The following is a 56,359-nucleotide window of genomic DNA, read 5'->3' as shown; positions in this document are numbered from 1 at the left end:
TCATGGCGCTTGTGCCACGAAATCCATACGACTTCATGCACGGGATGGACCCGTCCATTCCCGCCAACGCCATCGAAAACGGGTCGGGCAATGCCATCGTGGCAGCGGGTGCGATCTTTGCCCTTGTCGCAATGGTGCAGATCGCCATCGCGGCGAAGGCCTCCCGGCCACGGGCCCGCGTTCTGCCCGTGGTGCTCGTTCTGCTTGGCCTGGCGATCCTGGCGATCAAGATGGCCGGCTGAGTCGAAGAGGCCCGAGATCCGGCCCGCTTCTACCAAAGGCGCGACAGGACCGCTGGCCTACTGCACCGCCTCCGGCGCCGCGTGCCACAGGGCCTGGGGGCGGGGCTCGGGGTCGCGGTTTTCTTGCGCTGCCGCACGGCGCTCCGGCCCCGGGGTCCAGTGGGTCTGCAGGCTGCGCAGCATGGTGCGAAAGTGCGAGGTCAGCCCCGGCATCTGCGACAGGGCCTGTAGGTTCACAATGATCTTGCGGGCCATGGCATCGCGATACGGGGCCTCGGCGGTGTGCGCGTGGCCCGTCATGAGCGCCATCGTGCTGGCCAGCAGCGCCTCGGTGCAGGGCAGGCGGTATTCCTCGTCGGTGGGGTTTTCAGTGTCCGGGCGCGGTGCATCGGCAGCCATGGTCAAGCCTCCTTCGGAATTGCAACAGACCAGGCCAGCCATCGCCACACCGCGGGCAGCTTGCGGCCCGGAGAGCCAACGACACCGCACGCGGAATCCACCATCCACGGACCGGACAGCGGATGCGCCATGCGAACGGGCGCAGACCTGGATCATTTGGGAAACGAAAGCGCTGGCTCGGAGCGCTGCACCCCACGGGTGGCGCCTGGCTGGCTGCAGCACAGTATATGAGAATAATTCTCAAACGAATGGTGTCCTTCGGGCCCGGTGCGCAGTCGGGCGCAGCGCTGGCTTAGACTGGCAGGCATGCTTTTGGACTACAACCCCGACGACCTCGACGTCAAGATTTGCGAGCTGCTGGTCGCCACCAGCGATTCCGCCGACCCTGAGCTTCCTGCCGCCGTTCCGGAGGTGCTGAAACTGCTGCGCACGCGGCTGGGCATGGACGTCGCCTTCGTGTCCCAGCTCACGGCCGACCACCGCACCATCATGGCCGTGGACAGCGCGCCGGATTTCTCGCCGGTGGAAGTGGGCCGGTCCGACCCGGTCGAAGAAAGCTGGTGCCAACGGGTGGTCGAAGGCCGGTTGCCGGAGCGGATGGAAGATGCCGCGCCCTACATCGCGTCCGGCAAGGCGCCGGACCCGGGGTTCCCCATCGGCACCCATCTGAGCACGCCGGTGCGCCTGTCCGGCGGGGCGGTGTATGGCACGTTGTGCTGCTTCAGCCGCGGCGTTCGTGCCGATGCGGACATCGACCGGCTGCGTTACACGGCCAACCTGCTGGCCGCGCGGCTGGCGCCGGGTTCGGCGCGGGCTTGAGCAAGCCTGGCGCCGAATGCGGCACCGCCGGGCCATCGGGGCAGCAGATGCATGCCGGCCGCCAAATGCCCTGCCCTTCGAGTGCAATCGGCCGCGTCAGACCGCGGCATGCATCTGCAGCAGGCGCTGCCGCAGGGCCTCGGCCACCGGGCTGAGTTCGCGCGAGCGCCGCTGCAGCAGCCCCAGGGTGCGCCACAGGTCGGGCCCGGTCAGCGGCACGCCGCACACCTGGGAATGCGCGGGCGACAGCGCCAACTGCGGCAAGGCCGCCAGCCCCAACCCGGCCTCGACGAGGGCCAGCGCGCCGGTCACATGGTTGCATTCGTACCAGGCGACGGGAGGATTCGGCAGTTCCGCCATGGCCTGGTCCAGCAGCAGGCGGTTGCTGCTGCGGCTGGAGACCGACACCAGCCGCTGGCCGGCCAGTTCCTCCCAACGCACCTCGTTGCGCTGCGCCCAGGCGTGGCTGCGCGGCATGGCCAGCACGTAGCGTTCGCGCAGCAGCGGCTGGAACAGCAGCGCCGACTCCTGGGTGCCGGTGAAGCTCAGGCCGAAGTCCGCCTCGCCGCGGGCCACGGCTTCCAGCACCTGCTGGGCGTTCTCGTCGATCACGTGCACCTGCACGTCGGGCAGCGCCTGTGCGAAGGCCTGCAGCGCCCGCGGAAGCAGGTGGTTGGCCACGGACGGAACGCAGGCGATGGTCACGCGGCCCCGGCGCAACTGCACCTGGTCGCCGAAGCGCTGGACCGCCTCGTCCAGCCCGGTCAATGCCATGCGCGCCTCGTGCAGGAACTCCTGGCCCATGGCGGTCAGCTCCACCGTGCGGGTGGTCCGCTCCAGCAGCCGGGCACCGAGCGCGGATTCCAGCCGCTCCACCCGCCGGCTCAAGGCCGGGGCGGACAGGCACAGGATCTCGGCCGCCACGCGGAAGCTGGACTGGTCCGCGGTGACGACGAAGGCCTGCAGTTCCTTGAGATCGAATTTGATGCTTCGCATGCAACAGTCGTTTCGTAAATTGCAATTTACGGATCATTGTGCCCCTCCTACGATGCGCCCTTGATCGCCGGGCCAACGACCCGGCGGCGCTTTCCCGGAGACATACCCCATGCAACGACGCCCCCTCATCGCGGCAGCCTTCCTGGCCGCCAGCTTCCCCCTCGCCAGCACCGCCCAGGCGCAGGACTTTCCGCCCAAGAAGCCGGTGACCCTCGTGGTCGGCTTCGCCGCAGGCGGCTCGGCCGACATCGCCGCCCGCATCATCGCCAAGAAGCTGGGCGAGAACATCGGCCAGAGCGTGGTGGTGGACAACAAGCCGGGGGCCGGGGGCAACCTGGCCCATGCCCAGGTGGCCAACGGCCCGTCGGACGGGTCCATGCTGCTGTTCGGCTCCATCGGGCCACTGAGCATCGCACCCCATTTCATGAAGGTGGCCTACGACCCCCTCAAGGACCTGGCGCCCATCTCGATGGGCGTGGCCTTCCCGAACGTGCTGGTGGTGCCCGCGAGCACCGGCATCAAGACGCTCGGCGATTTCGTGGCCAAAGCCAAGCGCGAGCCCGGCAAGCTGGACTACGCCTCCACCGGCCCGGGCTCGGCCGCGCACCTGGCGGGAGAACTGCTCAACGACGAGGCGAAGATCGACACGCTGCACGTTCCCTACAAAGGGGGCGCCCCGGCGCTGCAGGACGTGCTGGGCGGGCGGGTCACCGCGTTCTACGCCGCACCGCCTTCGGCCCTGCCCCACATCGAATCGGGCAAGCTCATTCCCCTGGCGACCACCGGCCTGACGCGCCCGGCCTACCTGCCCAACGTGCCCACCGTGGCGGAGACCTACCCGGGCTTCAACGCCACCAACTGGTATGCCTTCGTGGCCTCGGCCAAGACGCCCAAGCCCCTGCTGGACCGCTGGAACACCGAAATCGTCAAGGTGCTCAACACGCCGGAGGTGCGCGACAACCTGCTCAAACACGGGCAGACCGCCAGCCCCACGGGCCGCGAAGAACTCGGCCAATTCATCGCGGCGGAGCATGCCAAGTGGGGCCGCATCATCCGCGAACGCAAGATCACCGCCGACTGAGACGGCAGGCCGGACGCATTCCCCCCGGAAAAATCAGGAGACAAAGGACATGCCGCTCAACCTCCCGCTCACACCGTCCCCCACCACGGCCACGCCCAGCAACGCTCGGCGCCGCGTGCTGCGCACCCTGCTGGGCACCGCCCTGGGCCTCGGCCTGGCCCTGGGGGGCGCCGCGCCGCCCGCTGCCCAGGCCGCGGAGATCCGCGTGGTCACCTCGGGCGGCTTCTCGGCCGCCTACGACCAGCTGGTGCCGCTGTACGAGCAGGCCACCGGCCACACGGTCGTCACGGCGCGCGGCGCATCGCTCGGCAACGCACCCGACTCCATCCCCAGCCGCATGGCGCGGGGCGAGCAGTTCGACATCGTGATCCTGGCCGATTCGGGGCTGGACGAATTGACGGCGCAGGGCAAGGTGCAAGCGGGCAGTCGCGTCGACCTGGCCCGCTCCATGATCGGCATGAGCGTGCGCAAAGGCACGCCCAAGCCGGACATCAGCAGCCCCGAGGCCCTCAAGCAGACCCTGCTCCAGGCCAAATCGGTCGCCTATTCCGCCAGCGCCAGCGGCACCTACCTGGTCAACGAACTGTTCCCGCGCCTGGGCGTGGCCGAGGCGATGAAGACCAAGGCCTCCAGGATCTACAGCGAACGCGTCGGCGCGGTGGTGCTGCGGGGCGATGCGGAGCTGGGCTTCCAGCAAGTGAGCGAATTGCTGCCGTTCAAGGAGCTGGAATTCGTCGGGCCCTTGCCGGACGCCGTGCAGCAGCGCGTGTTCTTCTCGGCCGGCGTGGCCGAGGGCGCGCAGAACGCGGATGCCGCCCGCCATCTGATCCGCTTCCTGGCGTCGCCGGCCGCCGCCCCGATCGTGCGCAGCACCGGCATGGAGCCCGCGGCCACGCGCTGAGCGGGCGGGCGGTCCGCACCGGCAATCGCCCTGGAGAGGCCTGAGGCCAAAACGGCCTCCAGCACAATAAACACTATGGCATTACGCTATACAAAATATAGCAATTTCACCACGGCGGTGCCTCGGTGAGGCTGGTGCGCCCCACCCGGGCAGCGCAGGCAGCCCCCCCTTGGCGATCAACGGCCGCCCTGCCCCATGGCCGGATCGCTGAAGCCGTCGCGGCCCGTCTCCACCCGCCCGGCAAAGCGGCGGACGAACCCCGGCAGCGCGCTGCACGTGACCTGGAAGTCGTACCAGCGGGCGCTGCCGCCCAGGTCCCACTGCAGGTCCTGCGCCTGGCCCGGCGCCACCGTGGCGGTCCAGGGGCCGTCCTGGCGGTAGGCCAGGGCCTGCACGCGCAGCACGGCTTCCGCAGCGCCCGCGTTCATCAAGGTCAGGTGCACGTTGCCATTGGCGATGTCGTAGCACACCCGCACTTCGGGCTGGGGCACGCCGGGGGCGCGCAGCGCGCCCAGCTGGCCCGCGAAGCTGCGGTGGAACCCGTTCGGCCCCAGCACCCACAGGTCGTAGGCGCCCGCATCGTCCGAGCCGGCATTCCAGCGGTCGTCGAGCTGCTTGCCCGCCTCCACCACGTAGCGGCGCGGGGCGCGGTCCAGGTGCAGCCGGTCGTAGACGTGGAAGACGGCCGCGCTGCTGCCGGTGTTCGAGAACAGCAGTTGCACCGTGCCCGCGGCCGGCTCCGCCCGGGCGCTGGTGTGCAGCTCGTACGGCAGCGCGCGCGAGGGCCGGGCCTGCACGGCCTGCTGCGGCAGGGCCTGCGGCGTGGGCACGGCGATCTGCGGCAGCGCCCCTTGGGCGGCGCGCAGGGCGTCGGCATCGTCCCGCGTGCGGCGGCCGGCCAGCGTGGCGAGTGGCCCGTCGTTGGGCGTGGCGAAGTTGAAGGCCGTGGTGAGGTCGCCGAACACCGCGCGGCGGTAGGGGCTGATCTGCGGCTCCTGCACGCCGAAGCGGGCTTCGAGAAAGCGCAGCACGGAGGTGTGGTCGAAGTTCTGCGAATTCACCCAGCCGCCGCGGCTCCACGGGGAGATCACCCACATCGGCACGCGCGGCCCAGGGCCGTAGCAGTCGCCATCGGGCGGCGGCATGCCGGTGCCGGGGACCGGGGTGTGCGTGTAGTACTCGTAGGCCATGTCCCGGTCGCTCAGCGTGGACTTGCCGATCTTGCCGCCGCTCGCATCCAGCGACGGCGCGCACGGCGGCGGCAGGTGGTCGAAGTAGCCGTCGTTCTCATCGAAGTTGATGAGCAGCACGGTCTTGCTCCACACATCGGGATTGGCCGTGAGGGCATCGAGCACCTCCTGCACGTACCAGCCGCCCTGCACCGGGCTGGAAGGGCCCGGGTGTTCGGAGTACGTGGCGGGCGGCACGACCCACGACACCTGCGGCAGCGAACCGTCGAGCACCGCCTTGCGGAAGGTGCCGAGAAAGCCGCCGTCCGGCATGGTGTTGGCAATGCCCTTGTAGAGCGGGTTGCCGGCGTTGTCGCTCGCGCGGTCGTAGGCGGGGTTGACGTCGCGGTCGTGGTAGACCGGCTTGCCCGAGGCGAGGTTGGCCTGTCGGTACTGCGGAAAGCCGAAGAGCGGGTTGTCGGTGAAGTTGTCGGGCATGTTCTGGTAGACCATCCACGAGACGCCGGCCTTTTGCAGCCGCTCGGGGTAGGTGGCCCAGTCGTAGCCGCCGGTGCGGATGTCGGTGTCCGAATCGAGCTCGTCCAGGGCGTTGTTCACCACCACCCGGCCGGAGGGGCCCGTGGCGCCGTTGGTGCCGGTCCAGTGGAACAGCCGGTTGGAATTGGTGCCGCCGTGCAGCGAGCAGAAGTACGCATCGCACACCGTGAAGGCTTCGGCCAGGGCGAACTGGAACGGGGCCTCCTGCTGCGTGTAGTAGCCCATGGACTGGGGCTGCTTGTAGCGCGCCCACTCCAGCATGCGGCCGCGGTCCCAGGCGTTGCGCGCGTCGACCCAACTGTGGGGCGTACCGCTCACGCGCTGGGCATTGCCGGCCTTCTGGTCCAGGTGGTAGGGCAGCACGGGCGCGCCGTTCTTGTCCAGCTGCTGCCACACGCTGCGGCCGCCGGCCACGGGGATGGTGAACCGGTCGCCGAAACCGCGCACGCCGGGCAAGGTGCCGAAGTAGTGGTCGAAGGAGCGGTTTTCCTGCATGACGATCACGACGTGCTCCACGTCCTGGATCGTGCCGGTGCGGTGGTTGGCCGGAATGGCCAGGGCCCGGCGGATGCTGGGCGGGAACAGGCTCAGCGCCGCGGCGGACGCGGTGGTGCCGGCCGCGGCCTGGAGGAACTTGCGTTTCCGGGAATCGATGGTCATGGTGTGCTCTGCGTGGGTTCGACGGGGAAGGCGTGCGCGATCAAGGGGCGCAGCGCAGCTGGGTCTTTTCGGCGCCGGGGGCATCGGCGGAGGTGCCGCCTCCGCCACTGCCGCCGCAGCCCGCCAAGGCCAACGCCATCGCCGAACCGGCCAGAAACATGAAGAGCGGCCGCGCCCAGCGGGGGCGCGATCGGGGGGCTGCAGGGGTCAAGGTCATGGAAGGGTCTCGCGGGTCGAGTGGATCAAGCGGCGGACTGGGCCAAAGACCGAACTTCGGGGCGACCGCCTTGCAGTTGCAGAAAAGTGCATAAACGCAGGAATCTGCAACCCGAATGATCCGCCCGCACCATGTCAGCGCCATGACGGCAGTGGCCTTCCTGGGGAAGGGGCGCCCTTCTCCCGCGCACGGCAGAACGACAAAAAGCACAAGGCGGCCCCGAAGGCCGCCTTGTGCTTTGAAAAGACAGAAAAGAAGGAGCGGAGCGCGGGGCGCCCCGTCATCCACCAAGCGCCCGGGCGCCTGCGATCACGCCGGTGCGGTGGTGCGGATCAGGTGGTCGAATGCGCCCAGGGCCGCCTTGGCGCCCTCGCCCGCCGCGATGATGATCTGCTTGTACGGCACAGTGGTCACGTCGCCCGCGGCGAACACGCCCGGCACGTTGGTGCGGCCATGCGAGTCCACCACGATTTCGCCGAACTTCGACAGCTCCACCGTGCCCTGCAGCCACTGGGTGTTGGGCAGCAGTCCGATCTGCACGAAGATGCCTTCCAGCGCCAGTTGCTTCGCTTCGCCGCTCGCGCGGTCCTGGTAGGCCAGGCCCGTCACGCGGTTGCCGTCGCCCAGCACCTCGGTCGTCTGCGCCTGGGTGATGACGGTCACGTTGGGCAGGCTGCGCAGCTTGCGCTGCAGCACGGCATCGGCCTTCAGCTCGGCCGCGAACTCCAGCAGCGTGACGTGCGCCACCACGCCGGACAGGTCGATGGCCGCCTCCACGCCGGAGTTGCCGCCGCCGATCACCGCCACGCGCTTGCCCTTGAACAGCGGTCCGTCGCAGTGCGGGCAGTAGGTCACGCCCTTGGTGCGGTACTGGTCTTCGCCGGGCACGTTCATGTTGCGCCACCGCGCGCCGGTCGAGAGGATGACGGTGCGCGAGCGCAAGGTGCCGCCGTTTTCCAGCTCGACTTCGATCAGGCCGCCTTCCGCTGCGGCGGGCTTCAAGGCCTTGGCGCGCTGCAGGTTCATCAGGTCCACCTCGTAGTCGTGCACGTGCTGCTCCAGCGCCGCTGCGAACTTGGGGCCGTCCGTCTTGCTGATCGAGATGTAGTTCTCGATGTCCAGCGTGTCGTTGACCTGGCCGCCGAAGCGCTCCGCGGCCACGCCGGTGCGGATGCCCTTGCGGGCGGCATACACGGCGGCCGCGGCGCCGGCCGGGCCACCGCCGACCACCAACACGTCGAAGGCTTCCTTGGCCGAGAGCTTGGCCGCATCGCGCGCCGCCGCGCCGGTGTCCAGCTTGCCCACGATCTCTTCCACGGTCATGCGGCCCGAGCCGAACACCTGGCCGTTCATGAACACCATGGGCACGGCCATGATTTCGCGGTCGGTCACTTCCTGCTGGAAGGCGCCGCCTTCGATCACCGTGGTCTTGATGCGCGGGTTGAGGATGGCCATCAGCGACAGCGCCTGCACCACGTCCGGGCAGTTGTGGCAGGTCAGGCTCATGTAGACATCGAACTCGAAGTCGCCATCGAGGGCCTGGATCTGCTCGACCACGTCCTGCTCCACCTTCGGGGGGTGGCCGCCGGTCCACAGCAACGCCAGCACCAGCGAGGTGAATTCATGGCCCAGCGGCAGGCCGGCGAAGCGCAGGTGGGTCTGCGTGCCGGCGCGCTGCAGGCTGAACGAGGGCTTGCGCGCGTCGTTGCCGTCGGTGCGCAGGGTGATCTTGTCGCTGCGCAGGCCCTGGATGATTTCCAGCAGTTCGCGGGTCTGGGTGGAAACCTCGCTGCCGTCCAGGGACGCCACGATCTCGAACGGTTGCGTCACGCGCTCCAGGTAAGCCGAAAGTTGGGTTTTGAGTTGGTCGTCGAGCATGGTGGTGTCCTTTGCGATTCGAGTTATGTCGTTGGGCGGTGCGGCCAGTGCCGGGCACGGAGCGGAGAAATCGGGGGTGAGCGGGCGAAAAAAAGCCGGACGGCATGGCGCGCACGCCATGCTGCTGTCCGGCCAGGGGCGCCCGGGGCGCCCCGCTCCTGCGGGAGGCCGAGGGGCTTAGATCTTGCCGACCAGATCCAGGGAAGGCGTCAGCGTCTTGGCGCCTTCCTTCCACTTGGCGGGGCAGACCTGGCCTGGGTTGGCGGCGGTGAACTGGGCCGCCTTCAGCTTGCGCAGGGTTTCCGACACGTCGCGGGCGATTTCGTTGGAATGGATTTCCTGGGTCTTGATCACGCCATCGGGGTTGATCACGAACGTGCCGCGCAGTGCCAGGCCTTCTTCAGGAATGTGCACGCCGAACGCGTTGGTCAGCTGGTGCGTGGGGTCGCCCACCAGGGGGAACTTGGCCTTGCCGACGGCGTCGGAGGTTTCGTGCCACACCTTGTGCGAGAAGTGCGTGTCGGTCGTCACGATGTAGACCTCGGCGCCGGCCTTCTGGAACTCGGCATAGTTGTCGGCCGCGTCTTCGATTTCGGTGGGGCAGTTGAAGGTGAAGGCCGCCGGCATGAAGATCAGGACGGACCACTTGCCCTTGAGGTTGGCTTCGGTCACTTCAATGAAGTCGCCCTTGCCGTCGCGGTTCACGAAAGCGGTGGTCTTGAAGGGCTGGACTTGCGTATTGATCAGGGACATTGCTGTTTCCTAGGTTGATGGCTGAACACGAAAACCTGAAGTTTAGGCGCTCCCAACCCATCAATCCAATTAATTGACTTCATCAAGTCGATTGCCACAGGCTATAAAAAGCAAGGGGCTCGGTGGCGTGGGCAGGAGCGAACGACTGTATCTGAGGACGCCCAACGCGAACACAACTCAGCATCAAACGCAGCCATACCGCCCGGGCAGGGAGATTGCCTTGCGCCACATGGCCCGCGTCATGACAATCGCAGCCCAAACCCACACAAGGAGAATCTCCATGCAAGGCGACGCACAGGTCATTTCGCATCTGCAGGCCCAGCTCAAGAACGAACTGACGGCCATCAACCAGTATTTCCTGCACTACCGGATGCTCAAGCACTGGGGCTTCGACAAGCTGGCGAAGAAGGAATACGAAGAGTCGATCGGCGAGATGAAGCATGCCGACAAGCTCATGGACCGCATCTTCATGCTGGACGGCCTGCCCAACCTGCAGGACCTGGCCAAGCTGCAAGTCGGCGAGGACGTGCCCGAGATCCTCGAATGCGACCTGCGCTCCGAGCGCGGCGCCCAGGCCACCATCAAGGACGGCATCGCCCACTGCGAAACGGTGCGCGACTATGTCTCGCGCGATCTGCTCCAGGGCATCTTGGACGACACCGAAGAGCACATCGACTTCCTCGAAACGCAGATCGACCTGCTGGCCAAGGTCGGGCTGCAGAACTACCTGCAGTCGCAGATGGGCGAGATCGAATAACGCCCCGACCGCCCGGCACCCGCCCCCGGGTACCCCGCGCTCCAGCCGGCCTTCGGGCCGGTTTTTCGTTTTCGGGCCGGTCCCGCCCCTCAAAGTGTGGCGCGCACGCATCAGGTGGCGTGCCCATGGCGCCCAAGTTCCCACTGTTTGTTGCGATTGCACACAACGGAATGCGAACGATTCTCATGAAACCTAGAATACCGGCCTAGCCAGCCAGCCAGTCAGTTCACCCCGGGCCCCGTGCCCCGCCTGCAGCCAGCGCCCCAACCTGCATGGAGCCTTTCGATGCTGCACTGTCCTGCGCGCGCCTGTTTCGCCACCCCGGCCGATCACCCTTTTTCCGTCACCCATTCCCGCGCGGCCGCCATCGCTCCGGTGGGCGCCGCCCGGCCATGAAGGCGGCCTGCGTCGACTGGCGCTACCGCCTGGCGATCACCTCCCGCGCCCTGGCGGGGGGGCTGGGTGGCTACGCGCTGGCGGCCGCCGCCACCGCCGCCCTCACCCTCGGCCTGATGCCGTTCATGCCGCGTGTGGAGGCGGTGCTCACCGCCACGCTGCTGTCGTGGCTGGTCTATGCCTGCGCCGTGGCCTGGGCCTTCTATGCACGCACGGCCTGGGGCGCCTGGGCCGCCCTCGGGCTGCCGGCGCTCGCACTGGGCGCGCTGGCGATGGCGCCCCGCTGGCTGGGGGGCGCATGAAGCCGAAGACCGCACCCGAGCGCGAGGGTTTCCGCCAGGCCATGGCCTGGCTGCACACCTGGTCCGGCCTGATCCTGGGCTGGCTGCTGTTCGCCATCTTCTTCACCGGCACGCTGAGCTTTTTCAAGACCGAGTTCAACCTGTGGATGCGGCCCGAGCTGCATGCCCTGCCGCCCGCCAGCGCCGACGTGGCCGAGCGCGCGCAGCAGGCGCTGCACCGCAAGGCGCCCGACGTGACGCAGTGGTTCATGCGGCTGCCCGACGAGCGCCAGCCCGGCGTGACCATCCTGTGGCGCGGCAAGGAGGGCGGGCGCTTCAAAACCCTGCTGATGAACCCGCAGACCGGCGAGGCCATCGAGACGCGCGACACCATGGGCGGCGAGTTCTTCTACCGCTTCCACTTCGAGCTGCGCACCGCGCAAAAGGGCCGCTGGACGCTGGAAGGCCGCTGGGTGGTGGGCGTGGCGACGATGCTGATGTTCATCGCGCTGCTGACCGGCGTGGTCACGCACCGGCGCATCTTCAAGGACTTCTTCACCTTCCGGCCCACCAAGGGCGGGCAGCGGGCGTGGCTGGACGCGCACAACGTCTCGGGCGTGCTGGTGCTGCCGTTCTATCTGATGATCACCTTCAGCGGGCTGATGATCTTCCACTCGATGTACATGCCCTCGGGCATTGCCGCGGCCTATCCCGGCCCCAAGGGCACGGATTCGCAGACCTACTTCGCCGAGATGCAGGGCGACACGGCCTCGGGGCGCAGCGCGCGCCGCGCACCGGGCGAGGCCGTTCCGGCGCTGCCCCTGACCGATCTGGCGCCCGTGCTGGCCAGCGCGCACCGCACCTGGGGCGATGCGCGCATCGGCGGGCTCAGCGCCCGCCGCGACGGCGACCGGGCCGTGATCGAGGTCACCCGCCACGACGGCGACCGCCTGCAGTACGGCCCCGCCCGCATGCGCTTCGATGCCGTCACCGGCGAGACGCTCGCGCTGATCGACCCCGATTCGCCCGCCCTGCGCACCTACCGCGTGCTCTACGGCCTGCACCTGGCGCGTTTCGCCGGGCCGGGCATGCGCTGGGGCCTGTTCGGCTTCGGCGTGCTGGGCAGCCTGATGATCGCCACCGGTATGGTGCTTTGGAGCGTCAAGCGCCGCCAGCAGGCGCAGCGCAAGGGCGCCGCCGCGCCGCCGCTGCGGCGCGGCGAGCGCCTGGTGGCCAGCCTCAACGTGGCCCTGCTGGGCGGCCTGCCGCTGGCCACGGGCGTGTTCCTGGCCTCCAACCGGCTGCTGCCGCTGGACCTGGACGGCCGGGCCGATGCCGAGCTGTCGTGCTTCTTCGGCGCGTGGGGCCTGGCCCTGCTGATCGGCATCGTGCGGCCGGACCGCTGGGGCTGGAGCGCGTTGCTGGGCCTGGCGGGCGCGGTGTTCGCCGCGCTGCCGGTGTTGAACGCCTTCACCACGCACACCCACCTGGGCGTGACGCTGCCGGCCGGCGAATGGATGTGGGCCGGCATGGACCTGTCGTTCCTGGCCACCGGCGCCCTGCTCGGCTGGATGGCCTGGCGGCTGCGCCCCGCGCGCGGGGCGAAAGCGGCCGCCGCCCAGGGCCGGTCCACCGAGACCGGCTCCGCCACGCCCCCTAGCACCCCCTCCACCCCTGCCGCAGGAGCCTGACCGCCATGTTCGAATTCTTTCTCTGCTTTGCCGGCTGGTCGGGCCTGGCGCTGGGCATGGACCGCCACCACCAGGACGCCTGGAACCGCGAAGGCGGCGAGCGCCAGCTGCGCACGCTGCGCCGCGTGGGCTGGGCGCTGCTGGCGCTGTCGCTCGTGCATGCCGCCGCGTGGCCGGGCGACAGCACCGCCGCGCTCAGCGTGACGTGGTGGACCATGGCCCTGTCGCTGGCCGCCGTGTGCGCCACGGCCGTGGCCACCTGGCAGCCGCGCCGCCTGCCCGTGCTGGGCCTGGTGGCCGGTGCCGCGGCCCTGCTGGCGCTGGCGCTCTAGCCCAGGGCCCGCCGACCGGCTTCGCGCCCGGTTCCGTTTTTCCAGCCACCCGCAGCCCCCCGGGCGCGCGGGAAGCCATGTTCTCCACGCCGTGTCGTTTCTTTTATCGACGGAAAGCCTTTCATGCGATTGCCTCCCCTGAACGCCATCACCGCGGCCGCATGGCTCGCTGCGGCCACCACCGCCCACGCCCAGACGGCGGCGCCCACCGTGGCCCTGCCCGAGGTGAAGGTGACCGATGCCCCGCAGGGCGAGGCCACCGAGGGCTCGGGCCAGTACATCGCCCGCGAGATCAGCGTGGGCAAGCTGGTGCAGTCGCCGCGCGAGACGCCGCAGTCGGTGAGCGTGATCACGCGCCAGCGGCTCGATGACATGAACCTCACCAAGCTGGAAGACGCCGTCAAGCAGACCACCGGCGTGAACGTGACGCGCCTGGATGGTGCGGGCAACTACAACACCATCCAGTCGCGCGGCTTCGACATCGGCGCGCTGCTGCTGGACGGCGTGCCGATCCCGCAGGGCCCCAACTACGCCACCGCGATGGACACCGCCATCTACGACCGCATCGAGGTGCTGCGCGGCCCGTCCGGCCTGCTGCAGGGCGCGAGCGAGCCCGGCGGCACCATCAACCTGGTGCGCAAGCGCGCGCAGTCCGCGCTGGGGCTGAACGCCAACGTGTCCGCGGGGTCGTGGAACATGCGGCGCGCCGACGTGGACCTGACCGGCGCGCTCAACGCCGCGGGCACGCTGCGCGGCCGCGTGGTGGCGGTGAAGGACGACCGCGACAGCCACGTCGCCACGCTGAAGAACGACAAGACCCTGGGCTACGGCACGCTGGAGCTGGACATCACCCCGTCCACCACGCTGTCGGTCGGCCACACGCGCCAGAAGGTGCGCGCCACGGTGGACCAGGGCCTGCCCGCGTATGCCGACGGCCGGCTGCTGGACGTGCCGCGCTCCACGTTCGCGGGCATCGCCGCCAACCGCCAGGACCTGGACAACACCGACACCTTCGCCGAGCTGGAGCACCGCCTGTCCAATGGCGGGCAGGTCAAGTTCGTGGCGCACGACGTGCACCGCGAATCGCTGTACCGCTCGGTGCGGGCCAATTCGGCCGTGGCCGCCAACGGCAACTACCAGCTGCAGTCGGTGGACTTCCAGCAGGACCTGAAGGACCGCAACTACGACCTGTACATCGCCTCGCCGCTGTCGCTGGCCGGCCGCACGCATCGCGTGCTGCTGGGCGTGAGCCACACGACCAGTGAAAGCCTGGACGGCAACTCCGCCTTCGGCGCGCCCCGCACCGCCAACATCTTCAATCCGCAGTACGACCTGCCCTACCCCAGCATCACGCTGCCCGGCTTTCAGAGCGCCACCCGGCGCACCGAGAACGCGCTGTACGGCCAGGCGCAGGTCAGCGTGGCCGAGCGCCTGAAGGTGCTGGCCGGCGGGCGCCTGTCCTGGGCCAAGGCCGAGACGCGCACGCTGAGCACGGGCCAGACCACGGCCACCGCCGACCCCGGACGGCAGTTCATCCCCTCGGTGGCCGCGATCTACGAGCTGAACGAAAACCTGTCGGCCTACACGAGCTATGCCGAGACCTTCGTGGTGCAGTCCAGCCTGGACCGCGCGGGCCGCCTGCTCACGCCGCGTTCGGGCTCGCAGATCGAAGCGGGCGTGAAGGGCGAGTTTTTGAACAAGCGCCTGCAGACGCACTTCGCCCTCTTCCGCATCCTGGACAAGGACCGCGCCATCGCCGACCCGGACGTTCCCACCGCCTCCCTGGCCGGCGGCAAGGTGCGCGCGCAGGGCTTCGAGACCGAGGTGAGCGGCCAGGTCGCGCCCGGCTGGGACGTCCTCGCCGGCTACGCATTCACCGCCACCAAGTACCTGCAGGCCCCCGTGTCGCAGCAGGGCCAGGTGTTCAGCCCCATCACGCCGCGCCACAGCGTGAACCTGTCCACCCGCTATGCCTTCAAGGGCCCGGTGCTGCAGGGGCTGAGCGTGGGCGGCGGCATGAGCTACCGCAGCGAGTTCTTCGCGCAAAGCGGCACGGTGCGCCTGACCTCGGGCGACTACGCGCTGTTCAACGCCCAGGTGGCCTACCAGATCAACGACAAGCTTTCGGTGAGCCTGAACGTGGACAACCTGTTCGACAAGACCTACTACGAGAAGGTCTCCAGCCTGGGCCGCCAGAACTTCTACGGCGAGCCGCGCCGCGTGACGGTGGCGCTCAAGGCGCGCTACTAGGCGCACGGCCGAGCGGGGCCCCGATGCAGCCGGCCGCCATGGCCCTTTTGCACCAAAACGGCCTCCAGCGCATGTTCTTCTAGGGCATACCGCTATTTATTTGATAGCAAACGTTTTTTCAACCTCTGTTTCACAGGAGCTTTCCGATGTCCACCTTGCTCAAGCCCATCACCGCCGCCGTGCTGTCCGCGCTGGCGGCCACGGCCGTCCAGGCCCACCAGGTCTGGATCGAGGCCAGCGGCGCCCAGGCCCGCGTGCAGTTCGGCGAATACGCCGACGGCCTGCTGGAAAAGTCGCCCGGTGCGCTCGACAAGTTCAAGGGCGTGCCGGTGCTCGAGCAGCAGCAGCCACGCGGCGGCGAGGCCCGGCGCATCGAAGGCCAGCGCACCGCCACCGCGTTCACCTACGCCCTGCCGGCGCCGGCCGACACGCTGTTCGCCGAGGCGCCGTACCCGCTGATCGACCGCACCAAAGCCGGCCAGCCACCGCTGCTGTGGCGCCCCGCCGCGCGCTGGGTGGCCAGCCTGGCGCAGCCCGTGGCCGCCACCGCGCCGCTGGACGTGGTGCCCACCGGCAAGGCGGGCGAGCTGCGCGTGGTGTTCAACGGCAAGCCGCTGCCCAAGGCCCAGGTGACCCTCGTCTCGCCCTCGGGCTGGGCCCGCGAGGCCGCCACGAATGCCGAAGGCACGGTGCACTTCGAGCTGCCCTGGAAGGGCCAGTACGTGGCCGAGGTCAAGCACAGCGACAAGCAGCCCGGCGAACACGCAGGCGAGAAGTACGGCGAGGCCAGCTACCTCACGACGCTCACCTTCGTGCAGGCGGCCGGCATGGAATCGCCCCCGCTCCCCGCCCCGGCCGCGCACTGACCGCCGCGCCGGGCCGGCGCTGACCGGCCCACCCTCACCGAAGACCTTTCACGGCCGCCGCGCCGTGACGGCGGCGGCGCCCTGCGCGCCGCATTTTTAAACCGAACAGCCCTCCTGCCAGCGGATTCATTGTCAGGAGTGCTATTGAAAAAGTAGCAGCATGACCTCGCACCTCCTTCCCCCGCGTGCCCACGGCGCGCCCTGCCGCCCCTTGCCCCTGGCCGCCGCCCTGCACACCGCGATCGCGCTGCTGTGCGGCCTGGGCGCCAGCGCCGTCCAGGCCCAGTCCGCCGCGCCCGTGGCGGAAACCACGCTCGCCCCCGTGACCGTCAAGGCCGGCGCGGACCAGGAAAGCCCCACCGCGCCCGTCAGCGGCTTCGTCGCCAAGCGCGCCCTCTCGGCCACCAAGACCGACACGCCGCTCATCGAAACCCCGCAGGCCATCAGCGTGGTCACGCGCGACCAGATGGAGGCGCAAGGCGCGCTGACCCTGCGCCAGACCACGGCCTACACCGCCGGCATGGTGTCCAACTACTTCGACAGCCGGGTGGACAACTTCACGGCACGCGGCGGCAGCGTGACGCAGTACCAGGACGGCCTGCTGCGCACCTACGGCACCTACAACAACACCAAGGCCGAGCCCTACCTGCTGGAGCGCGTCGAATTCCTGCGCGGCCCCTCGTCCGTGCTGTACGGCCAGGGCAGCGTGGGCGGCGTGCTCAACCTCACCAGCAAGCGCCCGCAGGCCGAGCCGCTGCGCGAAGTGCAGGTGCAGATGGGCAACTACGCGCGCAAGCAGATCGCCGCCGACATGACCGGCCCGCTCACCCAGGACGGCGAGTGGCTCTACCGGCTGGTGGCCGTGGGCCGCGACAGCGACTCGCAGGTCGACCACGTGAGCGACGACCGCCTCATCCTCGCCCCGTCGCTCACCTGGAAGCCCAGCGCCGCCACCTCGCTCACGCTGCAGTTCACGCACCAGAAAGACCAAAGCGGCTCGCTGATCGGTTTCTTTCCGTGGCAGGGCACGCGGCTGTCCAGCCCCTACGGCCAGATCCCGACCTCGACCTTCATCAGCGAACCGGGCTGGGACGCCTTCGACACCGAGAACAACTCCTGGGGCTATCTGTTCAGCCACCGCCTGAACGACCAATGGACGGTGCGCCAGAACCTGCGCCGCACGGTGAGCGAAGTGGACTACCGCAGCATCTACACCAGCTTCAGCGCCAACCGCGCCACCGGCCGGCCGGCGCGACCGGTGTTCAATGCGGACAACCGCACCTTGCTGCGCGACGCCTCCTGGCAGATCAACTCCAGCCGCCTGCTGTTGGCGGACACGCAGATCGAAGGCAAGGTGCAGGCCGGCGCCACCGAGCACACGCTGCTCTTCGGCATGGACGCGCAGCGCAACGAAACCAGCCAGTCCACGTGGTTCCAGACCATCTCGGGCATCGACGCGTATGCACCGGTGTACGGCAACTTCACGGCGCCCTCGGCCTCCGCGCTGGTGCGCCAGCCCAACGTCACGCAGCGCCAACTGGGCTTTTACGCCCAGGACCAGGTCCGCTGGGGCCGCTGGACGGCCACGCTCGGCCTGCGCCACGACAGCGCCAAGACCGAGACGGTCGGCCGCCCCGCCGCCGCCGTGGACGACACCGCCTGGACCAAGCGCGTCGGCGCCACCTACCAGGCCGATGGCGGCTGGGCACCGTACGTGGGCTACTCCGAATCGTTCCAGCCGCTGGGCGGCGTGGACTTCTTCGGTACCCCGTTCAAGCCCCAGCGCGGCGAGCAGTGGGAAGCCGGCGTGAAGTGGCAGCCGCAGGACCGGGGCATCAGCGCCTATGCCGCCGTGTACCAGCTGCGCGAGAAGAACCGCAAGACCAACGACCCCTCCAACCCGCTCAACAGCCTGCAGCTCGGCGAGGTGAAAACCAAGGGCTTCGAGACCGAGATGACCGCCAGCCTGGCCCGCAACTGGGACTGGACGGTGGGCTACGCCTACACCGACGCCGTCATCTCGCGCAGCAACGCCGGCGACCAGGGCCTGCCCGTGGCCAGCGTGCCCAAGCACACGGCGTCGAGCTGGCTCATGCACCGCTTCGCGGCCGAAGGGCGCGGCGGCTGGACGGTGGGCGCGGGCGTGCGCTACACCGGCTCGCAGTGGACCGGCACCACGGCCATCACCACGCCATCGGCGCTGATCGCCGATGCCATGGCGGCCTATGACGCCGGCAGCTGGCGCCTGGCCTTCAACGTGGTCAACCTGGCCGACAAGGTGCAGATCACCCAGTGCCTGGCGCGCGGCGACTGTTTCTACGGCCAGCGCCGCACGTACACGATGACGGGTACCTACCGGTTCTGAACCTAAGAGTTATCCCGGCAGGCAGAGCCAGCACTGCTCGCTTGCCGGAGCCCAGCCGATAGTAGCCACCGCTTGATCATCCAGCAGTTGCTGCAAAGACAACAGCCATAGTCAGCCGACAACACAATAAGGAACCTCTCAAAACCCCAATCCCAGCCACCAAGCACCTTTAAATCAACGAGTTACGACGCTCAAACTTGCAAATCCGGAGATTTTGAGAGGTTCCCCGACGGTTGAGAAAATGCAGCACTGGCCTTTGGAGAGATTAAAGAGAAAGATTCTTGTGCCATACACGAAGCAAGAATCTTTCGTAAAGAACGCTGATCTGGAAGAAATTTTTTATTCAACAAGGCCCCATAGATGCGCCACAACGTGCCTACGGCATAACCTGAGAAGGTGTGAGTCTTTCGCAGTTCATGCATTCAGGTGGGATGTTTTCAAAAACAACATCATTGCCTATTTGAACAACATTCAGCGGCGACTCAAACCACCAGTACAGCTGCCCATTCATCCACATATCGACCACCTTGCTTTCACCCAGAAGAACTTCCGGATCGTTTCGATACAAGCGAACGAATGTAGGAATTTTCATTTTGTAATGAATAATCCGCTGAATGAAAGAAGCGTCATAGTATTCCACCCGATAAACGTGGCGCGGGCTGAGCGACGTATGAGAAAGTTTCGGTTTGGATGCATACCATAGACCGACGAAAGCAAGCATGCAAAGAAGCGTGATGACAACCCGGTGAAGGTGGCGTTTGTTCTTTTTTGGGGTGTTCATAAAGTGAATTTTTGAGAAAATGGAAGGTGCACGCGGTATACGTCAGACAGCACCATGAAATCTCCCCCTTTATTGTTTTTACTACGCCACTTCTGAAAATCACCATTGTTTACGTAATATTTCCGCCTCTCCACATCCGAAGGCTTTTCGTCAACGGTTGAGTCTTCAATTTGGATAGTTAATATGGTGGAGAGCCCACATTCAACGCCACTGAAACCCCAGCAGCCAAGAGGTTGCGATATCAACGAAGCATCATTGAAATCGTAAGAATCTCGCAAATAAAAACCTAGCTCATCAATTTCAATGAGGATTTTTCCACCCGATTGAGGGGTGACAATTCCAGAAACAGCAATGTTGAGCTGGGACTCTCCCATGGCACCATAGAAGTCATCCATGGGGTCACCCGATTTGCCAACGCCCAAATAATTGACTTGAAAGAGATCATCAATAATCTTGGCTGGTTGGTCCAGGTTACCGAAACGCCAGCATTGCTGCGTTCGCTGACGAGATTCTCGGACAACCCGGCGCTTCAAAAGAGTCAATCCCGCAGTGCTGGGCCACTTAGCCTGTAGTTGAGCCACTGCCGTCTGGACGCGAGCGAATTTCAGCGCCCACGCCATAGTGACAGTCGTCTCGTCAAGCTGCGTCGTGGGCAACTGGCTAAGCCGATTTCCCTCAGCACTGCGTTTGGCTTCTGGAGAAAGCGCAAATGACGCACCATTGAACCACCGGTCCATCAAACTGGCAGCTACGGGCCAGCCCAATCGTGAACGCATCACATTGGGGATGTCGCGCAGTTGGAAAACTTTGGTTTGGTAAGTTGGTTCTTTCTTTTTAGAATTTCCGCTGATTGCAGCCAGCGCATCTTGCAATATATCGGTCATAAAATTTCTCTTTTTAATATTTCTTTCCATCATTTCGAGCGCGTCCACCGTCCGCTACATATCGGCGTGGCTCAAGGCAATTTGTAGTGACTCGGCCCATTCATCAAATAATTAGCAGTCTTGATTTTTGGGAACCTCCCAAAACCCCGATGCCAGCCACTCAACACCTTTATAAATCAAAGAGTTACGGCGCTCAAACCTGCAAATTCAAAGGTTTTGAGAGGTTCCCAATAGGCACCACGGAAGCAATGCTAAAGGAAATTATTTTTGATTTTCTTCATGGTTTAATTTCCCCCAAAGATTCGATGATTTTTTGTGATTCGACGCGTCCCAGATCCCGTTGCTCTTTAGAAATTCCGGATTCAGCTCTATTGAGAAAATCGCTTTTAAGCAGAGCTTGGCGTTTCGATTCATCACGACCGACCAAATAATGCCAAGCGTGCGCATAAGCATATGAGCGCACGGGATCGTAAAGATCACTGAAAACCGCACCGGGACGTTCAGTTACGGGCTTGTTGTCGTACACATCCGAAAGAAGTAGAAAGGCCCCTATCTGCCCTTGACGTGCAGCCACGTTCAACCACGAAACCGCCTGTGTCTGCCACTCTTTAACTCCTGGATTTTCAAGGGTCTGGGGCCCAGTGGTTGCGCCCCATCTGCCTAAAGGTCCCGCCGTATAGAAAGCGACCATCGCGTCCAAATCACCGTCTCTGGCCCAATTGCCGAGAATCTCCGAGCGCAATTCGTAGTCAGCATCCGAAAGGCGGGCGCACATCTCGCTTTGCGTCTTCACCATAGAGTCAAGGGCAGCAGTTTGGGCAGTTACACCTGTACGGCTCTTTTCTGCCACCGCTGCTTCTCTGTTTAGCTCCGTAGAAGCACAAAAAGAGAGTCCTGCAATGACTTCCTCCTGAATTGACCGACCCTTTTTTCCTTGCCGATAATCCACCACACCTTGCCAAACGGGGCGTATCGGCATTTTCAAACCGTTGACAAGCACCTTGGCACTGGCAGGCTGGGAAGCATTTTTATCATCCCTACCCAATGCGCCGGAGGCACTGGCACTCAAAGGCTGGAGATTTAAGTTCGCAACAGGAGCGATTTTTGTAGATCTATTGACTGGCAGGGCGTCGCCTTCCCAGTGGGCCACTGTTACTGCACCTGCGGCAATTAATAATCCACCAACGATGAAGACCTTACGACTTTTCATTAGAAAACCTTTTTTGCATTTTCATCTCGACGACTTCTCACTCTCTCATTATCAAAATATTTGCCCGCATCAATATTAACGGCTTTCAGGCTTCGATTTTGCGGGCAGTAGCATCGCTTCAAGGCGGCTGATTCATCGCTCAGGAATGGGTCGTTGCTTCTTGGAATGGGTGTGAATGTGGCTGAAGGTGTGCCCAACGCTCTGACTCAAGCGCCATCTCCGACACAGAAAGTTGCGGAGTGAAATGAACACCAATGCAACTCAGACTTCTGGCAAATTTCCAAAAGCCACAGGAACTGGAAAGTTCTCTCACCACGGTGATTGGAATTTTGTAGTTTTGGGCAAGGTAATTCAGCAACGCAGTGCCGTACCCCTGCCTCCGATACGCGCTAAAAATTTCAACGTTATACACGTAGACACGATCATTCAAGGGTGATACCGCATAACAAGCCTCTCCCACAGTCGTTCCCTGCTGGTTCTTGATGACGGCTTTCACGTCTGGATTGGGAGCCGTGAAAGTCATGTCGTAAGTTCTGGTCACATCCATGGTGATTTTTGGAACGTGAGCCAGCTTACGTTGCACGCGCCATCTGGACAAAATGCTGATCATCTTATTCTCCCCATAATTTATACAAATACGAAGCAAGTCTTCGAAGACCCTGCCCAGGCAGAGCCAGGCATGCTAATCATTGGGTGTTTTTCGCCAGCACCCTATAAGCGTTTTAAATAACGCCAAAGCCATTAGCGTGTCGAACTCTAACGGTTTAAGATTTGATCGCCCAAAGCAATTTGTTGCAAACCGTTTTGCTGGAGATATTGATCGCTCGAGAGCAATGGCCGGCGCCAAGGAAATCACGGCACGCAGCACGTTCTGTCAGCATTCATAGTTGAGTCGAGGGGTTTCCAGGCCTGGGGACGGCGGAGCAGCCAAGCGCCAATGTTGCCGACGAAGTCCCTGGCGGTACCCCGAACAGCATGGCTGCTCGCGCTGTGCACACCAGCCCCGAGCACGCCGAACTGGCGGAGTGCCTGGCCCTGCGCCGGCACAGCGAACGTCGGAGAACCGACAGCCCCGTGCAGGCGCCGCGACAGCAGGTGCGTTCTTGAGCAAACGCGTAAAGACGTAGCCCGGTCTCTCATGCGCCAGACACCGCGTGGTGCACACCACCGGTGCCTGGCGCGCGGCGACTGTTTCTACGGCCAGCGCCGCACGTACACGATGACGGGCACCTACCGGTTCTGAGGACGGCCCCGCACCGGGGCCTCACCCCAGCCACCACCGTGCCAGGGCGCCGTAGAGCGGAATGCCCAGCACGAGGTTGAAGGGAAAGGTGACGCCCAGGGACAGGCCCACGTAGAGCGCCGGCCGGGCCTCGGGCATCGCGTGGCGCAGCACGGCGGGCACGGCGATGTAGGAGGCGCTGGCGCCCAGCACGGCCAGCAGCGTGGCCTCGGGCACCGCCAGGCCCGCCAGCTTGGCCAGCCCCAGGGCCAGCAACCCGTGCGCCACCGGGCCCACCACGGCGAACAGTGCCAGCGGCAGGCGCTGCGCGCCGAGCCCGGCCAGGCCCGGGAGGCTGCGCGCCGTCATCAGGCCCATGTCCAACAGGAAGAACGCCAGCAGGCCCTTGAACAGGTCCACGGTGAAGGGATGCATGGCCTGTTCGCCCTGCGCACCCGTCAACAGCCCCACCAGCAGCGCCCCCAGCAGCAGCACGGCGCCGCCGTCGGTCAACGCCTCGCGCAGCACCGGGCCCAGTGGCGAGCCCACCCGCGCCGACCCGATGCCCGGGCCGCCGGCCATCACGGCCTGCGATCCCACGGCGATGGGGGCCACCGCGGCCGGGGCACGAAGCCAATGCGCCATCACCACCGCCAGCACGATGGCAGGCGACTCCATCAGCGCCATGGCCGCGGCCATGTAGCCGCCGGCGGGGGTGCCTTGCTGCTCAAGGAGATGGCTGGCGGTCACGAAGGTCACGGCACTGACGCTGCCGTAGGTGGCCGCCACGGCCGCCGCATCGAAGGGCGGCAGCAGGCGGCGCAGCACGCACCATGCGATGGCCGGCACGGCGACGGCGAGCACCAGGGCACTGACCAGGGCGGCGGAGACCTGCACCGTCCAGCCGGATTGGGCCAGGGCGAATCCGCCCTTGAGACCCAGCGCCATGAGCAGGTACAGCGACAGAAAGCGCGACAGCGGCGCGGGAATCTCCAGGTTGGAGCGCAGCAGCCCGGCCGCCAGGCCGAGCACGAAGAACAGAATCGCGGGATCGAGCAGGTGTTTCATGGGGCGCGATGCTAGGCGGCAACGGCGATGAAGGAAAATCGATACTGTCGATCCGACCCATCGAGATTTCTCTATGCATGCCACTTTCCGCCAATTGCAGATCATGCTGGCCCTGGCCGAGACCGGCTCCATCACCGGGGCCGCGCGCCACTGCCACGTGACCCAGCCCACGGCGTCGATGCAGCTCAAGGAGCTGTCGGACGCCATCGGCCTGCCGCTGTACGAGCGCGTCGGACAGCGGCTGCACCTCACCCAGGCGGGCGAGGCGGCGGCGCAGACGGCACGGGCCATCGCGGCCGACTGGGAGGCACTGGAGCAGCGCGTGGCCGCGCTCAAGGGCGTGAGCCAGGGCCGGCTGCGCATCGCGCTGGCCAGCACCGCCAAGTACTTCATTCCGCGCATGCTGGGGCGCTTTTGCGAGGAGCACCCGGGCGTGGACGTGGCGATGCAGGTGCTCAACCGCGACGGCGTGGTGCAGCGCCTGCTGGCCAACGAGGACGATCTCTACATCCTGTCCATCCCGCCGCGCGGCGTGCCGCACGACCGGCAGGTGCTGCTGAGCAACCCGCTGGTGGTCATCGCCGCGCACGGCCATCCGCTGGCCGCGCGCCGGCGCGTGCGGCTGGAGCAATTGCTCAAGGAGCCGTTCATCCTGCGCGAGACGGGTTCGGGCACGCGCCTGGCGACGGAGGAGCACTTCAAGGCCCTGGGCTTCGCGCCGCGGGTGCGCCTGGAATTGGGCAGCAACGAGGCCATCAAGCAGTCCGTGGCGGCCCGCATGGGCCTCGGGCTGGTGTCGCGGCATGCGCTGGCCGCAGACCCTGCCAGCGAAGGCGTGGCCATCCTGGCAGCGGAGCGCATGCCCGTGCCCTCGTCGTGGTACGTGCTGTGGCCGCAGGGCAAGCGGCTGTCGCCCATCGCCGAGACCTTTCTGCGGCAACTGCTGCAACAGGCGCGCGGGTGGGAAGTGCACTCCTGAAGCCACCGGGCGGCGCGCGGTGCCATCGCTATGGCATCCACAGCGAGCCGCGCGACGCGGCGGCGTTCAGCGGCCCGCGATCATCTTCACGCCCAGGCCCACGAACACGGTGCCGGCCATGCGGTCCAGCCACAGGCCCGTGCGCGGCCGGCGGTTGAGCCAGGCGCCGATGGCCCCCGCAAAATAGCCCAGCAGTCCGAACAGCACCGCCGCCTGCAGCGTGAACAAGAGCCCCAGCAGGCCCAGTTGCAGGGCGACGTTGCCTTGCGCCGGCACCACGAACTGCGGCAGGAACGACAGGAAGAAAAGCACCACCTTCGGGTTGATCGCATTGGCGAGCATGCCCTTGAAGAACAGGCTCCGGAGCGACTGCGCCGGTGCGCCCGTGGCATCGACGCGGCCAGCGCCCGGGCTGCGCAGCGCCTGAATGCCCAGCCAGATCAGGTAAGCCCCGCCCAGCCACCGCAACACCGTGAAGGCGACGGGCGACGCGGCGATCAGCGCACTCACGCCCACCACCGCCAGCAGCGTGTGGCTCAGGCACCCCAGCGCGCAGCCCAGGCCGAACACGATGCCCTGCCAGCGCCCCCTGGACATGCCCATGCCCAGCACCAGCAGGTTGTCGGGACCGGGCGTGGCCGTGATGAGCACGGCGGTGAGAAGGAAGGCAAGCAGTTGGGCGATGGTCAGCATCGGGCGATGATATGCGCGCAATGCGCCCTCCTGCCCGGACCCGGGCGTGCCACCAACCCGGGCAAAAAAAAGGCCGCGCTGTGCAGCGCGGCCTTTCGACGACACGGTGGGGATCACACGTTCATGATCGACACGAGGCGCGTGTTCAGATGGGCTTCCACGGCCTCGGAGCCGCCTTCGGAGCCGTAGCCCGAATCCTTCAGACCGCCGAAGGGCAGCTCGGCTGCGGGTGCGGCGGCCTGGTTGATCCAGAGCATGCCCACTTCCAGGCGCTGGGCCAGCAGGTGCGCGTTCTTGAGCGAGCGCGTGAAGGCGTAGCCCGCCAGGCCGAACGGCAGGCGGTTGGCCTCGGCGATGGCGTCCTCGATCTTCTCGAAGCCGCGCACGGCGGCCACGGGACCGAAGGGCTCTTCGTTGAAGATGCGGGCCGACAGGGGCACGTCGTTGAGCACCGTGGGCTGGAAGAAGTTGCCTTCGCTGCCGATGCGTTCGCCGCCGGTGGCCAGTTGCGCGCCCTGTTGCACCGCGTCGGCCATCAGGTCGGCCATGGCGGTGATGCGGCGCGGGTTGGCCAGCGGGCCCATCTGCGTGCCATCGGCCAGGCCGTTGCCCACCTTGAGGCCCTGGGCGTGGCGCGACAGCGCAGCCACGAACTCGGCGCGGATGCTCTCATGCACCAGGAACCGCGTGGGCGAGATGCACACCTGGCCCGCGTTGCGGAACTTGGCACCGCCGGCGGCCTTGATGGCCAGCTCGACATCGGCGTCTTCCGCCACGATCACCGGGGCGTGGCCGCCCAGCTCCATGGTCACGCGCTTCATGTGCTTGCCGGCCAGGGCGGCCAGCTGCTTGCCCACGGGCGTGGAGCCGGTGAAGGTCACCTTGCGGATGATCGGGTGCGGGATGAGGTAGTTGGAGATTTCCGCCGGGTCGCCATAGACCAGGCCCACGGCGCCTGCGGGCACGCCGGCATCGGCGAACGCGCGGATCAGCTCGGCCGGGCTGGCCGGGGTTTCTTCCGGCGCCTTCACGAGGATGGAGCAGCCGGCCGACAGGGCCGCGGCCAGCTTGCGCACCACCTGGTTGATCGGGAAGTTCCAGGGCGTGAACGCCGCCACGGGGCCCACGGGGTCCTTCACGACCATCTGGCGCGCGGCCAGGTTGCGGGACGGCACGATGCGGCCATACACGCGCTGCGATTCGTCGGCGAACCACTCGATGATGTCGGCGGAGGCCATGGTTTCCATGCGGGCCTCGGCCAGGGGCTTGCCCTGCTCCTGCACCATGATCGCGGCGATGGCGTCGGCGCGCTCGCGCATCAGGGCGGCGGCGCGGCGCATGGTCTTGGCGCGGTCCACGGCGGGAATGTCGCGCCAGGCCTCGAAGCCCTTTTGCGCGGCCTCCAGGGCACGGTCCAGGTCGGCCTTGCCCGCATGCGCCACGCGCCCGATTTCCTTGCCGGTGGCGGGGTTGTGCACGGCGATGGACTTGCCGTCGGCGGCGTCTTGCCACTGGCCTGCGATGAAAAGGCGGGTGCTGGGGTAACTCATTGTGTGAATGCTCCTGCTGACTGGATGGGTGAAAAGAAGGGGGCGAACCCTGCCGCGGCGGCCTGGGCCGCGCGGCAGCAACGGGCAACTATAGGCCCGTTCGCCGGCCCGTGCAGTCCGCGCGGTTACATCCCCAAAGCCCGCGCGGGGCCGGGGCCGCCGCACGCGCGGGCACGCAGCCGATCAAGGCCGCGCTGCCGCCACCTGTGCCGGTGCATCGCCCCAGCCACCGCCCAGCGCGCGGATCAGCCCCACCGTCGCCGTGTACTGCGCGGTGCGCACCTGCAGCGCCTGCCGGCGGTTGCGCAGCTCGCTGCGGCGCGCATCCAGCAGTTCGAGCTGGCTCACCAGGCCGTTGCGGTAGCGCGAGTCCGACAGCTGCGTCGCCCGTGCGGCAGCCTGCACGGCGCGGCCCTGCGCTTCGGCCTGGCCCGCCAGCAGGCGCAAAGCCCCTAGCTGGTCCTCCACCTCGCGAAATGCGGTGAGCACCTGGCCGCGGTGCGCGGCGAGCGCCCCTTCCAGCCGGGCGCGGGCGCCCTCTTCCTGCGCGGCGCGCTGGCCGCCGTCGAAGATCGGCAGCGACAGCAGCGCACCGATGCCCCACGACCGGGCCGACCACTTGAACAGATCGCCCAGCTCGGGCGAGGCGTAGCCGCCGTTGCCGGTGAGCGTGACGGCCGGGAACCACGCCGCCTGCGCCACGCCCACGCGGGCCTGCGCCGCCAGCACCGAGGCCTGCGCCGCCGACACGTCGGGCCGGCGCGCCAGCACCGTGCCGGGCACGCCGGCAGGAATCACCGGCAGCACGGCTTCGGCCGCAGCGCCGCCATGGGCGGCTGGCGCCACGGTGAAGCCGCTCGCCACGTCGCCCACCAGCACCGCCAGGGCGTTGTTCAGCAGCACCTGCTGGCGCTCCAGCGCGAGGGCTTCGGACTCGGTGGCGGCCACCTCGGTCTGCACGCGCGCCAGGTCCAGCTCGGCCACATCACCCGCCTGGTAGCGGCGCTGCGTGAGGCGCAGCGTGTCGCGGTAGGCGGCCAGGCTTTCCTCCACCAGCACGCGCTCGGCCTGCACCGCGCGCCATTGCAGATAGGTCTGCGCCACGTCGGCCTGCACCATGAGCCGCGTGCTCTGCAGCAGCGCATCGCGTGCCTGGGCGTCGAGCCACGCGGCATCGCTGGCCTGCGACAGGCGGCCGAACAGGTCGAGCTCATACGACACGTTCAAGCCCGCCGTGGCCAGCGTGGCCGGCACCGGGCCGCCCGTGGCGGTGTTGGCGCCCGCCTGCCGCGATACGCCGGTGGACACGCCGACCTGCGGGGCGCGGTTGGCATCGGCCGAGCGCAGCAGCGCCCGCGCTTCGGCCAGCCGCGCGGCGGCCTCCTGCACGGTGGTGTTGCCGCGGCCGGCGCGCTCCACCAGACCGTTCAGCACCGGGTCCTGAAAGCCCAGCCACCATTCGCCGCGCGGCTGTGCCTCGGCGGGGGGCGCGGTGGTCCACGACCGCGCGCCGTCGGCCTCGCTGAACGTGGCCGGCAAGGCCACGCCCGCGTGCTCGGGCGGCGGGGCGAGCGGGGTGCCCATGCAGCCGGCCAGCACCAGGGCGGCCGCCAGGGGCGCCAGGCGGGACCAGGATGGCAGGGAAATCGACATCAAGGGGGCAGTCATCGCACGAACTCCTTCGCTCATTCGTCATGCCCGCGCGGCGACGCCAGCACGGGGTGGACCACGGCGCCAGCGCCGGTCCCGGGGGTATCGGTCAGGGGCGCGGTGTGGCTGCCGTGCTGCTGCAGCGGCCGGTTGCCGGCCAGGCGGCGCAGCGCCACGTAGAACACCGGCGTGAGGAACAGGCCGAAGGCCGTCACCCCGATCATTCCGGCGAACACCGCCACGCCCATGGCGCTGCGCATCTCGGCGCCGGCACCGGTGGACAGCACCAGCGGCAGCACGCCCATCACGAACGCCAGCGACGTCATCAGGATGGGGCGCAGCCGCAGGCGGCTGGCCTCGATGGCGGCCTGCACCGGCGTGCGGCCGGCAAACTCCAGCTCGCGGGCGAACTCCACGATCAGGATGGCGTTCTTGGCCGACAGCCCCACCAGCACGATGAGCCCGATCTGCGTGAACACGTTGTTGTCGCCACCGGACAGCCACACGCCCGTCATCGCAGCCAGCAGGCCCATGGGGACGATCAGGATGATGGCGATGGGCAGCGTGAGGCTTTCGTACTGCGCGGCCAGCACCAGGAACACCAGCAGGATGGCGATGGGGAACACCAACACGGCGGAATTGCCGGCCAGGATTTCCTGGTAGGTCAGCTCGGTCCATTCGAAGCCGATGCCCTGCGGCAGCGTCTCGGCGGCGATGCGCTCGATGGCGGCCTGCGCCTGGCCCGACGAGAAGCCGGGCGCAGGCCCGCCGTTCACGTCGGCCGACAGGAAGCCGTTGTAGCGCATGGCGCGCTCGGGCCCGAAGCTGGGCTCGATCTTCATCAGCGCCGACAGCGGCACCATCTCGCCGGTGGTGGAGCGCACCTTGAGCAGGCCCACGTCCTCGGCCCGGGCACGGTAGGCCGCATCGGCCTGCACGCGCACGCTGTAGGTGCGGCCGAACTGGTTGAAGTCGTTGGCGTACAGGCTGCCCAGGTAGATCTGCAGCGTCTCGAAGATGTCCGTCACCGGCACGCCCAACTGCCGCGCCTTGGTGCGGTCGATGTTGGCGTACAGCTGCGGCACGTTGACCTGCCAGCTCGTGAACAGGCCGGCGAGTTCCGGCGTCTGGTACGCCTTGCCCATGAAGGCCTTCACGGCGGCGTCCATGGCCTCGTAGCCCAGCGAGGCGCGGTCCTCGATCTGCAGCTTGAAGCCGCCGGTGGTGCCCAGGCCCGCCACGGGAGGCGGCGGGAACATCGCGATGAACGCGTCCTGGATGCTGCCGAAGGCCTGGTTCAACTGGCCTGCGACGGCGCCGCCGCTCTGGTCCGCGCGGCCGCGCTCGGCGAAGGGCTTGAGCGTGACGAACACGATGCCCGAATTGGAGCTGTTGGTGAAGCCGTTGATCGACAGGCCCGGGAAGGCGATGGCGTCTTCCACGTTCGGATTCTTCTTGACGATCTCGCCCATGCGGCGGATCACGTCCTCGGTGCGGTCCAGCGTGGCGCCGTCGGGCAGCTGCGCGAAGCCCACCAGGTACTGCTTGTCCTGCGCCGGCACGAAGCCGCCGGGCACGACCTTGAACAGGCCCCAGGTCGCGGCCACCAGCGCGGCGTAGATCACCAGCATCAGCGCCTTGCGGCCGATGACGCGCTTGACGCCGCCACTGTAGGCCTCGGAGCCCCGGTGGAACACGCGGTTGAACCCGCGAAAGAACCCGCCCAGCACCTTGTCCATGCCGCGCGTCAGCGCATCCTTGGGCTCATGGTGGCCCTTGAGCAGCAAAGCGCTGAGCGCCGGCGACAGCGTGAGCGAGTTGATCGCCGAGATCACCGTGGAGATCGCGATGGTCACCGCGAACTGGCGGTAGAACTGTCCCGTGAGCCCGCTGATGAAGGCCAGCGGCACGAACACCGCCACCAGCACCAGCGCGATGGCGATGATGGGGCCGGACACTTCGCGCATGGCGCGGTAGGTGGCCTCGCGCGGGGTCAGGCCCGCCTCGATGTTGCGCTCCACGTTCTCCACCACCACGATGGCGTCGTCCACCACGATGCCGATGGCCAGCACCAGCCCGAACAGGGACAGCGCGTTGATCGAAAAACCCAGCAGGTGCAACACTGCGAACGTGCCCACCACCGACACCGGCACGGCCAGCAGCGGAATGATGGAGGCGCGCCAGGTCTGCAGGAACAGGATCACCACGATCACCACCAGCGCCACGGCTTCCAGCAGGGTCTGGATGACGGATTTGATGGAGGCGCGCACGAACTGCGTCGGGTCGTAGGCGATGCGGAACTCCACGCCCTCGGGCATGTTCTTTTGCAGCTCGGCCATGGTCTTGCGCACGTTCGACGAGATGTCGAGCGCGTTGGAGCCCGGCGCCTGGAACACGCCCATGCCCACGGCCGGGTCGTTGTTGAGCAGCGAGCGCAGCGAGTAGTCGGCCGCGCCCAGCTCCAGCCGGGCCACGTCGCGCAGGCGCGTCACCGCGCCGTCGCTGCCGGTCTTGACGATGATGTCGCCGAACTCCTCTTCGGTCTGCAGGCGGCCCTGCGCATTGATCGACAGCTGCATGTCCACGCCGGGCAGGCCGGGCGACTGGCCCACGACGCCGGCCGCGGCCTGCACGTTCTGGCCGCGGATGGCGGCCACCACGTCGGCTGCCGACAGGCCGCGCTGCGCGACCTTCTGCGGGTCGAGCCAGGCGCGCATCGAATAGTCGCCGCCGCCGAAGATCTGCACCTGGCCCACGCCCTGGATGCGGGCGAGCCGGTCCTTCACGTTGAGCACGGCGTAGTTGCGCAGGTAGTCGATGCCGTAGCGGCCATTGGGCGAGACCATGTGCACGACCATGGTCAGGTCGGGCGCGCTCTTGACCGTGGTGACGCCCAGCCGGCGCACTTCCTCGGGCAGGCGCGGTTCGGCCTGCGAGACGCGGTTTTGCACCAGCTGCTGCGCCTTGTCGGGGTCGGTGCCCAGCGCGAAGGTGACGGTCAGCGTCATCACGCCGTCGGTCGTGGCCTGGCTGCCCATGTAGAGCATGCCTTCCACGCCGTTGATGGATTCCTCCAGCGGCGTGGCCACGGTCTCGGCGATCACCTTGGGGTTGGCGCCCGGGTACTGGGCGCGCACCACCACGGAGGGCGGCGCCACCTCGGGGTATTCGGAGATGGGCAGCGCGCGCAGCGCGATCAGCCCGGACAGGAAGATGAGCACCGACAGCACCCCGGCGAAGATGGGGCGGTCGATGAAGAAGCGAGAGAGATTCATGGTGTTCTTTCGGTGCGCTCCGCGATCACGCCGCGGGCTGCTTGGCAGCGGCGCGGGCCTCGGCGCCATCGCCGGCCATGCCGGCCTTGGCGGTCATGGGCACGTCCTGGGGGGAGACCTGTGCGCCGGGGCGCACGCGCTGCAGGCCGTTGACGACGATGCGCTCGCCGACCTTCAGGCCCGAGGTGACGACGCGCAGGCCGTTCACCGGCGCGCCCAGCTGCACCTCGCGGTACTCGGCCTTGTTGCCCTCGCCCACCACCATCACGTACTTCTTGTTCTGGTCCGTGCCCACGGCGCGCTCGTTGATCAGCACGGCCTGGGTGTTCTTGACCTGGCCCATGCGGATGCGCGCGAACTGGCCGGGCATCAGCACGCCATCGGCGTTGTCGAACACGGCGCGCACACGCACCGTGCCGCTGCGGGCATCCACCTGGTTGTCGATGAGCTGCAGGTGCCCGGTGTGCGGCGTGCCGCCGGCCGTGCCCGTGCCCATCTGCACCGGAATGCTCTCGATCAGGGTGCGCGCGCTCTTGCCCGAACGCAGGCCCTCCAGCGCCTTCGCCACGATCTGCTCGTCGGTGTCGAAGCTCGCGTAGATCGGGCTCACCGACACCAGCGTGGTCAGCACCGGAGCGCCGGCGCCCGCGGCCACCAGGTTGCCCACGGTGACCTCGATGCGGCCCACGCGGCCCGCGACCGGGGCGCGCACCTGGGTGTAGCCCAGGTTCAGGCGCGCCGTCTGCAGTGCGGCCTGCGCGGCGCGCAGGTTGGCGTCGGCCTCGCGCTGGGCGTTCATGCGTTCGTCGTGCTCGCGCTGGGCGATGGCACGTTCTTCCCACAGGCGCGTGGCGCGCTCCATTTCGCTGCGGGTGTAGGACACGCGGGCCTGCGCGGCGACCACCTGGGCCTCGGCGCGGTCCACCTCGGCGGCGTAGGGCGCGGGGTCCACGGTGACCAGCAGGTCGCCCTGCTTGACCAGCGAGCCTTCGCGGAAATGCACGGCCTGCACGGCGCCGCCCACACGCGGGCGGATGTCCACGCGCTGCACGGCTTCGAGCCGGCCCGAGAACTCGTCCCACAGCGCGATCTCCTGCTGCAGCACGGCGGCCACCGAGACGGGCACCGCGGGCGGCGCGGCTTCCGGGGCCGGGGATTCGGCATGCGAGCTGGGCAGCCCGAAGAGCGTGCCGCCCGCGGCGGCGATAGCGGCCGCGGCGCCGGCGGCAGCCCACCAGCGGCGACGGGAAGGGGAAGTGTGTTGCGGGTTCATGGTGGAAGTCCTCCGGGTTTTTTCAAGGCAAAGGCAAAAAGTCGAAATCGATCGGGCAAGGGGTCCCCCTTCCGGCCCACGGGGCCAGAAAACAAAAGGGACGCAGCTAACAGTGGAAAGGCGGCGAAAGGCGGGTCGTGCGGCTCGCCGAAGCGGATCGCAGTATCAAACCTCAACCGGGGTTGAGGTCAATGCACCCCGCGGGTCAGCGCGCGGGCAGGTCGGTGGTGGTGAGGGTCAGGGCGCAGGACATCGGGTGGCCTCGAAGAAACGGCTGAACTGCGCCTGAACCTCGGGCGCACAAGGGCATTCGCCCGAACCGGGCTGCAGCAGGGCATCGGGCCACTGGTTCGCCTTGGCGAACACGTGCTGCGTGACTTCCAGCCCCGCCGCCTGCAGCCGGTTGGCGTAGGCGAGGGCTTCGTCGCGCATGGGATCGTCGTCGCCCACCAGCACCAGCGTGTGCGGCAGGCCGGCCAGCCGCTGCGCCATCGCGGGCACGGCATAGGGGTGTTCGGCATCGCGGGTGCAGCGCAGGAACTGCAGCCAGCCATCGGCCCACTTGCAGGCGGTCGATTCGCCCATGGCGGCACGCACCGAAGGCGTGGCGCCGCAGGGGTCGAGCATCGGCGACAGCAGGATCTGTCCGGCCAGCGGCGGATGGGACTGGTCGCGCGCCATCAGCGCCACGCCCGCGGCCAGGTTGCCGCCGGCCTCCTCTCCCGCCACGTACACCCCGGCGCCGGGACCGGCCAGGCGGGTGCGGTGCTTGTGCGCCCACTTGAGCACGAGGTAGCCGGCGTCCACCGGCTGCGGGAAGGGATGGTCGGGCGAGAGCGGGTACGCCACCGACACCACCAGCGCGCCGGCGCGCTCCAGCAGCCGGGCCACCGTGCAGCCGTTGTCCAGATCGCCCGCCACGAAGGCGCCGCCATGGAAGTGCACCACCAGCGGCAGCGTTTCCTTGGGCTTCTTGCGGCCGTACATGCGCACGGACACTTCCTGCCCCTTGGCCACCTCAATGGTGGTGTCGGTGCAGGTGGAGGGCGATGGCGATGGGGTGAAGGTGCTGGACATGGCGGTGACCGGACAAGACCGGGTGATGTGAAATGTAGCGACGCAGCCGCCGACGATAAACCAGCCAAATGCCACAGCTCTGTTTCCGATTGCCGAACAATCGGCGGCACGGGCCCGTGTGAGAATTCCTTGGCCCCATTCGGGGCCAGAGAGAAGGAGGGCCCATGGACCAGATCCAGGCCATGCGGGTTTTTGCAAGGGTGGTGGAGGCAGGCACGTTCACGCGGGCGGCCGATTCGCTGCAATTGCCCAAGGCAACCATCACCAAGTACGTGCAGGCGCTCGAGGCACGGCTGCGCGTGAAGCTGCTCAACCGCACCACGCGGCGCGTGACCGTCACGGCCGATGGCGCGGCCTACTACGACCGCACGGTGCGCCTGCTCGCCGATTTCGACGACATCGAGGCGAGCATGACGCACGCGCGCGCCACGCCCAGCGGCCGGCTGCGCGTGGACGTGGGCACTTCGGTGGCGCGGCTGCTCATCATTCCGCGGCTGGAGGAGTTCCATGCGCGGTTTCCCGACATCCAGATCGACCTGGGCGTGAGCGACCGGCCGGTGGATTTGATCGGCGACAACGTCGACTGCGTGATCCGCGGCGGCGAGCTGACCGACCAGTCGCTGGTGGCACGGCGCATCGGCAACCTGGCCTTCGTCACCGTGGCCGCGCCGGCCTACCTGGAGCGCTACGGCACGCCCACCCACCCCCTCGATCTGGAGGGCGACCACAAGAGCGTGATCTATTTCTCGCCGCTGTCCACCCGCCGCTACCCGCTGGAGTTCGTGCGCGACGGCGAGATGATCGAGGTCACCGGGCCCTCGCAACTGGCGGTGAACGAGTCCAACGCGTACTCGGCGGCGCTGGTCGCGGGGCGCGGCGTGGGGCAGATCACGCTGTTCCAGGCGGCCCGGCAACTGGAGCGCGGCGACCTCGTGCGGCTGCTGCCCGAGTGGTCCATTCCGCCCATCCCGATCTACGTGGTGTACCCGCCCAACCGGCACCTGAGCGCCAAGGTGCGGGCCTTCGTGGACTGGGCGGCCGAGCTGTTCGCCAGCGAGCGGTATCTGCAGACCTGAACGTTTGCTATATTTTTCATAGCTAAACGCCCTAGTATCGATTGCACTGGGGCCCTTTTTGATGCATACCCGCGCGAGGCCGCCGCCCACCGGCCGCGCGGGGCCGTATGCTCCCCGGCATGACCGAACCCGAAGTCCCCGAACCTGGCGAAACCCCCGCCCCCAGCGCCACCAACGCGCCCTCCACCCCGAACGCCACGCCACCCGCGCCACCGGCCAGGCAGCCGCGCAACCCCCTGCACGGCATCACGCTCGAAGCCATCGTGGTCGCGCTGCACGACTACTACGGCTGGGAAGGCCTGGCGCAGCGCGTGGCACTGCGCTGCTTCGAAAGCGATCCCAGCGTGGCGTCCAGCCTGAAGTTCCTGCGCAAGACGCCCTGGGCGCGCGAGAAGGTCGAGAGCCTGTACCTGTTCATGCTGCGCGAGCAAAAGCGCCAGGGCGGTGGGCCTGGCTGAACGCGGCCGGCCCTGACAACCAACCCATCCCCGACGGCCCATTCGCGCTGCGCCAGCGCAGCTCAGGCGCTCGGGCCGTGCATTCGTCGCAATCGGCTCGCGGCCGCAGGCCCCGGTGGGCACATTGGAGGCACGGAGAGGCACACGCCTGTCCTGATCCCCCAACCCGCCCCAGGAGCCTTCCATGCCCACCGTTTTCGACCGCCGCAACACCACCCCGTCGCCCCACGCCCTGGCGCGCACGGCCCTCGCCGCCTGCGCCCTGCTGGCCGGCTCCCTGGCCATGGCACAGACCAGCGCGCCGCCGGATGCGGCCACCGCAGCCGCGACTGCGCCCCGAGTGGTTGCGATGGATGTCCCCGCAAGCCGTACGCGCGCCGAGGTGATCGCCGAGCTGCAATGCGCGCGGGCCTCGGGCGAACTGGAGGCCATGGCGATGCAGTCCTATGGCATGCCCACCCCGCCCGTGAACCGGGCCGTGCCCGAATGCGCTGCAGCGGGCGGCACGGCCGTGGCCGGCAGCGCCGCCTCGCGCCCGGCCCCCTGAGCCGCGGCGGGCCGTGCATCAGGCCGGCACGGGCACCAGGAAGTCGCGGCTGATGCCCGCGCCCAGCTCGTTCACCCGGTCCAGGAACTGCGTGAGGTACGCATGCAGCCCGGTGGACAGGATCTCGTCGATGCGCCCGTAGCGCAGGTCGGCCAGCAGCCGGCCCGCCTTGCGCTGGGTCTCCGACGACTGGTCGTTGGCCACCACCGCGAGGTTCTCACCCACCTCGTGCAGGCTGGCGTGCAGCGAGCGTGGCATGTCGCGGCGCAGGATGAGCAGGTCGGCCACGCGCTCGGGCGTGATGACGTCGCGGTACACGCGGCGGTACACCTCGAACGCCGACACGCTGCGCAGGATGGCGCTCCAGTGGTAGAAGTCGAACTCCTGCGGCGCGGCCCGGCTGCGGTCGCGCGTGCCCGAGCCGTGGAAGTCGCTCTGCACCGCGTGGAACTTCACGTCCAGCAGCCGCGCGGTGTTGTCCGAGCGTTCGAGGAACGTGCCCAATCGCAGGAAATGAAAGGCCTCGTCCTGCAGCATGGTGCCCAGCGTCACCCCGCGCGACAGGTGCGAGCGGTACTTGACCCATTCGAAGAACTGGCCCGGATCGCGCTCGAACAGGCTGCCTTCGAGCTGTCGGTGCAGCTCCAGCCAGGTCTGGTTCTGCGTCTCCCACACCTCGGTGGTGAGCGCCCCGCGCACGGCCCGGGCGTTCTCGCGCGCGGCGCGCAGGCACGACAGGATGGACGACGGGTTATTGCCGTCGCGCACCATGAACTCCAGCACCCCTTCGCGCGTGACCTCGCCGTGCCGCGCGGTGTAGGCGGGGATCAGCTCGCTGATCGACAGCAGGCCCAGCCAGCTCTCCTGCGCCACGTCGGCTGACTGCGGGAGCAGCGAGGTCTCGTAGCTCACGTTGAGCATGCGGGCGGTGTTTTCTGCCCGCTCGGTATAGCGGGACATCCAGAACAAGTGATCGGCAGTGCGGCTCAGCATGCGGTCTCCTCGTGCAGCAAACCCCGCACGCCTTGCGTGCCAAGGCCATGGGATGATGAAAAACGATCGTGGGCCAGCCGCTTCATGCAACGCTCCCTTCTTCTCCCAGCACCCAGGTGTCCTTGGTGCCGCCGCCCTGCGATGAATTCACCACCAGCGACCCTTCCTTGAGCGCGACGCGCGTCAGGCCGCCGGCGGCCATCTGCACCTTCTGGCCGCTCAGCACGAAGGGACGCAGATCGATGTGGCGCGGGGCGATGCCCGATTCCACGTAGGTCGGGCAGCTGGAGAGCGACAGCGTGGGCTGGGCGATGTAGCCCGAGGGATTGGCCAGCACCGCGGCGCGGAACTCCTCGATCTCGGCTTTCGTCGCGGCCGGGCCGATCAGCATGCCGTAGCCCCCGGCGCCGTGCACTTCCTTCACGACCAGTTCGTGCAGGTGGTCCAGCACGTAGGCCAGGTCGTCGGGCTTGCGGCACACCCAGGTGGGCACGTTGGCGAGGATGGGCTCCTCGCCCAGGTAGAAGCGGATCATGTCGGGCACGTAGGGGTACACCGACTTGTCGTCGGCGATGCCCGTGCCCACGGCGTTGCAGATCGCCACGTTGCCCGCGCGGTAGGCGTTCATGAGGCCCGCGCAGCCCAGGGTGGAGGTGGGCCGGAAGACCTGGGGGTCGAGAAAATCGTCGTCCACGCGGCGGTAGATCACGTCCACCTGCTTGAGGCCGCGAGTGGTGCGCATGTACACGAAGTTGTCCTTGACCACGAGGTCCTGGCCCTCGACCAGTTCCACGCCCATCTGCTGCGCGAGGAAGGCATGCTCAAAGTACGCGCTGTTGTACATGCCGGGCGTGAGCACCACCACCGTCGGCTGCGCAGTGGCGGCGGGGGCGCTCGCGCGCAGGGTGTCCAGCAGCAGGTCGGGATAGTGGGCGACCGGCGCCACGCGGTGCGTGCGGAACAGCTCCGGGAAAAGCCGCATCATCATCTTGCGGTTTTCCAGCATGTACGACACGCCCGAGGGCACGCGCAGGTTGTCTTCCAGCACGTAGTAGATGCCGTTGCCGCTCGCGTCCGGGGCGCGCACGATGTCGATGCCGGCGATGTGCGCGTACAGGTCGCGCGGCACGTCCACGCCGGCCATCTCGGGCCGGTACTGGGCGTTCTTGAGGATCAGGTCCGAAGGGATGATGCCGGCGTGCAGGATGTCCTGGCCGTGGTAGACGTCGTGGATGAAGCGGTTGAGCGCCGTCACGCGCTGCACCAGCCCCTGCTGCATGCGCGCCCACTCGTGTGCAGGGATGATGCGGGGGATCAGGTCGAAGGGAATGAGCCGCTCGGTGCCGGCGCCATCCTCGTCCTTGGCGCCGTACACCGCGAAGGTGATGCCTACCCGGCGGAAGATCATCTCGGCCTCGGCGCGGCGCGCCTGCATGGCCTCGTCTGCTTGGCCCGACAACCATTGGCCGTAGCGCTTGTAGTGGGGGCGCACGTCGCTGCCGTCGAACGGCAGCATCGTGTACATCTCATCGAACTTCTGCATAACTGGTGCCTCCTGTAACCAGCATAGCAAGTTGTGAGCCGGGTTTTGGCGACCGGCGGGCACGGGCGCGTTTTACCGCCGGCACGCCGGGGTGATGGCGCGCCGTCCTCACGGCAACGGAGCGGGTGCATGGTGCCAGTAGCGCCGGCCCGCGTCGCGTTCGCACCGCCACTGGCCGGGCGCCTCGGACGCCCAGGTGGCGGCGCCGCAGCGCGGCGAATCGAGCAGCACGGAGCCCCGCTCGCGGTACCGCGCCACCACCTCTGGCGCGGGGTGGCCGAAGCGGTTGCGGTAGCCGGCCTGCACCAGCGCGGTGCGGGGCCGGGCCGCATCCAGCAGCGCGGGCGTGGAAGACGTCTTGCTGCCGTGGTGCGGCACCAGCAGCACATCGACCGGTGCGATGGCGCCGCGCGCCACCAGGGCGGCCTCCTGCGCCTGCTCGATGTCGCCCACCAGCAGCGCGGACGGTGCGGCGCCCTGCCCCGAGGTGCCTTGCGGCGCCGGGGCGGCCGTGATCCGCAGCACGCAGCTCAGGGTGTTGGGCCGCACGGCAGGCCGGGGCCCGTCGGATGGCAGCGATGCCTGCGCCTGGGCCTCCAGCGGGTGCAGCACCTCGAACAGCACGCCGTCCCAGGCCCACCGCTGGCCCGCCAGGCACGGCGCCGCGGGGCGCAACTGCTGCAGGGCGTGCTCGTTCTCGATTGAGCCCATGAGCCCCGCCTGCGGCTGCTGCGCCAGCACGGCGGCGGCCCCGCCGGTGTGGTCGGTGTCGCGGTGGCTCAGCATCAGCAGGTCGATGCGCTCGCCCATGCTGCGCAGCAGGGGCACCAGCACGCGGTCGCCCGCATCGCTGTCCAGCCCATAGCGGGGCCCCGCGTCGTACAGCATGGCGTGGCGCGCGGTGCGCACCAGCACGGCCTGGCCCTGCCCCACGTCGGCGGCCAGCAGGTCGAACTGGCCCGGCGGCGGGCGGTGCGGCTGCCACCACAGCACGGGGATCAGCAGCGGCACGCCCAGGGCCCGCAACGGCCAGGGCCAGCGCAAGGCCAGCAGCGTGCCGCCCGCCACCCCGGCCACGCCCGCCCACACCGGGGCGGCGGGCAGCGACACCGCGGCCCACGGCAACGCGGCCAGCCACTGCAGCAGCCCGGCAAACGGCAGCACGCACCACGCGGCGGCGGTCCACAGCGGCGCCCACAGGGTGCCCGCCAAAGCCAGCGGCGTGACCACCAGCGTGATCCAGGGAATCGCCACCAGGTTGGCCAGCAGGCCGACGACGGACACCTGCCCGAACAGCAGCAGCGTGAGCGGCGTGAGGGCGAGCGTGACCACCCATTGCTCGCGCAGCATGGATGCCAATCGGCCCGATGCCCTAGATTCATTTGCCTCTTTTGCTATCGAATCAGTAGCAAAAAGCACCGCCACCGCGACGAAGCTCAGCCAGAAACCCGCCTGCAGCAGCGCCCAGGGATCGGCCAGCACGACCACCGCGCAGGCCAGCAGCCAGACCTGGGGCCAGGGCCAGCGCCGCCCGGAAAGCCTCAGTAGCGCCACGGTGGAGAGCATGCACACCGTGCGCTGCGCCGGCACGCCCCAGCCGCTGAACACGGCATAGGCCCAGGCCAGCAGCACGCCCCCGGCCAGCGCCGCCGTCGGCGCCGGCAGGGCCAGGCACCAGCGCGGCACGCGGCGCCACAGCGCGCCGACCCCCGCTGCGGCCAGCCAGGCGAACAGCGTGATGTGCAGCCCTGAGATGCTGACCAAGTGCGCCACACCCGTGGCCCGGAACACGTCCCAATCGGCCCGGTCGATCGCGCGCTGGTCGCCGGTGACCAGCGCGGCCACCACGCCCGCGGCGCGGGTGCGGGCGGCGTTGCCGCCGTCGTCCAGGCCCGTGCCGGCATCGACCGGCGCCAGGTGGGCCAGGATGGCATCGCGCACTGCCTGGCGCGCCCGCTGCACCGGGTAGCGCCAGGTCGCATCCAGCCGCCGGGGCGGTTCGTCCCGCGCGCCGGTGCGCACGTAGCCGGTGGCCTGCACGCCCTGCTCCCACCACGCCAGCTCGGCATCGAAACCGTGCGGGTTGCGCAGGCCGTGGGGTGCCTTCAGGCGCACGGTCATGCGCCAGCGCTCGCCGGCCTGCACCTGGGTGGACAGCCGCCGCACGTCCGCCGCGCCAGCGGCTTCGCCGAAGGTGCCCACGTACCAGGCCACGTCGATCACCGGCGGCACCGCGACCGCCTGGCCGTCCAGCACTGCCGATTCCACCGCCATGCGCAGGCGCACGCCGGAGTCGCCGGTCTGCGGCATGGCGGCCACCACGCCCACGATGGCGATGTCGCGGCCTTCCAGCGCCGGCGGCAAGGCACCCTGCAGGAACAGCAGCGCCCGCAGCCCCGTCGCGCCCCCCATGAAGACCAGGCCGCAGGCCAGCATCCACCCGCGCGAGCCGCACCAGGCCGGCCGCCGCACGCGGCCCGACGGCACCACCGCCGCCACGGCCCCCAGCAGCCCGCCCAGCGCCGCCACCGCATAGGCGGCCAGCGGCCACAACGCCGCCTGCGTGAGCTGCAGCGCCGCACCCGCGAGCACCCCGGCCAGCCACCAGGGCCAGCGCCAGGGGCGCGCCATGGCAGACGTGGCGAGGACGGCAGGGGCGGGAGACGGCTGCGGCATGCGCGGATGCTAATGGCGGTCGACGGCAGCGTTTCCTTTTAGCGACAGCCCAGCGCTTTCCGCCTATTGGCATAGCCCATCTTCATGGCCAACCTAGGGTCGATTCACCTTTACTTTTACAGAATGTTGCTTATCATTTGAATCATATTTATCAAATACCGCGTTTAGGAGTGCCATATGTCGCTGCGAAATCTCACCGTCAAAGCCCAGTTGACGCTTTCTTTCGGGGTGCTGGCCTTGCTGGTGCTGCTGGCCTCCAGCGTGGCGGTTTGGGGGCTCAATGGGGCCAATGAGAACTTCAGCGACTACGTGAATGGCGTGGCCGCCCGCGCCAAGCTGTCCGAGCAGATCCGCATGGCGGTGGACCGCCGGGCCATCGCGGCCCGCAATCTGGTGCTGGTGAAGAGCGATGCCGATGTGGCGCTGGAGAAGGCGGCGGCGATCGAGGCGCACAAGGACGTGCAGGCCAACATGGCCAAGCTGAAAGACATGGTCAGCCACGGCGAGGTCCCCCCGGCCATCCGGAGCCTCGTGGGTGAGATCGACAAGGTGGAGCAGGCCTACGGCACCGTGGCCCTGGACATCATCAACCTCGCCGTGTCGGGCCAGCGTGAGCAGGCCACCACCAAGATGAACGCGGAATGCCGCCCCCTGCTGGCGGCGCTGATCGCCAAGACAAACGAATACTCGCTCGCCACGGACCAGCGGGCGATCGCCCTGGTCAAGGAGGCGGAGGCCGAGTTCCGTTGGCAGCGGTCCCTGCTGCTGGGCGCCTGCCTGCTGGCCTTTGCTGCGGCGGCCATCGCCGGCGTGCTGATCACGCGCAGCCTCACCCGCTCGCTGGGTGCCGAGCCTTCCGAGCTGAGCCTCGCAGCCCAGCGCGTGGCGCAGGGCGACCTGTCCGACATGGCCGGCCTGGCCAACGCCCAGCCCGGCAGCGTGCTGGCCTCGCTGGGCACCATGCAGCAGAGCCTGGTGTCCATCGTGGCGGAGGTGCGCAACGCCAGCGACTCCATCGCCACCGGCTCGATGGAAATCTCCACCGGCAACACCGACCTGAGCCAGCGCACCGAAGAGCAGGCCAGCGCGCTGGAGCAGGTGGCATCGACCATGGAACAGTTCAGCACCACGGTGCGCAACAACGCGGACAACGCCAAGCAGGCCGATCAGCTGGCCCAGGACGCGACCACCGTGGCCACCCAGGGCGGCGGCGTGGTGACCCAGGTGGTCAAGACCATGAAGGACATCAACGACAGCTCGCGGCAGATCTCCGACATCATCGGCGTGATCGACGGCATCGCCTTCCAGACCAACATCCTCGCCTTGAACGCCGCGGTGGAAGCCGCCCGCGCTGGCGAACAGGGCCGGGGCTTCGCCGTGGTGGCCTCCGAGGTGCGCAGCCTGGCCGGCCGTTCGGCCGACGCCGCCAAGCAGATCAAGGGCCTGATCGGCACCAGCGTGGAGCGGGTGTCGCAGGGCTCCGAACTGGTGGACGAGGCCGGCCGCACGATGCAGGAAGTGGTCGGCGCGATCCAGCGCGTCACCGAAATGGTGGCGCAGATCCGCGGTGCCAGCGCCGAGCAGAGCGCCGGCGTCGGGCAGATCAGCCAGGCCATCAGCCAGATCGACCAGACCACGCAGCAGAACGCCGCGCTGGTAGAAGAAAGCGCCGCCGCCGCGCAGAGCCTGGAGCAGCAGACGCGCCGGCTGGTGGACGCGGTCGCCATCTTCAAGCTCGATGCCCAGGCCATGCTGTCCGCCTCCGGCCAGCCGACCCTGCGCAGCCCCGCCAAGGCCGCCCTGCCCCCGGCCTTCCAGCCTCGCCGCCCCGCCCTGGCCTGAGCGAACGGACGCCGCCGCCCTCCAGGGCGGCCGCGAGGAACGACGAACGCAGAGAACCGCCAGCCGGTTGTGCAACACTTGCGCGCTGCGCCGCAAGCCCCGGGGCTTGCGGCCTTTTTCTGCCTTCTCACTCCTCCCGTTGCCAAGGAACACCATGAGCGTTTACGACAAGCTGAAAGAACTCGACATCACCCTGCCCCCCGTCTCGGTCCCCGCCGCGGCCTACGTGCCCTACGTGCAGACCGGCAACCTGGTGTTCCTGAGCGGGCACATCGCGCGCAAGGACGGCAAGCCCTGGGCCGCGCAGTTCGGCCGCAGCATCACCACCGAAGAAGGCAAGGCGGCCGCGCGGGCCGTGGCCATCGACCTGCTGGGCACGCTGCATGCGGCCACCGGCGGCGACCTGAACCGGGTCAAGCGCATCGTCAAGGTGATGAGCCTGGTCAATTCGACGGGCGAGTTCACCGAACAGCATCTGGTGACCAACGGCGCGAGCGAACTGTTCGGCCAGGTGTTCGGCGACAAGGGCGTGCACGCCCGCAGCGCCTTCGGCGTGGCGCAGATCCCCATGGGTGCCTGCGTGGAAATCGAATTGATCGCCGAACTGGGCTGATCGCGCGCCCTCGTTCGCGCAAGGGGTGGCTGGCGCAGGCCTGAGCCTGGGGCGCCCACCCCGTCGAGACCGGGACCCGCTCGCGCTGCGGGTTACCCCTGGCTTTCGACAGCCCCCCTCGCGGTGGCCCACTGCCGGCAGCCCCCTGATGCATCGGGGGCTTCGCAGCCGGTGCGTGTCAATGATTCCCTAGAACGACGTCCAGTCATCGTCCCCACCGCCCGCCGTCGCGCGCGCGGCGGCTGCGGGCTTCGGGGCAGGCGCGCTGCCCTTCGATGGGGGCGGGCTGACAGGCGCGGGGCGGCCTCCTGCGGCCGCTGCGCTGGCCGGTGCGCCTGCAACCTGGAGCGCAGGCGCGGGCGTTGGCCTGGACGCCGGGGTCGGCACCTTGGCCGCCGCCTTCGCCGGTGCGGCAAAGGCACGCGGTGGCGTGCTCGGTGTCGGACGCGGCGCAAGGCGCGCTGCCGGCGCGGCCACCGGGGCCGACGCCGCCGCGGCACCCGGCGCAAAACCCACCCCGTGATCCACCCGGAACACCGACACGGTGCGGGTCAACTGGTCCGCCTGCTCGCGCAGGCTCTGAGCCGCAGCAGCGCTCTGCTCCACCAGCGCCGCGTTCTGTTGCGTCATCTGGTCCAGGTGGCCGACGGCCTGGTTCACCTGCGAGATGCCGGCGCTCTGCTGCGACGTCGCGGCCGTGACCTCGCCGATCATGTCGGCCACGCGCTGCACGGACTGCACGATGTCCGCCATCGTGGCACCCGCGTCCTGCACCAGGCGCGAGCCCGCATGCACCCGCTCCACCGAGGCGCCGATCAGGCCCTTGATCTCGCGCGCGGCCTCGGCGCTGCGCCCGGCCAGCAGGCGCACCTCGCCCGCCACCACCGCGAAGCCCCGGCCCTGCTCGCCCGCACGCGCCGCCTCCACGGCGGCGTTGAGCGCCAGGATGTTGGTCTGGAAGGCGATGCCGTCGATCACACCGATGATGTCCTCGATCCTGCGGCTGCTTTGCTGGATCTCCTCCATCGTGGCCACCACCTGCGCCACCACCTCGCCGCCACGCCGCGCCACGCCCGAGGCGCCTTCGGCCAGGCCGCTGGCCTCGCGGGCGCTGCCGGCGCTTTGCTGCAGGGTGCTGGAGAACTGCTCCATGGTCGCAGCGGTCTGCTGCAGGTTGCTGGAGGTCTGCTCGGTGCGCGCGGACAGGTCCTGGTTGCCCGCAGCGATCTCCGCGCTGGCGATGGCGATGCTGTCGGTGCTGCGGCGCACCTGCTGCACCATGCGGCCCAGCGAGTCGCCCATGGTCTGCAGCGAACGCAGCAGATCGCCCAGCTCGTCGCCGCGCACCGAGGTCTGCGTGGCGCTCAGGTCGCCGCCCGCGATGCGCGCGGCCAGTGCGTTGGCCTCGGCCAGCGGCTGCTGGATGCTGCGGATCAGCACATACGCACCCGCCACCATGCACGCCACCAGCAGCGCCACGGCCAGGGCGCCCACGCGCACGGTCACCAGCCGCTCGGCCGCCACGGCCTGCTGCCCGGCCTGGGCGTTGCGCTGCTGCAGTTGCACGAAGTCGCGCAGGGTCTGCAGGTAGGCGGCCACCGCCGGGCTGTAGCTTTGCTTGACCAGCGCCGTCGCTTCGGCCTGCTGGCCATCGGCCTTCAATTGCCGCGCCCGCGCGCGCAGCTCGGTCATCGTCTTGCGGGCGGCGACGATGGCGGCCATCTGCGCCTTGTCGGCGTCCGAGAGCGGCAAGGCCTCCAGCGATTTCTGCACTTCGGTGATCTGCGCGGAGGTGGCGGCGATCAGGTCCTTGAACTCCGCCTCCATGGCCGGGTCGCTGCTCACGATGATGGCCTGCGTGCGCGCAGCGTTGGTCTCGGTGAGCCCGGCCCAGCGCAGGGCCGCCTCGACCCGCATGGCCATGTCGGCCGTGACCTGCGCGGAGCGCGCCTGCGTCGCGGCCGAGCGATAGGCCGAGGTACCGACCACGGCGGCCAGTGCGATCACGATCGCGACGACGGCCCCCCACAGCTTGTGGGAAATGCGCAGATTTTTCATGGCCGATCTCCGTTCGCTCCAGCAACCACCAAAGAGAGCTCCATGGTGCCAACGGTTGAGCCGCCTTGTGCAGCGCGAAAACCCTTGTGCGCTGCACAAGGCGGCAGGCGGGCGCCGGGGGCCCGCCGCAACAGGTTATTCGACCCGGAACACCGCCGACGGCTTGAAGCCCAGATCGGCGGCCTTGCCCTTGCGCCCGCGCGGCGAGCGGGCGTTGTTCAGCGAACGGATCTCCAGCGTCTCCTCGCGCTCCTTGCCGCCGCGCCCCAGGCCTTCCAGGCGAATGCTGCGCGTGTACGACACTGCGCCCGCCAGCGTGTCCTTCGGCTCCAGGTCGATCAGCATCAGGCCGCGGCCGCCGTTGGCCATGGTCTTGAGCTCGCCGATCTCGAAGGTCAGGATGCGTCCGCCCGCCGATGCGCAGGCCACGTGCGTGGCCGGCGCCAGCAGTTGCGCGCCACTGGTGCCCCAGGCGTGGGACGGGCGGCACACGGTCTCGCCCTCGCCCAGCGAGAGGAACGCCTTGCCGCCCCGCTGGCGCGCCGTCATGTTCTCGACCGAGGCGAGGAAGCCGTAGCCGCCCGACCCCGCCAGCAGCAGCGTGGCGACCGCCGGCCCGGCGAAGTAATGCAGCAGCTGCGTGCCCGACTCCAGCTCGATGAGCGTGGTGACCGGCTGGCCGTCGCCGCGCGCGCCGGGCAGCAGCGACACCGCCACCGAATACACCCGGCCGTTGCTGCCGAAGGCCAGCAGCGTATCGACCGTGCGGCATTCGAAGGTGGCGTACAGGCCGTCGCCCGCCTTGAAGGCGAAGCTGCCCGGCTCGTGTCCATGGCCGCTGCGCGCGCGCACCCAGCCCTTTTGCGAGACGACCACGGTCACGGGCTCGTCCACCACGCGCACCTCCGCGATGGCCTTCTTCTCGGCCTGGATGAGCGTGCGGCGTGCATCGGCGAAGGTCTTGGCGTCGGCCTCAATCTCCCGGATCATCAGGCGCCGCAGCGAACCGGGGTTGCCCAGGATGTCCTCCAGCTTGCCCTGCTCGGCGCGCAGCTCCTTCAGCTCCTGCTCGATCTTGATGGCTTCCAGCCGCGCCAGTTGGCGCAGGCGGATTTCCAGGATGTCCTCGGCCTGCCGATCCGACAGCGCGAAGCGTGCGATCAGCGCAGCCTTGGGCTCGTCGCTCGCACGGATGATGGCGATCACCTCGTCGATGTTGAGCAGCACGATCTGCCGCCCTTCCAGGATATGGACACGGTCCAGCACCTTGGCCAGGCGGTGCTGCGAGCGCCGCGTGATCGTGCCCTGGCGGAAGGCGATCCACTCCTCCAGCATCTTGCGAAGTGACTTCTGCATGGGCTTGCCGTCGCCGCCCACCATGGTGAGGTTGATGGGAGAGGACGTCTCCAGGCTCGTGTGCGCCAGCAAGGTGGTGATCAGCTCCTGCTGCGGCACCTTGCCGGTCTTGGGCTCGAACACCAAGCGCACCGGCGCGTCCTTGCTCGACTCGTCGCGCACGGCATCGAGCACGCCCAGCACGCTGCCTTTGAGCTGCACCTGGTCTTGCGACAGGGCCTTCTTGCCGGCCTTGACCTTGGGGTTGGTGATCTCCTCGATCTCCTCCAGCACCTTCTGCGTGCTGACGCCGGGCGGCAGCTCGGTCACGATGAGCTGCCACTGGCCGCGCGCGAGGTCTTCGATCTTCCAGCGCGCACGCACCTTGAGGCTGCCGCGCCCCGTGCGGTAGGCGTCGGCGATGTCGCCCGCCGTGCTGATGATCTGGCCGCCGCCGGGGTAGTCCGGCCCGGGCACGATGGCCATCAGCTCCGCCTCGGACAGCTGCGGCGCCTTGATGAGCGCCACGCAGGCATCTGCGATCTCGCGCAGGTTGTGGCTCGGGATTTCGGTCGCCAGGCCCACCGCGATGCCGCTGGCGCCGTTGAGCAGCGCGAACGGCAGGCGCGCGGGCAGCTGGCGCGGCTCCTGCGTGCTGCCGTCGTAGTTGGGCATGAAATCGACCGTGCCCTCGTCGATCTCGTCGAGCAGCAGGCTGGTGATGCGCGACAGCCGCGCCTCGGTGTAGCGCATGGCCGCAGCGCCGTCGCCGTCGCGGCTGCCGAAGTTGCCCTGCCCGTCGATCAGCGGGTAGCGCTGGTTGAAGTCCTGCGCCAGGCGCACCAGCGCGTCGTAGGCCGACTGGTCGCCGTGGGGGTGGAAGCGGCCCAGCACGTCGCCCACCACGCGGGCGCTCTTGACCGGCTTGGCGGCCACGTTGCGGGTCGGGCCCGAGTACCCCAGGCCCATGCGGTCCATGGAATAAAGAATGCGGCGCTGCACGGGCTTGAGGCCGTCGCACACGTCGGGCAGCGCGCGGCCCTTGACCACGGACAGGGCGTACTCCAGGTAGGCGCGCTGGGCATAGCCGGCCAGGCCCAGGCTGTCGTCCGATTCGGGCGGGGAAAGATCGAGAGGGGTTTGGTCGCTCATTCGGGAAATCGAAGGTCAAGGGGCGCGCGGGGCGCCGACGGTGCGGGCCGGCAGGCCGGCCGCAGCGCTTTGGGATGGGGTGTCGTCGGAACCGGCGCCCAGCTCCATGCGCACCCGGCCCGGCGCGGCCCGGTGGGCCAGCAGCGGTGCCGGGGGCTTGAGCTGGGCATACAGGCCCAGCACGCTTTTCACGTAGTTCTGCGTTTCGCGGTAGGCCGGAATGCGGTTGCCGGCGCGTTGCACCGCGCCCTCGCCCGCGTTATAGGCGGCCAGCGCCAGATCGGTGCGGCCATCGAAGAGGTCCAGCAGGTGCCGCAGGTAGCGCGTGCCGGCCGACACGTTGATCGCCGGCTCGGTGAGCTTTTGCTCCACCGAGCGGCGCGCCTCGCCCGCCACGCCGAAGCGGGACGCCGTGGCGGGCATGAGCTGCATCAGCCCCACCGCGCCCTTGGGCGATACGGCGCGCGCGTCGAAGCCCGATTCGGTGGCGATCAATGCCTGCAGCAGTTCATAGTCCACGCCGTTCTGGCTGGCCGATGCGCGCAGGTGGTGCTTGACGCGCTTGTAGTCGGGGGAGATGTCGAAGAACGCCAACAGCCGGGCGCCGGACGGCGTGGCCGCGGTGGCACCCGCGGATGCCGCGGCCGGGCCGTCGCGGGTGGAGTCGAAATCGTTGCCGCGAAAGAACAGCCCGTAGCGCCCGTCCACCTGCTCGGCCGCGAAGTGGGTCACGCCGCGCTCGTCCACATAGGCCCACAGGTCGGCGCGCGCCGTTTGCTGCAAAAACAATAGCAGCATGCCGGCGCAAACCATGCGCCAGAGGCCTGAAAGGCCCGAACGTCCGAACCGGTCGCGCCAGGCCATGGCTCAGATGTCCACTTCCACGGCGTCGCCGTGCAGTTCCATCAGTTCGCGGCGCGCGGCGGCCTCGCCCTTGCCCATCAGCTTGGTGATGAGGCCCTCGGTGGCGGCGAAGTCCATGTCGCCCAGCTGCACGGGCAGCAGGCGGCGCGTGTCGGGGTTGAGCGTGGTTTCCCACAGCTGCTCGGCGTTCATCTCGCCCAGGCCCTTGAAGCGGCTGATCTGGCACTTCTCGCGCGCCACGCCGTCCTTGGCGCATTTGTCGAGAATGGCCACCAGTTCGCCCTCGTCCAGCGCATACATCTTGGAGGCCGGCTTCTTGCCGCGCGCCGGCACGTCCACGCGAAACAGCGGCGGGCGCGCCACGTAGATGTGGCCGGTCTCGATGAGCTTCGGAAAATGGCGGAAGAACAGGGTGAGCAGCAGCACCTGGATGTGCGAGCCGTCCACGTCGGCGTCGGACAGGATGCAGACCTTGCCGTAGCGCAGGCCCGAGAGGTCGGGCGAGTCGTTGGGGCCATGCGGGTCCACGCCGATGGCCACGGAAATGTCGTGGATCTCGGTGTTGCCGAAGAGCCGGTCGCGGTCCACCTCCCAGGTGTTGAGCACCTTGCCGCGCAGCGGCAGGATGGCCTGGCTTTCCTTGTCGCGGCCCATCTTGGCGCTGCCGCCGGCCGAGTCGCCCTCGACCAGGAAGACCTCGTTGTGTGCGAGGTCGCGGCTCTCGCAGTCGGTCAGCTTGCCGGGCAGCACGGCCACGCCGGAGCCCTTGCGCTTTTCGACCTTCTGGCCGGCCTTCTGGCGCGTCTGCGCGGCCTTGATGGCCAGCTCGGCCAGCTTCTTGCCATAGTCGACGTGCTGGTTCAGCCACAGCTCGAGCGCCGGGCGCACGAAGCCGCTCACCAGCCGCACCGCGTCGCGGGAATTCAGCCGCTCCTTGATCTGGCCCTGGAACTGCGGGTCCAGCACCTTGGCCGACAGCACGTAGCTGGCGCGGGCGAAGACGTCCTCGGGCAGCAGCTTCACGCCCTTGGGCAGCAGCGAATGCAGCTCGATGAAGCTTTTGACGGCATTGAACAGGCCGTCGCGCAGGCCGCTTTCGTGCGTGCCGCCGGCGCTGGTGGGGATCAGGTTGACGTAGCTCTCGCGCACCGGGTGGCCGTCCTCGGTGAAGGCCACGCACCAGGCGGCGCCCTCGCCTTCGGCGAAGCTCTCGTGGTGGCGGTCGGCAAAGCCTTCGCCTTCGAACAGCGGGATCACCGGGTCGGCGTTCAGCGTCTGGCCGAGGTAGTCGCGCAGGCCGCCCTTGTACTGCCAGGTCTGCGTCTCGCGCGTCTTCTCGTTCACGAGGGAGACCGACACGCCGGGCATCAGCACCGCCTTGCTGCGCAGCAGGTGCGTGAGCTCGCCCATCGGCAGCGCGGTCGCCTCGAAGTACTTGCCGTCGGGCCACACGCGCACCGTGGTGCCCTGCTTGCGCTCGCCGGCGGCCAGCGGGCGGGCCACGAGCGGCTCAGTCACGTCGCCGCCTTCGAACACCAGGCGGGCCACCTTGCCCTCGCGGTGGGTGCTGGCCTCCAGACGCAGAGCCAGCGCATTGGTCACCGAGACGCCCACGCCGTGCAGGCCGCCCGAGAAGCTGTAGGCGCCGCCCGAGCCCTTGTCGAACTTGCCGCCCGCGTGCAGGCGGGTGAACACGAGTTCGATCACGGGGGCCTTTTCTTCGGGGTGCAGGCCGAACGGGATGCCGCGGCCGTCGTCTTCCACGCTGACCGAGCCGTCGGCGTGCAGCGTGACCTTGATCTTCTTGCCATGGCCGGCGAGCGCCTCGTCGGCCGCGTTGTCCAGCACTTCCTGGATGATGTGCAACGGGTTGTCGGTGCGGGTGTACATGCCCGGACGCTGCTTGACGGGTTCCAGTCCCTTGAGGACGCGGATCGAGCCTTCGGAGTATTCGCTTGGCGGGGTGGAGGAGGGTTTGGCTGCCATGGGGGCGGATTGTAGTGCCGCAGGTCCGGATGGGCTGGATATAAACCCAGCCTTCTTTTCACCCGCCGCCGATGCCCGCGGTGGAATGGGTCGCGAAGGCGTGCACGCGGATGCGCCGCTTTGGCTACATTTGCCGGATGCCTCAAGACCCCCAGAAATTGTCCATGGCCCAGGTATTGGTGTGTGGCGCCGCCATCGTCACGCTGTCCATGGGCATCCGCCACGGCTTCGGGCTGTGGCTGCAGCCCATCACCCAGGACATGGGCTGGACCCGCCAGTCGTTTGCGCTGGCCATCGCGGTGCAGAACCTCGCCTGGGGCTGCTTCGGCATCTTCGCGGGCATGGCGGCCGACCGGTTCGGCGCCTTCCGCGTGCTGATCGGCGGGGCCGTGCTGTACGGCCTGGGCCTGGTCGGCATGGCCCTGTCGCCCACGCCGGCGCTCTTCGCCCTGACCGCGGGCGTGCTGATCGGCGCGGCGCAGGCCGGCACCACCTATGCGGTCATCTACGGCGTGCTGGGCCGGCAGATCGCCCCAGAGAGGCGCTCCTGGGCCATGGGCGTGGCGGCGGCGGCCGGCTCGTTCGGGCAGTTCCTGATGGTGCCGGTGGAGGGCCAGCTCATCGTGCGCCTGGGCTGGCAGGAGGCGCTGCTGGTGCTCTCGGCCATGGTGCTGCTGATCGTGCCGCTGGCCTTCGGCCTGCGCGAGCCGGGCTTTCGAAGCCGCACCACCACCCCGCGCTCGCAGACGGTGGGCCAGGCCATGGGCGAGGCGCTGCGCTACCCGAGCTTCCTGATGCTGACGGCGGGCTACTTCGTCTGCGGCTTCCAGGTGGTGTTCATCGGCGTGCACATGCCCAGCTACCTCAAGGACCACGGCATGTCGCCGCAGGTGGCCAGCTACGCGCTGGCGCTGATCGGGCTGTTCAACGTGTTCGGCACGTACATCGCCGGCACGCTGGGCCAGCGCAATCCCAAGCGCTACATCCTCGCCTTCATCTACTTCGCCCGGGCCGTGGCGATCAGCGTGTTCCTGCTGGTGCCGCTGTCGCCCCTGTCGGTGTACGTGTTCTCGGCGGTGATGGGCGTGCTGTGGCTGTCCACCATCCCGCCCACCAACGCCACGGTGGCGCAGATCTTCGGCGTGCAGCACCTGTCCATGCTGGGTGGGTTCGTGTTCTTCAGCCACCAGATCGGCAGCTTCCTGGGTGTCTGGCTGGGGGGCTATCTGTACGACACCACCGGCAGCTACGACCTGGTCTGGTACCTGGCTATCGGCCTGGGCGTGCTGGCCGGGCTGGTGAACCTGCCGGTCAAGGAAAGCCCGATCCACCGGGCGCCGCAACCGGCCTCGGCCTGAAAGGCGCTGACCATGCCATCGACCTCGCACCCGTCGCATCGCCCGCTGCCGGGCCCTGCCCGCGTCCGCCGGGCGTGGGCCTGGGGCGCTGCCGGCGCGGTGCTGCTGGCCGCCGTGTTCCTCCTGTATGCGGAGCCGGACTTCGTGGTGATGATGGCCGACCAGCTGTGGGCCTGCTTCTGAAAATGGTGCCCAATCGCCCTCATACCGTGGATTTCATTGCCATGGCAGCTATTATTTTCATAGCAAATGCCGGCGCCGCAGGGTCTTGAACCACCTTCGGAGTGGATCCAGCGCTGGGCCCACCTCGTGCCGCCCGGCGCCAGCGTGCTGGACGTGGCCTGCGGCAGCGGCCGGCACCTGCGGTGGCTCCAGGGGCGCGGGCATCCCGTGACCGGCGTGGACCGCGACCCCGACGCGCTGGCCCCTTTGCGGGGGCTGGGCGAAATCCTCTGCGCGGACATCGAAGCCGGGCCGTGGCCGTTGGCGGGCCGCACCTTCGGCGCCGTGGTCGTCACCCGGTACCTGTGGCGGCCGCTCCTGCCCACGCTGGTGGCCAGCGTCGCGCCCGGCGGCGTGCTGCTGTACGAAACCTTCGCCGCAGGCAACGAAACCGTCGGCCGCCCGGCCCGGCCGGACTTTCTCTTGCGGCCCGGGGAACTGCTGCAGACCTGCGCGGGTCTGTGCACGGTGGCCTATGAAGATGGCTTCCTCGATGCACCGGAGCGATTCGTCCAGCGCATCGCCGCGGTCCGGCTGCAAGAGGGGGCCGCACCGGCACGCCACCGGCTCGCACCGCCGCTCTAGTTAGAATGCTCCTTTACCCGTTTTCCACCGCGGACATGACCCCTCCCAGCTCTCTCACCGGCAGCATCGTCGCCCTCGTCACCCCCATGCACGAGGACGGCAGCGTGGACTACCCCACTCTGCGCCAACTGATCGACTGGCACGTCGCCGAAGGCACCGACTGCATCGGCGTGGTGGGCACCACCGGCGAGTCGCCCACGGTGAACGTCGAAGAACACTGCGAAATCATCCGCGTGGCCGTCGAGCAGGCCGCCAAGCGCGTGCCCATCATGGCCGGCTGCGGCGCCAACTCCACGGCCGAAGCCATCGAGCTGGCCCGCTTCGCCAAGAAGGTCGGCGCCGACTCGCAGTTGCAGGTCGTGCCCTACTACAACAAGCCCACGCAAGAGGGCCAGTACCAGCACTTCAAGGCGATCGCCGAAGCGGTGGGCGACCTGCCCATCGTGCTGTACAACGTGCCCGGTCGCTCCGTGGCCGATATGCTGCACGACACCGTGCTGCGCCTGGCACAGGTGCCCGGCATCATCGGCATCAAGGAAGCCACCGGCAACATCGAACGCGCGCAGTGGCTGATCCGCGACGTGCCCAAGGGCTTCGCCGTGTACTCCGGCGACGATCCGACGGCCGTGGCGCTCATGCTGTGCGGCGGCCAGGGCAACATCAGCGTGACCGCCAACGTGGCGCCGCGCCTCATGCACGAACTGTGCGTGGCCGCGCTGGCCGGCGATGTGCGCCGCGCCATGGAAATCCAGTTCCAGCTCATGCCCACCCACAAGCAGCTGTTCGTCGAAGCCAACCCGATTCCGGTGAAGTGGGCGATGCACCGCCTGGGCCGGTGCGGCGGCGCGATGCGCCTGCCCATGACCCCGCTGAGCCAAGGCAACGAAGCCGTGGTGGAAGCTGCCCTTCGCGCCAGCGGCCTGCTGTAATTCAGGCCCGCCGCCTTGCCTGCCCCGCTCTCCCCAGACACCAAAGAGGATTTCCGCGTGAACGCTATCAACCGCCTGGGCCTGCTGGGCCTTGCCATGGCCCTGTCCGCCTGCTCCGTCCTGGAGAGCGACAAGATCGACTACAAGAGCGCCACCAAGGGCGCGACGCTCGAGGTGCCGCCGGACCTGAACCAGATCTCGCGCGACTCGCGCTACGCCGTGCCGGGTGGCGTGGTGTCGGCGGCCGCCTTCGAGGCCGGCCAGTCGCAAAAGCCCGTGGGCGCCGTGAACGCGGCCACGCGCACCATCGGCGACGTGCGCATCGAACGCGACGGCAACCAGCGCTGGCTGGTCGTGAGCCGCCCCGCCGACGTCCTGTGGGACCCGGTGCGCGACTTCTGGACCGAGAACGGCTTCGTGCTGGTGCAGGACCAGGCCAACCTCGGCATCATGGAAACCGACTGGGCCGAAAACCGCGCCAAGCTGCCGCAGGACATCATCCGCTCCACCATCGGCAAGGTGTTCGACTCGGTGTACTCCACTGGCGAGCGCGACAAGTTCCGCACCCGCCTGGAGCGCGGCCCCAACGGCAGCACCGAGATCTTCATCAGCCACCGCGGCATGGTCGAGGTCTACACCTCCGCCCAGAAGGAAAGCACCGTCTGGCAGCCCCGCCCGGTCGATCCGGAGCTGGAAACCGAATTCCTGCGCCGCCTGATGGTCAAGCTGGGCGTGAGCCAGGAGCAGTCCCGCGCCATCGCGGCCGCGCCCGCACAGCAGGTGCCCACGGCCCGCATGGCACGCCAGGGCAATGTGCCCGTGGTGGAACTGGACGAGAACTTCGACCGCGCATGGCGCCGCGTGGGCCTGGCGCTTGACCGCACCGGCTTCACGGTGGAAGACCGCGACCGTGCCCAGGGCATCTATTTCGTGCGCTACGTCGAGCCCACCGAGAAGAAGGACCCCGGCTTCTTCGGCAAGCTGCTGGGCCGCTCGTCGGATGCCGCCGCACCGGTCAAGTACCGCGTCGTGGTGCGCAGCGTCGAGAACAAGAGCACGGTGTCCGTCCTGAATGCTGCCGGTGCGCCCGAGACTTCGGCCAATGCCGAGCGCATCGTGCGCGTGCTGACGGACGACCTGAAGTAATCCGGGCCCAGGACTGCGTGCTGCGTTTCAAGAACCTGGGCAGCGGCAGTTCGGGCAACGCCACGGTGGTGGAGGGGCGCTGCGGCACGCAGGTGCGGCGGCTGCTCATCGACTGCGGGCTGGGGCCACGGCAACTGGCATCGCGTCTCGCCGCCGCCGGGCTGTCGATCGATGACCTCGACGCCCTGTTCATCACCCACGAGCATTCGGACCACGTGGGCTGCATGGAGAAGCTGGTGCTCAGGCACCGCATTCCGGTCTGGATGAGCCACGGCACCTACACGGCCATCGGCGCGCCGGGCCTGGATGGGCTGCTGAACATCGCACAGGACGGCGTGCCCATCGATCTGGGCGCTTTCGAGGCCCTGCCCTTCACCGTGCCCCACGACGCCCGCGAGCCGCTGCAACTGCGCTGCAGCGACGGCGCGACACACATCGGCCTGCTGACCGACCTGGGCCATGCCACCGACCATGTGCTGGCCCACCTCCAGGGCTGTCATGCGTTGCTGCTGGAATCCAACCACGACCCCGATCTGCTCGCCGTCTCCAGCTACCCGGCGTTCCTGAAGCGCCGCATCAGCGGCCTCTACGGCCACCTGGCCAACACCGTGGCCGCCGACATCCTTCGGGCCATGCAGCACACGGGGCTGAGCCGCGTGGTGGCGGCCCACCTCAGCGCGCAGAACAACCGCCCCGAACTGGC

General features: G+C 68.3%; 48 protein-coding genes (2 of these 48 only partly in view). 24 read left to right on the top strand and 24 right to left on the bottom strand.

Annotation, left to right across the window (positions count from 1 at the left end; translation table 11 throughout):
• Positions 1–242: the 3' portion of a hypothetical protein gene (locus AVKW3434_RS12335; RefSeq protein WP_284406064.1), read on the top strand. It extends 70 nt beyond the left edge of the window; the window shows 242 of its 312 coding nt (coding positions 71–312); the start codon falls outside the window, past its left edge; its stop codon occupies positions 240–242.
• 57 nt (positions 243–299) lie between these two features.
• Here the strand turns inward: AVKW3434_RS12335 and AVKW3434_RS12330 are convergent, their stop codons facing one another.
• Positions 300–641 carry a hypothetical protein gene (locus AVKW3434_RS12330; RefSeq protein ID WP_272568148.1) on the bottom strand — a complete coding sequence of 114 codons (342 nt, stop codon included), beginning with the start codon at positions 639–641 and terminating at the stop codon, positions 300–302.
• Positions 642–947: 306 nt separating this feature from the next.
• On the opposite strand from AVKW3434_RS12330, the gene AVKW3434_RS12325 reads away from it, so the two are divergent.
• On the top strand, positions 948–1,460 hold the full coding sequence (locus AVKW3434_RS12325; protein ID WP_284406063.1) for a GAF domain-containing protein: 513 nt from the start codon (positions 948–950) through the stop codon (positions 1,458–1,460).
• A 96-nt stretch (positions 1,461–1,556) separates the two neighbouring features.
• Here the strand turns inward: AVKW3434_RS12325 and AVKW3434_RS12320 are convergent, their stop codons facing one another.
• A complete protein-coding gene (locus tag AVKW3434_RS12320) occupies positions 1,557–2,456 on the bottom strand; it encodes a LysR family transcriptional regulator (RefSeq protein ID WP_284406062.1) in 900 nt (299 codons plus the stop codon).
• Between the two features lie 109 nt (positions 2,457–2,565).
• Between AVKW3434_RS12320 and AVKW3434_RS12315 the strand changes: the two genes are divergently transcribed.
• On the top strand, positions 2,566–3,537 hold the full coding sequence (locus AVKW3434_RS12315) for a Bug family tripartite tricarboxylate transporter substrate binding protein (protein ID WP_284406061.1): 972 nt from the start codon (positions 2,566–2,568) through the stop codon (positions 3,535–3,537).
• A gap of 49 nt (positions 3,538–3,586) precedes the next feature.
• Positions 3,587–4,438: a substrate-binding domain-containing protein gene (locus tag AVKW3434_RS12310; RefSeq protein WP_284406060.1), complete on the top strand. Its 852-nt coding sequence runs from the start codon at positions 3,587–3,589 to the stop codon at positions 4,436–4,438.
• 176 nt (positions 4,439–4,614) lie between these two features.
• Here AVKW3434_RS12310 and AVKW3434_RS12305 read toward each other — a convergent pair whose 3' ends face one another.
• From AVKW3434_RS12305 to ahpC, 4 genes are all read right to left on the bottom strand, one after another.
• Entirely contained in the window at positions 4,615–6,825 is a 2,211-nt protein-coding gene (locus tag AVKW3434_RS12305) for a phosphocholine-specific phospholipase C (RefSeq protein ID WP_284406059.1), read from the bottom strand.
• A gap of 40 nt (positions 6,826–6,865) precedes the next feature.
• Positions 6,866–7,042: a hypothetical protein gene (locus AVKW3434_RS12300; RefSeq protein ID WP_284406058.1), complete on the bottom strand. Its 177-nt coding sequence runs from the start codon at positions 7,040–7,042 to the stop codon at positions 6,866–6,868.
• A 309-nt stretch (positions 7,043–7,351) separates the two neighbouring features.
• Positions 7,352–8,920, bottom strand: a complete 1,569-nt coding sequence (gene ahpF / locus AVKW3434_RS12295; protein WP_284406057.1) for an alkyl hydroperoxide reductase subunit F — start codon at positions 8,918–8,920, stop codon at positions 7,352–7,354.
• Between the two features lie 177 nt (positions 8,921–9,097).
• Positions 9,098–9,673 (bottom strand): alkyl hydroperoxide reductase subunit C, encoded by a 576-nt coding sequence (gene ahpC, locus AVKW3434_RS12290; RefSeq protein ID WP_272551795.1) that lies wholly within the window; start codon positions 9,671–9,673, stop codon positions 9,098–9,100.
• Between the two features lie 280 nt (positions 9,674–9,953).
• Here ahpC and bfr point away from each other — a divergent pair, with 280 nt between their 5' ends.
• The 7 genes from bfr (at position 9,954) to AVKW3434_RS12255 (ending at position 18,611) form a co-directional block, all read left to right on the top strand.
• Positions 9,954–10,430, top strand: a complete 477-nt coding sequence (gene bfr / locus AVKW3434_RS12285; RefSeq protein ID WP_092744334.1) for a bacterioferritin — start codon at positions 9,954–9,956, stop codon at positions 10,428–10,430.
• Positions 10,431–10,822: 392 nt separating this feature from the next.
• The gene (locus tag AVKW3434_RS12280; protein ID WP_284406056.1) at positions 10,823–11,128 is read left to right on the top strand and encodes a DUF3649 domain-containing protein; all 306 of its coding nucleotides are present in this window, start codon (positions 10,823–10,825) and stop codon (positions 11,126–11,128) included.
• Positions 11,125–12,798 (top strand): PepSY-associated TM helix domain-containing protein, encoded by a 1,674-nt coding sequence (locus tag AVKW3434_RS12275; protein ID WP_284406055.1) that lies wholly within the window; start codon positions 11,125–11,127, stop codon positions 12,796–12,798. The genes AVKW3434_RS12280 and AVKW3434_RS12275 overlap by 4 nt, the downstream gene beginning before the upstream one ends.
• Before the next feature lie 5 nt (positions 12,799–12,803).
• Positions 12,804–13,130 (top strand): DUF3325 domain-containing protein, encoded by a 327-nt coding sequence (locus tag AVKW3434_RS12270; RefSeq protein ID WP_284395364.1) that lies wholly within the window; start codon positions 12,804–12,806, stop codon positions 13,128–13,130.
• A gap of 123 nt (positions 13,131–13,253) precedes the next feature.
• Complete coding sequence (locus AVKW3434_RS12265; RefSeq protein WP_284406054.1) at positions 13,254–15,380, top strand: TonB-dependent siderophore receptor; 2,127 nt, start codon at positions 13,254–13,256, stop codon at positions 15,378–15,380.
• A 146-nt stretch (positions 15,381–15,526) separates the two neighbouring features.
• Positions 15,527–16,246 carry a DUF4198 domain-containing protein gene (locus AVKW3434_RS12260; RefSeq protein WP_272568121.1) on the top strand — a complete coding sequence of 240 codons (720 nt, stop codon included), beginning with the start codon at positions 15,527–15,529 and terminating at the stop codon, positions 16,244–16,246.
• 160 nt (positions 16,247–16,406) lie between these two features.
• The gene (locus AVKW3434_RS12255; protein ID WP_284406053.1) at positions 16,407–18,611 is read left to right on the top strand and encodes a TonB-dependent siderophore receptor; all 2,205 of its coding nucleotides are present in this window, start codon (positions 16,407–16,409) and stop codon (positions 18,609–18,611) included.
• 376 nt (positions 18,612–18,987) lie between these two features.
• Here AVKW3434_RS12255 and AVKW3434_RS12250 read toward each other — a convergent pair whose 3' ends face one another.
• The 4 genes from AVKW3434_RS12250 to AVKW3434_RS12235 form a co-directional block, all read right to left on the bottom strand.
• Entirely contained in the window at positions 18,988–19,392 is a 405-nt protein-coding gene (locus AVKW3434_RS12250; RefSeq protein WP_284406052.1) for a hypothetical protein, read from the bottom strand.
• Positions 19,389–20,324 carry a DUF6402 family protein gene (locus tag AVKW3434_RS12245; RefSeq protein WP_349816835.1) on the bottom strand — a complete coding sequence of 312 codons (936 nt, stop codon included), beginning with the start codon at positions 20,322–20,324 and terminating at the stop codon, positions 19,389–19,391. The genes AVKW3434_RS12250 and AVKW3434_RS12245 overlap by 4 nt, the downstream gene beginning before the upstream one ends.
• A 229-nt stretch (positions 20,325–20,553) precedes the next feature.
• Positions 20,554–21,486, bottom strand: coding sequence for a hypothetical protein (locus AVKW3434_RS12240; protein ID WP_284406051.1), 933 nt, complete (start codon positions 21,484–21,486; stop codon positions 20,554–20,556).
• 139 nt (positions 21,487–21,625) lie between these two features.
• Positions 21,626–22,096, bottom strand: a complete 471-nt coding sequence (locus AVKW3434_RS12235) for a GNAT family N-acetyltransferase (RefSeq protein ID WP_284406050.1) — start codon at positions 22,094–22,096, stop codon at positions 21,626–21,628.
• Between the two features lie 365 nt (positions 22,097–22,461).
• Between AVKW3434_RS12235 and AVKW3434_RS12230 the strand changes: the two genes are divergently transcribed.
• Positions 22,462–22,593: a hypothetical protein gene (locus AVKW3434_RS12230; RefSeq protein ID WP_284406049.1), complete on the top strand. Its 132-nt coding sequence runs from the start codon at positions 22,462–22,464 to the stop codon at positions 22,591–22,593.
• Between the two features lie 157 nt (positions 22,594–22,750).
• On the opposite strand, the gene AVKW3434_RS12225 is transcribed toward AVKW3434_RS12230, so the two are convergent.
• Positions 22,751–23,776: a sodium-dependent bicarbonate transport family permease gene (locus tag AVKW3434_RS12225; protein ID WP_284395377.1), complete on the bottom strand. Its 1,026-nt coding sequence runs from the start codon at positions 23,774–23,776 to the stop codon at positions 22,751–22,753.
• 73 nt (positions 23,777–23,849) lie between these two features.
• Between AVKW3434_RS12225 and AVKW3434_RS12220 the strand changes: the two genes are divergently transcribed.
• On the top strand, positions 23,850–24,755 hold the full coding sequence (locus AVKW3434_RS12220) for a LysR family transcriptional regulator (protein WP_284406048.1): 906 nt from the start codon (positions 23,850–23,852) through the stop codon (positions 24,753–24,755).
• A 66-nt stretch (positions 24,756–24,821) separates the two neighbouring features.
• On the opposite strand, the gene AVKW3434_RS12215 is transcribed toward AVKW3434_RS12220, so the two are convergent.
• From AVKW3434_RS12215 to AVKW3434_RS12190, 6 genes are all read right to left on the bottom strand, one after another.
• Complete coding sequence (locus tag AVKW3434_RS12215; RefSeq protein ID WP_284406047.1) at positions 24,822–25,448, bottom strand: LysE family translocator; 627 nt, start codon at positions 25,446–25,448, stop codon at positions 24,822–24,824.
• Between the two features lie 113 nt (positions 25,449–25,561).
• Positions 25,562–26,998, bottom strand: a complete 1,437-nt coding sequence (locus AVKW3434_RS12210) for an NAD-dependent succinate-semialdehyde dehydrogenase (RefSeq protein ID WP_284395382.1) — start codon at positions 26,996–26,998, stop codon at positions 25,562–25,564.
• A gap of 183 nt (positions 26,999–27,181) precedes the next feature.
• A complete protein-coding gene (locus AVKW3434_RS12205) occupies positions 27,182–28,666 on the bottom strand; it encodes an efflux transporter outer membrane subunit (protein WP_502869067.1) in 1,485 nt (494 codons plus the stop codon).
• Between the two features lie 17 nt (positions 28,667–28,683).
• Entirely contained in the window at positions 28,684–31,923 is a 3,240-nt protein-coding gene (locus AVKW3434_RS12200; protein WP_284406046.1) for an efflux RND transporter permease subunit, read from the bottom strand.
• Positions 31,924–31,948: 25 nt separating this feature from the next.
• Positions 31,949–33,196 carry an efflux RND transporter periplasmic adaptor subunit gene (locus tag AVKW3434_RS12195; RefSeq protein WP_284406045.1) on the bottom strand — a complete coding sequence of 416 codons (1,248 nt, stop codon included), beginning with the start codon at positions 33,194–33,196 and terminating at the stop codon, positions 31,949–31,951.
• 237 nt (positions 33,197–33,433) lie between these two features.
• Positions 33,434–34,273 (bottom strand): alpha/beta hydrolase, encoded by an 840-nt coding sequence (locus AVKW3434_RS12190; protein ID WP_284406044.1) that lies wholly within the window; start codon positions 34,271–34,273, stop codon positions 33,434–33,436.
• 164 nt (positions 34,274–34,437) lie between these two features.
• On the opposite strand from AVKW3434_RS12190, the gene AVKW3434_RS12185 reads away from it, so the two are divergent.
• The 3 genes from AVKW3434_RS12185 (at position 34,438) to AVKW3434_RS12175 (ending at position 36,354) form a co-directional block, all read left to right on the top strand.
• A complete protein-coding gene (locus AVKW3434_RS12185; protein WP_284395394.1) occupies positions 34,438–35,349 on the top strand; it encodes a LysR family transcriptional regulator in 912 nt (303 codons plus the stop codon).
• 119 nt (positions 35,350–35,468) lie between these two features.
• Positions 35,469–35,807: a VF530 family protein gene (locus AVKW3434_RS12180; protein ID WP_284406043.1), complete on the top strand. Its 339-nt coding sequence runs from the start codon at positions 35,469–35,471 to the stop codon at positions 35,805–35,807.
• Positions 35,808–35,991: 184 nt separating this feature from the next.
• Complete coding sequence (locus tag AVKW3434_RS12175) at positions 35,992–36,354, top strand: DUF4148 domain-containing protein (RefSeq protein ID WP_284406042.1); 363 nt, start codon at positions 35,992–35,994, stop codon at positions 36,352–36,354.
• A gap of 18 nt (positions 36,355–36,372) precedes the next feature.
• On the opposite strand, the gene AVKW3434_RS12170 is transcribed toward AVKW3434_RS12175, so the two are convergent.
• The 3 genes from AVKW3434_RS12170 to AVKW3434_RS12160 form a co-directional block, all read right to left on the bottom strand.
• Entirely contained in the window at positions 36,373–37,347 is a 975-nt protein-coding gene (locus AVKW3434_RS12170) for an alpha-E domain-containing protein (protein WP_272568093.1), read from the bottom strand.
• Between the two features lie 82 nt (positions 37,348–37,429).
• On the bottom strand, positions 37,430–38,890 hold the full coding sequence (locus tag AVKW3434_RS12165; protein WP_284406041.1) for a circularly permuted type 2 ATP-grasp protein: 1,461 nt from the start codon (positions 38,888–38,890) through the stop codon (positions 37,430–37,432).
• Between the two features lie 108 nt (positions 38,891–38,998).
• The gene (locus AVKW3434_RS12160; RefSeq protein WP_502869066.1) at positions 38,999–41,566 is read right to left on the bottom strand and encodes a DNA internalization-related competence protein ComEC/Rec2; all 2,568 of its coding nucleotides are present in this window, start codon (positions 41,564–41,566) and stop codon (positions 38,999–39,001) included.
• 177 nt (positions 41,567–41,743) lie between these two features.
• Here AVKW3434_RS12160 and AVKW3434_RS12155 point away from each other — a divergent pair, with 177 nt between their 5' ends.
• Both AVKW3434_RS12155 and AVKW3434_RS12150 read left to right on the top strand, forming a co-directional pair.
• Complete coding sequence (locus AVKW3434_RS12155) at positions 41,744–43,408, top strand: methyl-accepting chemotaxis protein (protein ID WP_284406040.1); 1,665 nt, start codon at positions 41,744–41,746, stop codon at positions 43,406–43,408.
• 154 nt (positions 43,409–43,562) lie between these two features.
• A complete protein-coding gene (locus tag AVKW3434_RS12150) occupies positions 43,563–44,021 on the top strand; it encodes a RidA family protein (protein ID WP_272568083.1) in 459 nt (152 codons plus the stop codon).
• Positions 44,022–44,210: 189 nt separating this feature from the next.
• On the opposite strand, the gene AVKW3434_RS12145 is transcribed toward AVKW3434_RS12150, so the two are convergent.
• The 4 genes from AVKW3434_RS12145 to AVKW3434_RS12130 form a co-directional block, all read right to left on the bottom strand.
• The gene (locus tag AVKW3434_RS12145) at positions 44,211–46,079 is read right to left on the bottom strand and encodes a methyl-accepting chemotaxis protein (RefSeq protein ID WP_284406039.1); all 1,869 of its coding nucleotides are present in this window, start codon (positions 46,077–46,079) and stop codon (positions 44,211–44,213) included.
• Positions 46,080–46,214: 135 nt separating this feature from the next.
• Positions 46,215–48,566: a DNA topoisomerase IV subunit A gene (gene parC, locus AVKW3434_RS12140; protein ID WP_284406038.1), complete on the bottom strand. Its 2,352-nt coding sequence runs from the start codon at positions 48,564–48,566 to the stop codon at positions 46,215–46,217.
• Between the two features lie 15 nt (positions 48,567–48,581).
• Positions 48,582–49,364: a lytic transglycosylase domain-containing protein gene (locus tag AVKW3434_RS12135; RefSeq protein WP_284406037.1), complete on the bottom strand. Its 783-nt coding sequence runs from the start codon at positions 49,362–49,364 to the stop codon at positions 48,582–48,584.
• A gap of 69 nt (positions 49,365–49,433) precedes the next feature.
• Positions 49,434–51,416, bottom strand: a complete 1,983-nt coding sequence (locus AVKW3434_RS12130; RefSeq protein ID WP_272568075.1) for a DNA topoisomerase IV subunit B — start codon at positions 51,414–51,416, stop codon at positions 49,434–49,436.
• Positions 51,417–51,553: 137 nt separating this feature from the next.
• On the opposite strand from AVKW3434_RS12130, the gene AVKW3434_RS12125 reads away from it, so the two are divergent.
• The 6 genes from AVKW3434_RS12125 to AVKW3434_RS12100 all read left to right on the top strand — a co-directional run.
• A complete protein-coding gene (locus AVKW3434_RS12125) occupies positions 51,554–52,774 on the top strand; it encodes an MFS transporter (RefSeq protein ID WP_284406036.1) in 1,221 nt (406 codons plus the stop codon).
• A 12-nt stretch (positions 52,775–52,786) separates the two neighbouring features.
• A complete protein-coding gene (locus tag AVKW3434_RS12120) occupies positions 52,787–52,957 on the top strand; it encodes a hypothetical protein (protein ID WP_284406117.1) in 171 nt (56 codons plus the stop codon).
• Positions 52,958–53,023: 66 nt separating this feature from the next.
• Positions 53,024–53,581 carry a class I SAM-dependent methyltransferase gene (locus tag AVKW3434_RS12115; RefSeq protein WP_284406035.1) on the top strand — a complete coding sequence of 186 codons (558 nt, stop codon included), beginning with the start codon at positions 53,024–53,026 and terminating at the stop codon, positions 53,579–53,581.
• Between the two features lie 35 nt (positions 53,582–53,616).
• Positions 53,617–54,510, top strand: a complete 894-nt coding sequence (gene dapA, locus AVKW3434_RS12110; protein WP_272568071.1) for a 4-hydroxy-tetrahydrodipicolinate synthase — start codon at positions 53,617–53,619, stop codon at positions 54,508–54,510.
• A gap of 57 nt (positions 54,511–54,567) precedes the next feature.
• On the top strand, positions 54,568–55,656 hold the full coding sequence (bamC, locus tag AVKW3434_RS12105; RefSeq protein ID WP_284406034.1) for an NlpB/DapX family lipoprotein: 1,089 nt from the start codon (positions 54,568–54,570) through the stop codon (positions 55,654–55,656).
• A gap of 17 nt (positions 55,657–55,673) precedes the next feature.
• Positions 55,674–56,359: the 5' portion of an MBL fold metallo-hydrolase gene (locus tag AVKW3434_RS12100; RefSeq protein WP_284406033.1), read on the top strand. It continues 94 nt past the right edge of the window; the window shows 686 of its 780 coding nt (coding positions 1–686); it begins with the start codon at positions 55,674–55,676; the stop codon falls past the right edge of the window.

It is taken from the genome of Acidovorax sp. SUPP3434, assembly GCF_030159015.1.
Classification (GTDB): Bacteria; Pseudomonadota; Gammaproteobacteria; order Burkholderiales; family Burkholderiaceae_C; genus Paracidovorax.
This window is presented reverse-complemented; position numbering and strand designations above follow the sequence as displayed.

Bases quoted from the DNA above. Each gene is read 5' to 3' on its own strand.
- AVKW3434_RS12330 (WP_272568148.1), bottom strand. From the start codon at position 641: ATGGCTGCCGATGCACCGCGCCCGGACACTGAAAACCCCACCGACGAG.
- AVKW3434_RS12325 (WP_284406063.1), top strand. From the start codon at position 948: ATGCTTTTGGACTACAACCCCGACGACCTCGACGTCAAGATTTGCGAG.
- AVKW3434_RS12320 (WP_284406062.1), bottom strand. From the start codon at position 2,456: ATGCGAAGCATCAAATTCGATCTCAAGGAACTGCAGGCCTTCGTCGTC.
- AVKW3434_RS12315 (WP_284406061.1), top strand. From the start codon at position 2,566: ATGCAACGACGCCCCCTCATCGCGGCAGCCTTCCTGGCCGCCAGCTTC.
- AVKW3434_RS12310 (WP_284406060.1), top strand. From the start codon at position 3,587: ATGCCGCTCAACCTCCCGCTCACACCGTCCCCCACCACGGCCACGCCC.
- AVKW3434_RS12305 (WP_284406059.1), bottom strand. From the start codon at position 6,825: ATGACCATCGATTCCCGGAAACGCAAGTTCCTCCAGGCCGCGGCCGGC.
- AVKW3434_RS12300 (WP_284406058.1), bottom strand. From the start codon at position 7,042: ATGACCTTGACCCCTGCAGCCCCCCGATCGCGCCCCCGCTGGGCGCGG.
- ahpF (WP_284406057.1), bottom strand. From the start codon at position 8,920: ATGCTCGACGACCAACTCAAAACCCAACTTTCGGCTTACCTGGAGCGC.
- ahpC (WP_272551795.1), bottom strand. From the start codon at position 9,673: ATGTCCCTGATCAATACGCAAGTCCAGCCCTTCAAGACCACCGCTTTC.
- bfr (WP_092744334.1), top strand. From the start codon at position 9,954: ATGCAAGGCGACGCACAGGTCATTTCGCATCTGCAGGCCCAGCTCAAG.
- AVKW3434_RS12280 (WP_284406056.1), top strand. From the start codon at position 10,823: ATGAAGGCGGCCTGCGTCGACTGGCGCTACCGCCTGGCGATCACCTCC.
- AVKW3434_RS12275 (WP_284406055.1), top strand. From the start codon at position 11,125: ATGAAGCCGAAGACCGCACCCGAGCGCGAGGGTTTCCGCCAGGCCATG.
- AVKW3434_RS12270 (WP_284395364.1), top strand. From the start codon at position 12,804: ATGTTCGAATTCTTTCTCTGCTTTGCCGGCTGGTCGGGCCTGGCGCTG.
- AVKW3434_RS12265 (WP_284406054.1), top strand. From the start codon at position 13,254: ATGCGATTGCCTCCCCTGAACGCCATCACCGCGGCCGCATGGCTCGCT.
- AVKW3434_RS12260 (WP_272568121.1), top strand. From the start codon at position 15,527: ATGTCCACCTTGCTCAAGCCCATCACCGCCGCCGTGCTGTCCGCGCTG.
- AVKW3434_RS12255 (WP_284406053.1), top strand. From the start codon at position 16,407: ATGACCTCGCACCTCCTTCCCCCGCGTGCCCACGGCGCGCCCTGCCGC.
- AVKW3434_RS12250 (WP_284406052.1), bottom strand. From the start codon at position 19,392: ATGAACACCCCAAAAAAGAACAAACGCCACCTTCACCGGGTTGTCATC.
- AVKW3434_RS12240 (WP_284406051.1), bottom strand. From the start codon at position 21,486: ATGAAAAGTCGTAAGGTCTTCATCGTTGGTGGATTATTAATTGCCGCA.
- AVKW3434_RS12235 (WP_284406050.1), bottom strand. From the start codon at position 22,096: ATGATCAGCATTTTGTCCAGATGGCGCGTGCAACGTAAGCTGGCTCAC.
- AVKW3434_RS12230 (WP_284406049.1), top strand. From the start codon at position 22,462: ATGGCTGCTCGCGCTGTGCACACCAGCCCCGAGCACGCCGAACTGGCG.
- AVKW3434_RS12225 (WP_284395377.1), bottom strand. From the start codon at position 23,776: ATGAAACACCTGCTCGATCCCGCGATTCTGTTCTTCGTGCTCGGCCTG.
- AVKW3434_RS12220 (WP_284406048.1), top strand. From the start codon at position 23,850: ATGCATGCCACTTTCCGCCAATTGCAGATCATGCTGGCCCTGGCCGAG.
- AVKW3434_RS12215 (WP_284406047.1), bottom strand. From the start codon at position 25,448: ATGCTGACCATCGCCCAACTGCTTGCCTTCCTTCTCACCGCCGTGCTC.
- AVKW3434_RS12210 (WP_284395382.1), bottom strand. From the start codon at position 26,998: ATGAGTTACCCCAGCACCCGCCTTTTCATCGCAGGCCAGTGGCAAGAC.
- AVKW3434_RS12205 (WP_502869067.1), bottom strand. From the start codon at position 28,666: ATGACTGCCCCCTTGATGTCGATTTCCCTGCCATCCTGGTCCCGCCTG.
- AVKW3434_RS12200 (WP_284406046.1), bottom strand. From the start codon at position 31,923: ATGAATCTCTCTCGCTTCTTCATCGACCGCCCCATCTTCGCCGGGGTG.
- AVKW3434_RS12195 (WP_284406045.1), bottom strand. From the start codon at position 33,196: ATGAACCCGCAACACACTTCCCCTTCCCGTCGCCGCTGGTGGGCTGCC.
- AVKW3434_RS12190 (WP_284406044.1), bottom strand. From the start codon at position 34,273: ATGTCCAGCACCTTCACCCCATCGCCATCGCCCTCCACCTGCACCGAC.
- AVKW3434_RS12185 (WP_284395394.1), top strand. From the start codon at position 34,438: ATGGACCAGATCCAGGCCATGCGGGTTTTTGCAAGGGTGGTGGAGGCA.
- AVKW3434_RS12180 (WP_284406043.1), top strand. From the start codon at position 35,469: ATGACCGAACCCGAAGTCCCCGAACCTGGCGAAACCCCCGCCCCCAGC.
- AVKW3434_RS12175 (WP_284406042.1), top strand. From the start codon at position 35,992: ATGCCCACCGTTTTCGACCGCCGCAACACCACCCCGTCGCCCCACGCC.
- AVKW3434_RS12170 (WP_272568093.1), bottom strand. From the start codon at position 37,347: ATGCTGAGCCGCACTGCCGATCACTTGTTCTGGATGTCCCGCTATACC.
- AVKW3434_RS12165 (WP_284406041.1), bottom strand. From the start codon at position 38,890: ATGCAGAAGTTCGATGAGATGTACACGATGCTGCCGTTCGACGGCAGC.
- AVKW3434_RS12160 (WP_502869066.1), bottom strand. From the start codon at position 41,566: ATGCCGCAGCCGTCTCCCGCCCCTGCCGTCCTCGCCACGTCTGCCATG.
- AVKW3434_RS12155 (WP_284406040.1), top strand. From the start codon at position 41,744: ATGTCGCTGCGAAATCTCACCGTCAAAGCCCAGTTGACGCTTTCTTTC.
- AVKW3434_RS12150 (WP_272568083.1), top strand. From the start codon at position 43,563: ATGAGCGTTTACGACAAGCTGAAAGAACTCGACATCACCCTGCCCCCC.
- AVKW3434_RS12145 (WP_284406039.1), bottom strand. From the start codon at position 46,079: ATGAAAAATCTGCGCATTTCCCACAAGCTGTGGGGGGCCGTCGTCGCG.
- parC (WP_284406038.1), bottom strand. From the start codon at position 48,566: ATGAGCGACCAAACCCCTCTCGATCTTTCCCCGCCCGAATCGGACGAC.
- AVKW3434_RS12135 (WP_284406037.1), bottom strand. From the start codon at position 49,364: ATGCTGCTATTGTTTTTGCAGCAAACGGCGCGCGCCGACCTGTGGGCC.
- AVKW3434_RS12130 (WP_272568075.1), bottom strand. From the start codon at position 51,416: ATGGCAGCCAAACCCTCCTCCACCCCGCCAAGCGAATACTCCGAAGGC.
- AVKW3434_RS12125 (WP_284406036.1), top strand. From the start codon at position 51,554: ATGCCTCAAGACCCCCAGAAATTGTCCATGGCCCAGGTATTGGTGTGT.
- AVKW3434_RS12120 (WP_284406117.1), top strand. From the start codon at position 52,787: ATGCCATCGACCTCGCACCCGTCGCATCGCCCGCTGCCGGGCCCTGCC.
- AVKW3434_RS12115 (WP_284406035.1), top strand. From the start codon at position 53,024: ATGCCGGCGCCGCAGGGTCTTGAACCACCTTCGGAGTGGATCCAGCGC.
- dapA (WP_272568071.1), top strand. From the start codon at position 53,617: ATGACCCCTCCCAGCTCTCTCACCGGCAGCATCGTCGCCCTCGTCACC.